The organism is Microvirga puerhi, from assembly GCF_020089865.1.
GTDB lineage: Bacteria > Pseudomonadota > Alphaproteobacteria > Rhizobiales > Beijerinckiaceae > Microvirga > Microvirga puerhi.
Window position 1 is genome coordinate 1 of record NZ_JAIRBM010000027.1, and the last position, 55,190, is coordinate 55,190.

Here is a 55,190-nt window from a genome sequence, read left to right on the forward strand (position 1 = left end):
TACCGGTTTGCCGCAGATCGAGAAGGCGCCTCACTTTGCCCTCCCGACCCATGCGCGTGTATTCCGCTAGCTCGCCGTTCTCCGCAATCTCGACGCTCACGCGAACGCCCAGGTCCTTGTGGAGCGCACGTTCCATATCGCCTTGCAGAGTGTCGGCGTTCACGTCAGGGGAGCGCCGCTCCACGCGCACGATCATCTCCTCATGCCGACCTAGTCCCTCACCTTCGTAATAGGCCACGCATAGGAAGTCACCTGTGGTCCGTGGATCTTTCGTGATGGCATTCTGGCAGGCGAGAGGAAAGACATTCGTTCCGCGCAGCTTCACCATCTCGTCTGCGCGCCCGAGGAATGTTGACATCTTGCGCGTGCACAGGCCGCATTGACATTCTGAACGTTCGGAGACGATGAGCACATCCCTCAGATCGTAGCGGATGAACGGCGGCACAGACCTGTGAAGGCTCGTTGCGACGAAACTGCCCCGGCTTCCGAGAGGAAGTGAGGCGCCGCTGTCCACATCTACCGTTTCCACAAAGATCGTATCTTCGCTGATGTGCTTGCTGTCCTGGGCCTGGCACTCGAAAGCGATCAGTCCGATCTCATGCGTACCGTAATTGTCGTAGACCGGCGCTCCCCAGGCCTCCTGGAGGGCTTTGCGCAGATGCCCCTCTACATCAGGCCCGAGATAGGAATGGAGATACTTGGTCTTAAGGGAGTGCAGATCGAATTTCGTGGCAGCAGCGACTTCCGCAATGCGGCCGAGATATTCACCACGTGTGAACCACCCGTTGACTCCCCAGGCCTTCGCGTATTCCAGCTGCCGTTCCGTTGATGTGACAACGCCCGATCCGCAGGTCACAGGCACACAGCCGAGCCAGTGGTGAAGGGCGGTGTATGCGTTCCATGCGGCGTTCGCCAGGGAGTTCGTATAGGTGATCTGCACGATATCGCCGGGCCGAGCTCCCTGCGCGTAGAAGGCTCTCGCCATTTGAACGGCTTGTACTTCCCAGGCGATCGGATCGAACAGTGTGGTCCGCGGAAGACCGGTGGTTCCACTGCTCGTCTGGAGCTTCAGTGGCATCTGCCCGAAGCCTTCACGGCCGAATGGATGATGGTTTCCGAAAGGTGGCGCCTCGGCGATCGCTGTGCGCAGATCGTCGCTATTGAAGGTCGGGATACGTTCGATATGCTCAAGCGACGTTACATCGCCCGGCTCGAGGCCGGCCGCCGTCCAGCGCTTTCGGTAAAATGGAATCGCCCAAGCATCCCTGACACGTTCCAGGAACCGATGCCCCTGAAGCGCGCGCAGGGCGTCAGACGAGAGGATCCCGTGGGTCGCTTCATAATGGGGTGGTGGCGGATAGTCCGCCATGAATGCGTTCCAGTCAACGGATTGCCAATAATAAGGAATGCTGCCCGACATCGTCTTGTTGTCCACCAAAGGTCTTTCTTTGCACGCTTTAAAGGTTCAGGCGCCGCTTCGCCCGCGGGTCGCAAGAATCTGCACCGGCAGGACGATCACCAGGAGCCCGAGGACGAGAAGAACGGCCATGGCCGCTGCACCCGGAAGATCGGGAAAATCCCACATCATCCAGATTGCGGAGGCGAGAACCACGTTGCTGCTCGTCATCAGCACGAGCGGGATCGTCAGGTCGCGGGAGGTATGCGCTGCCACGAAGAGCCATCCGCTCAGGAATTGGACCCGCAGGAGCGGCAGCGTGATGCATCTGAAGGACGTCCACCAGCTCGCGCCACAGACGGTGGCCGCGTCGCCGAGTTCTTTGTGGAGTTGGGTCAGGGCGCTCGTCATGGTGCGCGTGGCGAACGCGAGCTGGACGGTGACGCTGGAGAGAACGAGGATCCAGATCGTGCCGTAGACCGGCGTGCGGATGTAGACCAGCAGGATCGCGATCACCATGACGACCGGCGGGATCGCTGTCGGCGCAAAGGCGAGAACGTCGAGAATCCGGGCCGCCAGTCCCCGATCCCGCACTGAGAACCAGGCGATGAGCGATCCGAGGAACATGACCAGGGTCGCACTGGCGAACACGAGGACCAGAGTATTGATGATAGCTTGCTGCGCGAAGGGAGAGGCGAGAGCCCGGCTGTAATTGTCGAAGGACAGACTCCCGAGAGCGGCAAGGCTGGGCACTTGGTAGGATGCCGTGAAGCTGGTCCAGAAAATCATGAGTAGAGGCAGGATCATGACCCCGAACAATGCGAATACGATGCATGTTACGGGAAGGCGCCAAACGCCGAGTTTCTGCCGTCGCGGGCGGAAGGCTTTCCCGGTGACGACGCGATATTTCTCGCCGGTCCCCACACACCGGAAATAGACCCACATGAGAAGACACGCGAGTCCGAGCAGACACACACCGAAGGCCGAGGAGAGGCCGTAGTTCGGAATGCCGGTGGTAGGCGAGGCTAGAAGATAGACGCGCGTGCTCAGCACGCGGATCTGAGCCGAAAGGCCGACGATGAACGGAATCTCGAAGGCTTGTACGACAATCATCACCATAAAGATGCCGACCGACAGGATGCCAGGGATCAGTAGTGGCAGCGTGATCCGCCGCATCACGGTGAAGGACCGGCTGCCATGGACGTGCCCCGCGCTTTCGAGCTGAGGATCCATGTTGGAGAAAAGGCCGCCGAGCATGACATAGGCAGTGGGGAACACGCTGAACGCAGTGATGATGATCAGCGACCAGAACGAATAGATTGTGAAGAGTGGGCTCGTGAGGCCTAATGCCGCTCGTGCAAGGACGTTGAGAGCTCCGTTGCCGGGATTAATCAGGAGGACCCATCCAAAGCCGATCACAAGTGGAGGAACGGCCATCCACGAGAATAGGAAGACTCGGATGACGGTTGCGCCCGGCATGTCCGTACGCTCCGTCAGCCACGCGACGAGAGCAGCTGCCCCGACTCCGAGCAGTACGCTTCCGCCCGCATAGGCGATCGTCGTCGTCAAAAGCGTGAAGGTATCGTTGCCTGCGAAGATCTGCCGAAAATTGGCGAAGGTGAAAGCGGAGGTTTCGAACGGAAGAACATCCTGAGGCGCCAGGCTGGCGCGAAGCAGGACGATCACCGGTCCGAGAACGAGGATCGCGACGACGACGAGCAGAGCGATTTTGATCAGACTTGGGCTGGCGAGGAACGTCCAGCGGGCCGTTCCGGAAGGCTGTTCTGCCGAAACATCCGCCATCATGCTGCCAAGCCTTCGAGGTCTACGCTGCGTGCCGCGGACGAAACCGGATGGTCCTTATGAACGACAATGCAACGCTCGGCGGGTAGGGTGAGATAGACCTTCTGTCCTTCCACTGGTGCTTCGAAGGTGTTCATCGTCACGACAAAGTCGTATCCCCCCGACAAGCAGACCCTCACCTCGATCTTTTCTCCAAGGAACGTGACCGAAGAAACGTTTCCGGGAATCTGAGCTAGATCCCCCTGGGCATCCACCGGCTGCGTATGGATGATCGGTGCATTCGGCCTAATCACGAGGATGGCATCGTCTCCAGCCCTCAAGCCTGCGGCGACCTTGGCTTGGATCTGTCCGAATGGCGTCGTCGTCACGGCTCGATCGTTGTCCACGTCCGAGATCGTGCACGCGACAAGATTACCGCTGCCCATGAAGTCGGCGGCGAAAGCCGAGTGCGGATTGAGGTAGATTTCCTTTGATGTGCCGACCTGGATGACCTTTCCGGCCCGCATGAGAGCGACCCTGTCGGACATGCCCATGGCTTCGACCTGATCATGCGTCACGAAAATGGCCGTGATGCCGATAGATTTGATCAGACGACGCAACTCGATGCGCATGGTGTCACGAAGCTTGGCGTCGAGGTTGCTGAGAGGTTCGTCGAGGAGGAGAAGGCGCGGCTTGTGAACGAGTGCGCGGGCGAGCGCGATACGCTGCTGCTGTCCTCCAGACAGCTGTGTCGCGGACCGGTTACCATAGCCTGCAAGCTCTACCATCGCGAGGGCATCGTCTACGCGTCTGGCAATCTGCTCGCGGCCAGGGTTGCGCCCGCGTTGAAGCAGCGGAAAGGCCACGTTCTCGGCAACACTCATATGAGGCCAGATCGCGTAGGACTGGAACACCATGCCAAGCCCCCGTTCGTTGGCGGGGAGATGAATGCGCTCGTCGCGGGAGTAGACCGTCTCTCCTCCGATGACGATGCGACCTGCGTCGGGGGTCTCAAGACCCGCGATGCATTGCAGCATCGTCGTCTTGCCGCAACCGCTGGGACCGAGCAGGGAGAAGATATCTCCCTGCTCGACGGACAAGGACACGGACTTCAACGCTTGAACGGCTGCGCCTCCCGGCTGGGCCGGATACGTTCGTTCCAGATGGCTGACCTTCAGCATCACTCCACTTTCTCAGGTAATGCGCATTGTCCGACACACGCGAGTTCCGGATCGAGTGAATAAAGCTCAGTTGGCGATCTGACCCGATATCATCTTCGAGATCGTCTGCCGGAGCTGTTCCGTGGACTTGATTTGCTCCAGAGAAGTCGGCGTCGCCATCTTGGCTTGGGTGCGAGCGATTTGCGCTGCAATCAGTTTGGCGATATCGGATGTAGGATCGCTGATGAGCGGAAGCGCTTCATGCTGATTTGCAACCGCGACGCCCTCCGTCGTGAGCCATGCCAGGAACAGCCGTGCCGTATTCTTGTTAGGCGCATTCTCTGGCACGTAGGCATAGCCTTCGAACACGAAGACGTAGTCGTCAAACAGGCGGAATTTCTGTGGCTCGCCATTTTGCATGGTTCGCAGGGCAGCATGATAGGTTGTCACCCCGAATGGCACCTGACCAACTGAGATCGCGCGACTCACGGCCGGCGTCCCTTGCTCGAGAACCGGTTTGTTGCGCAGGAGCTTCGAGGCGTAATCCTGCATCGCTTCCGGACCGACCACATAGGCCATGGAAGGCAGTGGATTCAGGAAGGCCGAATTAATCGCCATCTTGCCCTGCCATTTCGGATCGAGAAGATCCGCTGTCGTCTTCGGCAGGCTAGACTCTTCGATGAGCGCGGGATTCCAGGCGAGACCATAAACCGCATCGAGCACTGGGAGTGCCTGTCCCCTCAACTCAGGAAGAACGGCATCGACGGCGCGCTGAATGCCGGGAAGCTGCTTCCCGAAGACCTCCGCCCAGGGATAGGAAATGACAAGATTGCGGGAAACCATGCTCGACACGTCCTCGGCGCTGCCGAGGCCGATAATGTCGATCGATCCACGTCCGCTTCCTGCCTCCGTGATTACACGAGTATTGGTAGCCGGCGCGTTGGCGGGAGCCCAATCGGGCTTTACCGATAGGCCGAAGCGCTTGTTGAAAGCTTCCGTAAGCGCGGCGATGGCCTGGGGGCGACCGGGGCTGCTCAGGCGGACGACAAGACCATTTTCCTTCTTCGCTGCCTCAAGAACAGATTCAAATGTCGGTGGCGTTGGTTGCGCCGAGACCGGCCCAATTACGCATGCCGTAAACACAGTTGCAAAAAAGGCGCTGAGCCGTCGAGCCATGAATTCCTCCCAGAGCGGACCGATTGTAAGATGGGAGCAAATTGGCGAAGTCGCCCCCGGTTTTTCGTGGTCTATGCTTCCGGCTCTTTCGGCCGGTTCGCGATGAATCTTAACAGAGGCGGGGAAGCTAAGGCCCATCGCGCAATCGAGCATACCTCATATGGACGAGACCGCTTATCCAATGATCCTGCAGGATCATTGGACAATAGTCGATCAGGGTCGGAGGGCAGTTCCCAATCTCCCATTCGTCTACTCGATCCGGACGATGCACAGGCAAGCGATGCCATCCGTAATGCTGTAGAAACATGCTTCCCAGGAGGTCGCGTATGAGGATCCTGATCGTCGGCGGAACAGGGATGATCGGTGGCCATGCTGCGGATTTTCTCGCCGCACAAGGAAATTCTGTCACGATTGCGGCTCGCAGGCCGCCGCCGCCCATGGTACCCATGGCGAAATATCCGGTCCTCCTCGGTGATTACACGCAGGGCACTTTCTCCGAGAGCGACTTGGCGTCCTTCGATGCCGTTCTCTTCGCAGCGGGCAACGATATCAGGCATCTGCCAAAGGGGATGGACGAGCAGGAATTCTGGAGCCGAACCCAAATCGAGGGCGTTCCGCAATTCGTCTCACTGGCGAGACGCGCCGGTGTCCGGCGCGTCGTGCAGCTCGGCAGCTATTACCATCAGGTGATGCCGCACCTGATCGGGGAGAGCGCCTATGTTCGCGCGCGGCACCTTGCCGACGAGGGGGCGCGTGCGCTGGCGACCCCGGATTTCAATGTCTCGACACTCAATCCTCCCTCAATCGTGGGCGTCATGCCTGGAGTTCCGGCCAAGCGCTATGAAACTCTGACGGCATGGGCGAAAGGACGGCTCCCTGAGATTCCTGATTATGCTCCAATCGGGGGCACGAACTATATGTCCGTACGTTCCCTTTGCGAGGCGATCTGGGGCGCGTTGCGATTTGCAGAATCGGGTAGGGCCTACCTAATTGGCGACGTCAATCTCTCCTTCCGCGATTTCTTCCAGATGATTTTCGATGCGGCCGGCGGCTCCCGCCACCTGCAAGAGCGGGATCAGGAGCACCCCTTGCTGCCAGATGCCTTCATTATTCCGGGCCGTGGCCGGGTTCTTGCTTATGAGCCTGATCCGACCGAGACGGCTCTCCTCGGCTATACGCGGGGGGATTTGAGGCGGGCCGTGAATGAGATCGTAACCCTATTCGGTGAGACATGAGCGAGCTATCGGAAGAACTCCTCCTCGGGGTCGCTCTGCGCGGTGTCGCTGAACGTTATGCCCTGGCAGCGGACATCGGGGACGGCGATCTGTTCGCGGCTCAGTTCACGCAAGACGGGGTGCTGGAATCCCCGCGGGGCCTGTTCAAGGGGCATGCCTCTCTGGTCACCGTGCCGAATTTGCTTCGAGAGCGCTATGCAGAAACCTTCCATGCCGTTCACAATCAGGTTGTCCATCCTGCAGGGGAGGGGACGCGGGCTATCACGTACTGCATCGCGCGGCATTTCTGGCGTGGCGAGGTCGATGATCTTCTCTGTTATGAGATGACGATACGCTATCTGGATCAGTTCGCTCGCGAGATGGGGCAATGGCGTCTATCACAGCGAAAGCTCATCGTTCTCGGTACTCGCACGTTTCCCATGGAAGCGGCAGCGTCTTTCGCGCCGCAGGGCTAAGGGATCCGAGTTGCGGGCATCGGTCACGTGTTACCACTGGAATTGTCCAGCAAGGTCGCACTGATCACTGGATGTGGGCAGATGCCGGACTGCCCGTTGGGCTGGATGATCGGTCTATCGATCCTGATCGACGTCGGCTATACGCCCCACGATGTGTCCGTCTCGCTGCGCGATCGAATGGATTGAGTGTCCGAGGACATGTTCTTTCTGAACATTCGAGCGAGATCGGCATAGCGCGCCGGGCCGCGTCGAATCATCGTCTCCTCCTTCTCTGTGAGAGCGCGGACGCGTCGCGCAGGTCTTCCTGCCCACAACTCTCCCGACTTGACGCGCTTGCCGGGCGTGACGAAGCTGCCAGCTGCTACAAAGGCGCCGCTTTCAACAACAGCGCCGTCGAGGATCATGGCCTGCATACCGACAAAGGATCCCGATTCGATGCGGCATCCATGGATCATGGCCATATGACCGATGAGCACGTCGTTACCAATGAACGTATCCATCGGAGGATCGCCCACATGGACAACGGAGTTGTCCTGGATGTTCGAGCCCGTACCGATATGAATCCGGTTGAAGTCTCCGCGCAGGACGACACCGTACCAGATCGAGCTGCCAGCGCCGATTTCCACATCTCCGACGATGGTGGCGTTGGGAGCGATAAACGCATCCTCAGCGATGCGTGGCGCGAAGCCCCCGAAGTGCACGATCAACCCCATCACGATGTCCTTAATAAATTGGATTCATGACGGCCGTTCGAGCCGATCCCCATTTCATCCATCGAAATCCTGGCCGTCACGTATTCGCGCTGCATATCGGCTGCGGCGCGTCGAGAGGACGGAACGGTACCTGCATCTACTCTGCGAGTTTGACGCCTGGCGTGGGAGGCAGCGCGACGGAGGAGTTGTCTTCTGCCACGAATTGAGCGACGGACCAGCCTCGCCGGTCGGTGTCCGACGTCACGAAGTTATAGAAGTTGGAATCGCCCGTGGCCTGATGATCTGAGCGGAACGATCGCTTCCCGCCAACCGTGTCGAAGGTGTTTTCCTCCAAGACCTTAGCAATGGCCTTGGTCGATACTTCGCCCGCTTTGGCAATCGCCTGAACATAGACGTCGATAGCGGCGTGGGAGATTCCCACGTAGCCGCTTGGCCTGTCGTCGCCCGTGCGGGTGACATAATCGTCATAGAGGTGCTTGGCGGCTGGAAACCTATCGACATAGGCGCCATAGTACCAATCCGAGCACGTCCAGAAGTTCGGCGGCGTGCGCTTGCCTAGAGCGTTGGCCAACACCACATCGTTGCCCATGTCCATAAAGACCTTGATCTTACTATCCCATCCGAAGGGCCGGGCTTGTTGAACCAAGGTAGCAGGATCGGGGAACGACAACATTAGCCCCTCGATGGGGCTTGCCATGATCTGTGCGATTTCGTTCTTGAAGTCATTGGCGCCCACCTTGACCTTGATGGCATCGGTAATAATTGGCTCCTTGCCCGTGATTGTGGGATAATGGCGCCTAATGCCCGCCGCGAAGGCTCGCCACTGCGAGGCTCCCGCCTCGTTGTCCGTGGTAATCCCACTCCAATGCCGTATCTCTGGATATTTCTGCGCCGCGAGACGTCCGGCAGCTCGACCGCGGATGGCAGCATTCTCGTTGAGACGAAAGCCCAGCGGGTTGAAATTCTCGTGCGTAAGCGAGTCTCCGTTCGCGTGCAGCGTCATGAAAAGACCGTCGATCGACTGTAGGACCCCGAAGGCTGCCAGTGCGGTCGCTGTGAAGACTCCGCCAGTGAATAGCTTCACGCCGAGGCCGGATAGCTCTCGCATGGCAGCGACGGTTTCATTCGGGTTGATCTTATCGTCGCGCACGATGAGCTCGATCGGGCGGCCCATCACGCCGCCGGCCTTGTTCAATTGCTCGACGGCAATTTCTGCACCGACCTTGACATCGCGCCCGAGGTCAGGCGCAAATCCCGTGAGGGGAGCGAGCAAGCCGATCCGGATCGGACCGGCATCCTGAGCGAAAACGTGACGACCAAGGGACAGACTGCCGAGCGCCGTGGCGGAGCCGATTATCAAACCTCTTCTGCTGATACCATGTGACATCGTGATCCTCCCAAATTTTGCTTCTCGTTCGATTCATCCGAATGGCGCGTCACTCTTCTCGCTCATAGGTCCACGGCATGCCATCGACCAGAATGGCCTTACTGACAGATGAGGCGAAGCGGGCACTGACCGAATCCTGATACTCGTCTGAATAATAGAAGGCACGAGCCTGATCCCATGAGGGAAACTCCACGACGAAGAACCGTTCCGGCATCCAGCCGCCCTCAAGGGTCTCAAGGCACCCCTCCTGACCCGCAACGCTGCGAACCATGAAGCGTCCGCCATGCCGATCGAGAATAGGTCTGGCCGCTGAGCGGTAGCCGTCATACTGCTCGCGATCGTTGATCGAGATCTCGAAGATGAGATAGGCGGCCAATATACCCTCCTGTGCCGTACCGGTTTCGTCGAATTCGCTCCATAACAACTATTCAGAGATCAACTTGTAAGGATGTAATCGTCCGAACAGACTAAGACGTATATCAGTGAGCATGCGCGAAATAGATTGACCGGAACGATGACGCGTAGGTTGACATGCTGCAACTAGAAGCAACCGCGGTGAAACTTAATCAAGTGCTTGTTGCGGAGGAAACGCGTGGGAATGCAAATCGGATTTGCGTTGTTCAATGGGCTGACGGTCGGGATGTCAATCTTCCTGGTGGCGGCAGGAATAACGCTCATCTTCGGGATGCTGAAGATTCTGAACATCGCCCACGGCAGTTTCTTTATGATTGGGGCCTATGTCGCCTATTCGATCATAGGAACTGATCCGGACAGTACGTGGAAGCTGGTGGTCGCGGCCATTCTTTCGGGACTGGTGCTTGCCGCGCTCGGACTTCTCCTCAATGCCAGCGTCTTTCAGAGATTGCGGAATATTGGCGAGGCCTATTCCCTGATCGCGACCTTTGCTCTTCTGATGATCTGCAATGGAGTCACCAAGATCATCTGGGGTGTTAACTATCATTCCGTCAGCGCTCCTGATGCCCTCGCGGGGGCAGTGATGTATGGCAGGTTTTTTGCACCATCGTATTCCTTGTTCATCATCGGTCTGGGTGTGCTGACATTCCTCGTCCTGGAGATCGTGGTCCACCGGTCTTCGGTAGGAAAGGTCGTGAGAGCCATCGCGCACGACCCGTGGATGGCCAACCTCGTCGGCATCAATACATCGCGGATCTACGCGCTCGTGGTGATAGCGGCCTTCTTCTGTGTTGGCATGGCCGGCGGGCTTCTTCTGCCGAACCAGAGCCTTTCTCCATTGCTGTTCGAATCCTATCTCCTGCAATCCTTCATCGTGGTGATCATCGGTGGCTTGGGAAACATCCGGGGCGCCTTCGTCGGAGCCATCATGCTTGGACTGACCGAGGGCGCGAACTTTCTGGTCCTGCCTGACATCCCTGGTATTTTGGTTTACATCATCCTGATCGGCTTTCTTCTGTGGCGCCCATACGGGCTTTTCCCTCAGCCGGGAGCGGATACAGCCGGGCAAGCGGGGAGCCTCGCCGAAACGGAGGACGTTCCAGCCACAACGCCACCGAAGGCACTATTAGGCAGCGTCGTGGCGACCGTCCTTGCCGTTAGCGTCCTTGCAAGCATGCCGTTCTGGGCTAATGCCGGATTTCTGTTCATCATAGGCTTCGCCATGGTCGAAGCAGTGTTAGCGCTCTCCTGGAACTTGTTGTTCGGCTATGCCGGCCTCACGACCTTCGGCCACGCGGCCTTCTTCGCGCTGGGGGCTTATTTCGTGGGATTTCTCCTGCGTCAGGAAACGGGGATTCCATTTCTGGTACTCCTCTCGAGCTCGTTGGTCCTTGGAGCACTCACAGCCTTTTTTGTCGGGTTCATCGCCATTCGACGCACGAGTGGCATCGCGCTGGGTATTCTCACCCTATCTCTCGGAGAGATCCTCAGAAGAGCCATCAACTATTCGCCAGCTCTTGGCAGCGACGACGGTCTGTCCGGTATCCCACGGCCGCGGATCGATCTGGGTCTTATCGTCTTCGATCTCGGCTCGGAGCGCGCGTATTTTTGGTTTTTGCTGGCGGCCTGTTCGGTCGTCGCGCTTGCACTGTGGAGTTTCACGGTGGGGCCCAAGGGCCGTGTTCTGGTCGCGCTGCGGCAGGACCCAATTCGCGCAGAATTTCTTGGCATCAACGTCAGGCGCTATCGGTTGACCGCCTTCGTGATCTCCGGCGCCATTGCGGCGCTTGCCGGTGGCCTGCAGGCACCCTGGGCTCAGATCGTCACCCCTGAAGCTGCAAGCTATCTGCATTCCACGCAGCCCATGCTGAATACGCTACTTGGCGGATCGGGCTTCTTCTGGGGCCCGATCGTGGGATCGGCGATCTTCTCGGGCATCAACTATGCGACGCGCACCCTTGCGGGGCTGTCCGAAGTCGTTAGCGGGGGCATTCTTCTGCTCATTGTGCTTGCAGCGCCTGGGGGGGTGCTCGGTCTAGGTTCGCGGTTCGGACGAATGAAACACGTCGGTGCATTGCATAAACGGAGCACCGTCAACGAATTGACTCGGATCGGCTAGTGGGCAGGGCTATCCATGATTGAGTGCACGAACATCTATAAGAACTATGGTGCCATCTCGGTCCTGAAGGGCATATCTCTGAACGTCGCGGAGCAGGAGACTTTTACCGTTATCGGCCCAAACGGCGCGGGGAAAACAACCCTATTCAAGGTGCTGACGGGCGAGATTCCCGCCAATTCCGGAACGGTGACCTTCAAGGGAGAGGACATCACGCGCCTGTCCGCTAGCGCGCGGGTGCATCGGGGATTCGGTAGGACATTTCAGGTCGCACGAGTCCTGCCAAGCAACAGTGTTCTGGAAAACATCGTCATTGCGCTTGAGGCGAGAGCGCGGCAGATCGAACGGGGGCCCCTACGGCAGCTGCGCCCAACCGGCAGGATCAAGGATGAAGCAGTCGAAGTCGCACGCAGGATCTCTCTCGCGAACAAACTGGACGTTCCCGCCCGCTTTCTCTCGCATGGTGACCGCAAGCGTCTGGAACTCGGCATCACCCTGGCGCTGAAGCCGAAGATCCTGATGATGGATGAGCCTACGGCGGGCATGTCGCCTAGCGACCGCAATGCGACCATCGACATAATCCTGCACGTGAAGGATGAGGATTGCCTCACCATCATGCTGACGGAACACGATATGGATGTTGTGTCCCAGCTGTCGGACCGGATCATGGTGATGAACTACGGAGAAACCATTGCGGTCGGAACGCTGAGCGAGATTCGCGAAAATGCCGCCGTGCGAGATATCTATCTCGGGGAGGAAATCGGCGATGCTTGAGGTGGCGGGGCTGAATGCCTTCTATGGCGACAGCCATATTCTTCATGGTGTCGATCTGACGGTCGACACGAGCGATCGAGTCTCCGTTCTTGGGCGCAACGGTTCCGGCAAGACGACACTGATGAAGAGCATTCTGAATGCGGGACCTCGCATTTACGGTAGAATTTGCCTCGACGGCGCGGACCTTGCCGATGAGCCCTCGTTTCAGCGGGCCCGCAGCGGGCTTTCGCTCGTCCCGGAGGACCGACGGAGCTTCCCGCACCTGACGGTCAGGGATAACCTCCTGATCGCGCTTACTGCGGCGGGAAAGAGAACGGGCCTCGATATAGAGCAGGTTCTCGACACGTTTCCGATGCTCAAGCCACTAACGGCCCGATATGGCAGCCAGTTGAGTGGCGGACAGCAGCAGATGGTCGCGGTCGCCCGCGGGGTCATGCCACGTCCGAGATGTCTTCTCCTTGACGAGCCTACCGAGGGACTCGCCCCGGTCATCGTCAGGCAATTGGCCGCGTCGCTCGTCCGGCTCTGTGACGAGTTCAATATTGGCCTGCTCCTCAGTGAGCAGAATATCTGGTTCGCCCGCTTCTGCACGCAGCGTGTCTACATCATCGAAAATGGGCGCATTGTGTTTTCCGGGTCATGGGATGAATTCGATTCCCGTCCAGACGTAAAGCACCTTTATCTCGCCGTGTGAGGGGAAGAATGACGTCTCGCAGAGAAGCTGATCCCAGAGTATCGTACCCGAAAGCAGAGGCCGCTGCTGGGATCGATTCGACGCTCTCCCATTCGATCGGCGCATCGTACGATGAGGGAAGCTCTTCGCCGGTGCGAATCTCTGATTCTACACGATCCGCCGAGGACAAGACAGGCAGGATCGCATTTATCGGCGCAGGAAGCATCGGTCGTCCGATGGCGGAGCGGTTGATAGAATGTGGCCGGGATTTGATCGTGTGCGATCCATCGCAAGCAGTCCGGGATCACTTTTCCGCACTTGGCTGTCCCACGACAGCCTCGCCTAGCGACTGCGCAGACGCCGGAATCGTTATCTTCATGGTCGCGAACGACGCCCAGCTGAGGAGCGCGGCGACGGGTCCGTCGGGCCTCGTTCCCTCTCTCGATGCGTCGGCGGATCCGATCCTCCTGATTATGAGCACGGTTCTTCCAGAGACGGTTATCGAGATCGCTGCAGAAGCCGCACGGAGAAATGCCCGCACGATCGATGCTCCGGTCAGCGGAGGCTCCCTTAAGGCGCGCGACGGCACTCTGTCTATCATGGTCTCCGGAGATCCAGCTGACATTGACGAGGCGCGCCCTGTCCTCGATCAGCTCGCTTCCGTCACGTTCGAGTGCGGCGACTTAGGAAACGGGCAGAGGACAAAGATTCTTAACAACCTCGTGGGTGTCGCTAATCTTTTCCTCTTCGCCGAGACCATGCGCATTGCGCAGCTCCTCGGTATGGATCTGCAACGGCTGGCAGATGTCATGGAGCGGAGTTCAGGGCGGAACAACGGAACTAAGAACTGGCCTGCCCGGAAAGGGCTATTTCGCTGGAACAGCGCAGATCTCGCCGCGACGAGATCTGTCGTCGACGTGACCCGCAAGGATCTCCACCATGCTCTGACGCTCGCCGATAGGGCAGGAGCCTCGACGCCCCTTCTCAGAGCGCTGATCCGGGGACACGACGAAACATCTTATGGCGATGTCCTTGAGCGCTGGAGCGCTTTGGCATCCGATGACGACGGCGGAACAGACTAATGCTTCGCACGATGATCTCCAACAAGCATCAAGGATCCTTCGACAATGACTGAGTTCCGTGAAGTAGCGAGAGGGCTGCGCTTTCCCGAGGGACCGGTCGCGCTCCCCGACGGGTCGTGTCTCGTGGTCGAGATGGAACGTCAGTCCTTGACCCATGTTGCGCAGGATGGGACGGTCACGCCGGTGGCGCATCTCGGGGGTGGTCCAAATGGCGCGGCGCTGGGACCCGATGGCCATTGTTATGTCTGCAACAATGGTGGCGTGCAGTTCTATAGAGACGAGCATGGGATCCGGCCTGCTGGGCAGGCTCCCTCGTATCGGTCGGGACGGATCGAGCGAGTCGATCTCAGGACCGGTCAGGTGGAGGTCTTGTATGATCGGACGGAGGCGGGTCCGATCAGAAGTCCGAACGACATCGTTTTCGACAGATTTGGGGGATTCTGGTTCACCGATTCGGGCAAGACCCGACAGCGTGACGCTGATCGGGGGAGTGTCTACTACGCCAAGTCCGACGGATCGGAATGTCGGGAGGTGATCTTTCCGATGCTCGTTCCGAACGGCATCGCCCTGTCTCCAGATCAGACAAGGCTGATCGTTGCGGAAACCCATACGGCCCGTCTCTGGTCCTTCGAGATTACCGGTCCTGGACAGATCGTCAGGAAGCCCTGGCCGTCACCCCATGGTGGGGAATTGATCGTGGGCCTACCAGGCTATCAATGGTTCGACTCGCTTGCTATCGACAGCGAGGGTAACATCTGCGTCGCCACACTCATCACGGGCGGAATCACGGTCGTCTCACCAGATGGAAGCAAGGTGGAGCACATTTCTCTCCCGGATGCCTACACGACGAATATCTGCTTCGGGGGCGAGGATCTGAAGACAGCCTTTGTAACCCTTGCCAATTGCGGCCGCCTTGTTGCTATCGATTGGCCTAGAGCGGGCCTGCGGCTGAATTATTAGCGCTTTGGAGAATAGCCACCGTAACTACACCGGGCTCGTGTATGACGGCTTGAGCCGAATAGAGCGCATAATTCAACGCGGGACGATGCTGTTGAGCAATTTCACCTGTCGGCGTTTGGCAAAGTGCTGGGCATCTCTGGCGCATATCGCCACTGGGATCACGCTAGGCAGAGACTGCCGATGCGCCATGGAAGATCCGGGGCAATGTTCATATTTTGAGGAGCGACCTACCTATGCCCACCGCCGAGCGCAAATCAAATGCGATGGATATCGGCGACATCGCTCAGGTCCTATCTCAAATTGTTGATGTCGCGATTAGCCCTCAACGGGCAGAGGAACTGATTGATGAGATGTCACAGCTAATGTGGGCTATCAGCGATCTCGGTCCTGACGCGAAGGACACCTTGGGGCGGTCAAATGGCGTCACGGACTTAGCCACGTGATTGGGATGTGGTTCAGTTTGATTGTCTGATTCCTAACAAGAAGTTTGGCCGGATTATCTTCGGAGGGGCTACACCGGTTCCATAACCTATGTTATGCGAAATACATCTGTAACTGCCATATACAAATGTCAGTGCCCTGCCATTTAGAGATGTCAGTTCCAGTTCCCCCTCCCTGGATATGGGAGGACCAGGGCCATGACCGTGATCAGCATGAGCCACACGGAACTGTATCGGCTGCGGGTGGTGATGGATCTGGTCGAGGACCACCTCACCCCGGCGCAAGCCGCCGCCCGACTCCATCTGACGGAGCGCCAGGTCTGGCGGCTGCGCCGCCGCTTTCTCCAGGATGGCGCGGCCGGTCTGGCCTCGCGCAAGCGCGGACGGATCAGCAACCGGCGCATTCATCCGTCGGTTCAGCTCACCGCCGTGGCCCTGGTCCGGGAGCATTATGCCGATTTCGGCCCGACCTTCGCAGCCGAGAAGCTGGCTCAGCGCCATGGCCTGTTCGTCGGTCGGGAGACCAAGCCAGTGCACCAAGCCCCGCAATCGTCGCGAGTGCGTCGGCGAACTCGTGCAGATCGACGGGTCCGATCACCACTGGTTCGAGAATCGTGGCCCACGCTGCACGCTTTTGGTGTTCATCGACGATGCGACCAGCCGCCTGATGCATCTGCGCTTTGCCCATTCCGAGTCGACGTTCGACTATTTCCAGGCAACGCGCGGTTACCTGGAGCGGCATGGCAAGCCGGTGGCGTTCTACTCCGACAAGCACGCGATCTTCCGCGTCAACAGGAGCGATGCCAAGGGCGGTGACGGCATGACCCAGTTCGGCCGGGCCCTGCACGAGCTGAACATCGACATCCTCTGCGCCAACAGCTCTCAGGCCAAAGGCCGCGTCGAACGCGCCAACCAGACGCTGCAAGATCGCCTGGTCAAGGAACTGCGGCTTGCCGGGATCTCGACGATTGAGGCGGCCAATGCCTTCGCGCCAGGATTCACCGAGGACTTCAACGCCCGCTTTGCGCAGCCTCCCTTCGACAGCCGGGATCTGCACCGGCCTCTGGCGCCACACGACGATCTCGACGAGGCATTTGCCTGGAAGGAGCAACGCACGCTCACCTACAACCTGACGCTCCAATACGACAAGGTGCTGTTCATTCTCGAGCCCAATGCGATCACACGGCCCCTCGCACGCCAGCGCGTCACCGTCTATGACTATCCGGACGGACGCTTTGCCATCAAGCACCGCGGTATCGCGCTCCCTTACAAGATCTTCGACCGTCGCCAGCAGGTCGACCAAGCCGCCATTGTCGAGAACAAGCGGCTCGGGGAAGTGCCGGCCTTCATTGCAGAGCGGCAGCGCGAGCGAACGGAGACACGCAGCAACAAGGCTCCGCGCCGGCGCGGCCAAGCCGAGCGCCACATGTTCAAGCTCAACTAACTCTCAGCAGTAGGTTAGATGAGATGGCTACAGGCAGGAGCTCTAACAATCTCTAATGCAACTGGTTGCTTCGAATTCGTGAACTGCTCATCAATACGTGTCTCGCCTCGCTTCACAGTCACTTTTGCATGGCTAATGTTGATATCGTATTTTGCGAGAATGATACTTTTCCACTTATACGCGGAGATATATTTTATGCAGACGGTTTTCTTACATCCATTGCCCTCTTGGGCACACGTCAGCCTATTTGTTTTTATGAAGTCAGATGAGTTTGACCTATTAAGTGCATAGCTTATCCGTTCCGCAATGATCTCTTCTGAATTCTCATAGTAATTTGTAATCAATCTATCCAATTCTGTTCCATCAGAACTAGTACTCACTATGGTATTAATCGGATTAATTGCACAGCAAGCTAAGGGGATTCCGAGCATTGGGATAATAACAAAACGTATTGCTCGGCTCATCGGGTTAGGATCCACTCTGGTCTGGCTTAGGCCTTTGTGAGCCTGCCTCAACGCGTCACTCTTCCAACGTTCACCACTAGTTTCGACAGCGAGCCGGCCACACGTCAGCAAGAAATACTCTAGTTCAACGAATGCAGGCTGATCAACGCGCTGGCCCGTCACCTTGAGCGTGTCGTGTTAGGCTGGAAGTCGGCTTAGGCCGCCCCTGCAACCCTGACCAGCCGGGCCGGCCAAAGCCGACCCGTCGCGCCCTCTGCCACTGACATGTCTATTTGGCACAAACCGGGACATCTCTAACTTGCGTTGGCAGCATCTGTAACTGGGTGGATTCTATTCTGAAGTGCGAATTCCGTTGCAAACAAAGGGATTGCACCCGGAGGCTGAATGACCCTACCCTACGCCCATCTGCGCCTGGCTGAACGACGCGAGATTGCCCGCCTGCACGCAGCCAAGATTCCCGTCGGTGTGATCGCCGAGGCCTGCAGCGGCATCGTTCGACCATCTACCGCGAGATCAAGCGGAACTGGTTTCACGATGAGGAGCCGGTGTATCGCTGCTATTTCCATGTGGCTGCCGATATGCAGGCCCTGGCCCGGCGGCAGCGCCAGAGCAAGCTCTCTCGCAAACCTGCTCTGGCCGTCTATGTGATCGACCGCCTCAAGGCGGCTTGGTCGCCAGAACAGATCGCCGGTCGGATGCGTCGGAGATACGCAGCCGAGCGCCTGTCGCCGGAGACGATCTACCAGTTCGTCTACAGCGCTCAGGGGCAGCATCTTGGTCCGTTTCGGCATCTGCCGATGGCGCGGCGGCGGCGGCGGGCCCGTTTCCAGCGCAAGCCGGGCGGGTTCTCGATTCCAGCCGCGCATACGATCGAGAGGCGCCCGCCGGAGATTGCATCCCGCAGCAGTTTTGGCCACTGGGAAGGTGACCTCATGGCGTTCTGGCAGGAGCTGGGCAAACACAACCTGACCTCGCTGGTGGAGCGCCAGAGCCGCTACACGATCCTGATCCGCAACCCGGATCGCCACTCGACCGGCGTCATGACCGGCGTAATCGAGAAGCTGCAAGTTTTGCCGGCGACGGCCCGGCCATCGATCACGTCTGATCGCGGCACGGAGTTCGCCTTTTACCCGCTGCTGAAGCAGCAGCTCGGCATGGACAGCTACTTCTGCAAGCCGCAGGCGCCCTGGCAGAAAGGCTCGGTCGAGAACGCCCATGGCCGGGTGCGGCGGTTCCTGTCGCGGGACACGGACATTGCCGCGTTGCCCGAGGAGGCGCTGCTTGAGATCTGTGGCCGGCTCAATGCGACCCCGCGCAAATGCCTGGGCTATCGCACGCCGCAAGAGGTCCTGATGAGCTCTCTGGATCCAGGGCTGCCGGGGCTGTGCAATCCTGACCAGCTGTGCGGGGTTATGAGAACACCGTTGGCGCCATACGACAATGACTATACTGGTGACATCTCTAACGGGGCCAAGCAGAGACTTGCCTAATAAGTTCTGACAGTTATAACATATAGTTATAGTGCTGGAGTTGGGCGATCCTGGTCCGAGCGGAAAGCCTAGATCTACTCACAATCTGTACCGCCGAGAGTACCGGGAGCTTCCCTAGCGCGCTCTGTCGCCAATTCGGTATGGACCTTGCCGTAGAGCTGCATCGGTAAACTCCTATCACACATTGTAAGGCAGCATAGAAACGAAATGTTGCCATTTGGCATTAATTTGAGTATAAACTGCCATATGGGAGAGATCGCCATGGCTGCCTTACTGCCCCTTGATACTGCCCGTAGGGAATTCCGGCCCGCGCCGATTACCGACGATGAGGCCGCAGCGATGTTTCGCGCAACAGTCAATCTGTTTAGCCTGTGGGGCCTCACAGATGAAGAGGCGGCTACCCTGCTCGATTTACCGGTGCGAACCTATCGGCGATGGAAGGCTGGAGACATCGGGCGCATTGATCGCGATGGCAAGGCTCGGCTGTCCAACCTGATGGGCATCCATAAAGCTTTACGGATTATCTTCCGGGAACCGCAGCGCGGTTACGTCTGGATCAAGGCTCCCAATTCCGCATTCGCGAACAGGTCGGCCCTTGAGGTGATGCTGGGTGGCGAACTCACTGACCTGATGCGCGTTCGCCGCTACCTGGACGCTGAGCGGGGTACTTGGTGATCGATTTCAGTGCGATCTCCGTCTCCGCGATCGATTGGCGCGGAGCGGTTCGGATCATACGAAGTGTTTTTCCGCCCATCGATCTCTTCGAAGACATCGCGGACCCGGCTGATTGGCCCCTCATCATCTCCGCGGAGCAAAAGACAAATCCACGCTTGATGGAGACTATTGGCAATCTCGATCTAGTGCCCGAAACGCGACGCATCGCCGGTCCTGGGGCGAGTTATCTTATGGCACCTTTCACCCACGTGAGCACTGATCGACCAAATCGATTCAGCGATGGTACATTCGGAGTTCTTTACGTGGGCAATTCTTTTGAGGTCGCCCTGTTCGAAACAATTCACCATCATGGACAGTTCATGGCCCGCACCAACGAACCGGCTGGGTGGACGTCCCAATTTCGAGAGATCGTGCTCGACGTGAGTGCGCGATTGCATGATCTGCGAAGTCAGGCTGGCTCATGGGGACTTCTCCTGCCAGACAATTACGAGGCCAGCCAAGCATTGGGTTTCCGCCTTCGCGCTACGGGCTCGGATGGGGTTGTCTATCCAAGCGTCCGCTATCCAGATGGTGAGTGCGTCGGCGTGTTTTATCCAGACCGCGCCGCAAACCCCATTCAGGGTCGGCACCTCGACTATCACTGGAATGGTACAACCGTTGATCTCTACCGTGATGCCAATACCGGCCAAGTCTACCGGATTGTGTGACGCGCCAGGGAACCGGGCTCCAAGACGTTTGCCCTCGCGATGACTGGCGCGATTGTCGTGCCTGTGGATGATGAATGGCTGTTAGGACATCAAGGGCACAAAAAAAGCGCGTGCGTCATTCGAATAGCCCATAAGCACCCCTGTCCTGTTCCATGCCGCTCATCATGGATTGCATAAGTGCCGCTGGAGTTCGTCTCTCCCCAACGCGATTTAGATCTCCTCCTCCATTGCGGCCTTGCGAAGGCTTCTTCCCACAACTCAGTCACTGTTGGACCCGCTCCCGTATAGCTGCGCGCGAGTTCGCTCTCGTCAGTGACCAACGGCTTTCCGATATCGGCACCCTTCGTGACGAGATTGTTAACAGCGCGCCTACTATGAGCAGAGAGACAATAGAGGCAGTAGGACTGAATTGGACAATGTGACCATGGCCCGAGGGTCTGAACGCCCTGAAGATGCTGAGGGTCTGGCGATCAAGGTCCTGAACCACATCGTCGCCGATCTCGACCGGATGATTCAGTTCCTTAATGTGACCGGTCTGCAGCCCGAGACAATCAGGGCTTCAGCCAAGTCGCCGCTCTTCCTGCTAGGTGTGCTGGACTATGTGTCAAAGGACGACGAGTTGCTGGAGACCATTCATCAGGAGTTGGGGATCAGGCCGGCTGCTATTCTGATGGCGGCCGTTCATCTCACGCCAGAGCCGGAAACCAAACCTCCCTCGGAGAAGCCTGCCCGGACTGCATTGGCCTTGCCGCGGCGATCCCTGTACAGGTGATCCAAGAATTACAAGGGCCTCCTCGCCCGCCGTTATCTCAACAATCGTATCGAATAGGATCATCGCGCTATTAAGCGGCGGGTTCGGTCGATGCTCGGGTTCAATTCGATGGCATTCGCTCAGGGGATCCTGGACGACATCAAACTAGCGCGCATGGTGCGGAAAGGACAGGCGAACTGGGCCGGAAGTCCGCAGCCCACGCTCGCAGAGCAGTTCGAAGCATAGGTGTTTTCAACGCCATTTTCGGTCATCGCGGCAGCGCTAAGTCTCCGAAGCAACCGGTCAGGGCGAACTCCACGATATAGGCACGTGAAAACCGAGTTTGAGACAGAACCCTCAAAAGATGTCTGGTTCGGTTGCGGCATTCCCGTTCAACCAGCAACGCATCCATTCAGCGAGAGCGGTGTTTTCTTCCGCGATAAGATTTTGATCAAATTGACGGATCTTGCGCTTATTCCGGAACCGGCCTCGGATTTCCTCGAGTCCTGGATGGTCAACCGGTGCTCCTTTTCGCCACTTATCAACGATGTCCATTACTTCATTACTGACAACGATCCGTGCCTCCTCTCGAGTGAGCGAGTGTAGTCTCATTAACCGCTCGTAGTCGGTTCTCGCGTGGCGCGCAAAATTGGTCGTTAAGAAACTCGCCTTTTCGGAAAGCCGGCCGAAATGGCTCCGATCTCTGGCACGCCTGACGATCTTCCGCCGTGCATTCGATGGGCATCCGGGATACATCGCACGAAGATAAATCCGCAGTTGCTCGGCAAATTTATCGAGCATTTCTTCCGTCACTCCGTCATCGACGATATACTTCTTTCGCCGTTTCGTATGGTTGTCCTCGTGATCCATTTTCCTTCAACATTCGTCTGGCAACCGCCTTCGCCTTAGTCGTTGATAGGCTGCATGTCGGATTGAGGGAAGCGATCATCGTTGGCACGCCTTCGCCAAGGTTGCGCTCTCAAGTCCGTCGTTGGAGATCGCGGCCATGTTCCGAGTAAGTATCGCCGCGCATGCGTTGCTGAATAAGTTTCGGACAAGCTTGGCCGCCTAGGTGTGAGCGGGAGGACATCAAGTGCGCCCTTTAGAGGGCCGAGTACGAAGATGACCGTAGCGAGCTAGGCCTGGATCTTGATCGTGGCGATCGAGCCAGATCGCCGCGACTGGCGGCCTTGGCTGCCAAACTTGGGGACGAGGACGGGCAAGCTTAGTCGGTTCCGGGTTCCCTGGGACGCCAGGATGTCTTTGCAAACGATTGCCATGAAGCCCGATCGATCGATGCCCGCATAGTCGAAGTGACCGCAAGGCTGCGTCAGAGCGGGACATCATTGCGTTCCGATAACCAAGTTCAGACATCCTTCCCAAAAAGCCCGCAGACGGCCGCGACGATCCTTTCCTGGGAGGGGATGACCGCGGACTCGAGCCGATCATTGAACGGCATGGGCACATCTAAGGAGGCGACCCGCGTCACGGGAGCATCGAGCCAGTCGAACGCATGCTCGTTGATGAGGGCTGCGACCTCGGCGCCGAATCCCCCCGTGAGACATGCCTCGTGGACGATTACGGCCCGGTTGGTCCGCCTGACGGAATCGAGGATCGTGTCCACATCGAGCGGCCGGATCGTCCTGGGATCGATGACCTCCGCGCTGATGCCCTGACGTTCGAGCTCGACCGCGGCTGACAGCGCCTTCGAGACCATCACCTGCGTGGCGATGATCGTCACGTCCGTCCCCGGTCGCCGTATCGCTGCCTTCCCGATCGGGATCGCGTAACTCTCCTCTGGAACCGGTCCCGATTTGCCGAGGTAGAGCATCTTGTGCTCGAGAAAGATCACGGGATTGTCGTCACGGATCGCAGCCGTGAGCAATCCCTTGGCGTCGTAGGGCGTGGAGGGCGCGATGACGACCAACCCGGGCACATGCGAGAACCACGCCTCGAGACTCTGGCTGTGTTGGGCCGCCAGTCGGATGCCGCCACCTTGCGGCCCCCTGATGACGAGGGGCACCCTGGCATGGCCGCCGTTCATGAATCGGAACTTCGCCGCCTGGTTGACGATCATGTCCATCATCAGGGTCACGAAGTCGAAGATCTGGACCTCGACGATCGGGCGCATACCCGCGATGGCCGCTCCGACGCCCGCCCCGCAGAAGGTCGATTCCGATATGGGCGTGTCGCGGATGCGATCGTGTCCGAACCGTTCGACGAGTCCCTTCGTCACTTGGAAGATGCCGCCGGTTTCGGCGATGTCCTCGCCCATCATGAACACGGCGGGATCCCGCTCCATCTCCTGGCGAATGGCCTCGTTGAGGGCTTCGGGAAACGTCAGTTCACGCGCGCCTTGGGATCTCGGCTCGGGATGTGGCCAATGCGGCACGTAGACGGCCCTCGACAGAATTTGCGGGTCCGGTTCCGGACTTCCCGCGGCAAAGGCAACCGCAGCCGCGATCTCCTCGGCCACTTCCTCCCTGATGGACGCTATCGTAGCCGCCGGAATCCCGGCTTCCATGCGCATCCGCTCCTCGAGCCGGATCAGGGGATCCCGCGCCATCCAGGCCTTCATTTCCTCATCGGTGCGCGGTTCCCTCAAATTGGCGCGCATGCTGTGCGGACCCCAGCGCCAGGTCATGGCCTCGACGATGCTCGGGCCCTCCCCGGCCCTCGCGCGCTCGATCGCGTCGCCGACGACACGGTAGACCTCGACCGCATCGTTCCCGTCGATGACGGTCCCCGGGATGCCGTAGCCCCCGGCACGCATCGCGATCTGGTCGACCGAGGTCGTCCGCCTGAACGGCGTGTTCAGGGCGTATTGGTTGTTCTCGCAGACGAAGACCATCGGCAGCTTCCATACCGCCGCGAGGTTCACGGATTCGTGGAAGACACCTTGGTTGGCGGCCCCGTCGCCGAAGAAGGCGATCGATACCTGAGCGCTGCCGGTCAGTTTCGCCGCGAGCGCCGCCCCGGTCCCCAGCGGCATCGTGGCCCCCACGATCCCGTTCGCTCCGAGGATGTTGAGGTCGAGATCGGCGATGTGCATCGAGCCGCCCAGACCGCCGCAATAGCCGGTCTCCTTGCCCATCAATTCGGCCATCATCCGATCGAGGCTGGCGCCCTTGGCGATGCAGTGACCGTGTCCGCGATGATAGCTCCCGATGAAGTCGTCCCGACCGAGATGCTGGCATGTGCCGGCCGCAATGGCCTCCTCTCCAGCGTAGCTGTGCGCCGTGCCCTTGATGACGCCGGCCTTGAACAGCTCGGTTGCCCTCTCCTCGAAGAGGCGGATCCGGACCATGCCACGGAAGAGTTCGAGCATCGTTTCGGGCGCAGCACCGAAATTTGCGCTCGGCCCTGTCATAGCCGGACGGATGGGCGCGTGGAGGGTCAACGGTCTTCTCCGATCTGGGAAATGGAAGGGGCGGGTTGCTGACCCGCCCCTGTCGCGTTGTCAGGCCAGTTTGCGATCCGGCATCCCGGCCGGTCTTACGCCCGCGTTGAGCCGCATGTTGGATGCGATGATCGTCACCATGAGGGACGAGCAGCCGAGGATGATCAGAGGAACCGTGAAGCTCCCAGTCGTGTCCTTCACCCATCCGACGGCGTATGGCCCGAGGAATCCGCCGAACTGGGCCACAGAGTTGATGAAGGCGATGCCGCCCGCCGCCGCCGTCCCCTTGAGATAGGATGTCGGGAGGGTCCAGAAGACGCCGTTCTGGCCCCAGATGCCCATCGCGGCGATGCACAGGCAGATGAAGGCCATCGTCGGCGATCCGGCAAGGGCGCTCATCACGAGGCCTGCCGAGCCGAGCAGCGCGCAGAGCGCCACGTGCCACTTCCTTTCGCCCGTCCTGTCCGAATTCTGCGCGACGAACTGCATGAAGATAAAGGCGCAGAGATACGGGATCGACGTCAGGAAGCCGATCTCGATCGTGGACAGTCCTCCGAAGCTCTTGATGATCAGCGGCAGCCAGAACGTCACTCCGTAGACGCTCACGGCATAGAAGAAGTAGATCGCCGTGAGCGCGAGCACGCGGCGATCCCTCAGGAAATCCATGACCGTGCCGTGGGCCGTTGCGGGCGAGGCCTTCCGGTCCTCCTCGAGGCGGGAGAGAAGCCACTTGCGCTCATCGTCTGCGAGCCACTTGGCGTCCTCGGGACGATCGACGAGGATGAGAAGGATCACGATGCCGAGGATGACCGACGGCACGCCCTCGATGATGAACATCCACTGCCAGCCCGAGAGGCCGGACACGCCCGAGAAGGACGACAGGATCCAGCCGGAAAGTGGCGCACCGATGATCGATGACAGCAGTGCGGCTCCGAAGAACCCCGCGAACATCTTCCCGCGATACTTCTCGGGAATCCAGTACGTGAAGTACAGGACGATGCCCGGGACGAAGCCCGCCTCCGCGAGACCGAGCAGGAAGCGGAGGATGTAAAATGTAGTCTCCGTCGTGATCAGCGCGAAGCAGGCCGAGATGATGCCCCAGGTGATCATGATGCGGGCGAGCCAGAGTCGCGGGCCCACGCGGTGAAGGATGAGGTTGCTCGGCACCTCGAACAGGGCGTAGCTCAGGAAAAAGACGCCCGCCCCGAAGCCATAAACCGTTGCCGTGAACCCGAGGTCCTGGTTCATCTGGAGAGCCGCGAACCCGATGTTCACGCGGTCGATGTAGTTGAAGAAGAACAGGACTGCTGCGAAATAGACGAGCCGGACCGTGAGCTTCCGCATCGTCCGCCGTTCGACGGATGTATCCATGGGTTTCCTCCCTGTCCGATGCCGATGGCACCGGTTCGCGTTTCCTCGTATGCGCCGTTCCTTTGGCGGGACGGTCGTTTGGATTGGGTCAGCGGTTCACGATACCGCCAGCCGCACGGAGGACATCCCCTGCCCGCCGCAGAAATCCAGGATGGCGTTCGCGATGGGCTCCGGGGTGAGCCCGTACCGCCTCTGTAGGGTCGGCACCGATCCGCATTCGATGTAGCGATCCGGCAGTCCGATACGCAGGAGCGGCTTGTCGATGCGTCGGTTGAACAGCGTCTCCGCGACGAGGCTTGCCAGCCCCCCCGAGGACACGTGGTTCTCCGCCACGACGACCCGGTCGACACTGGCCGCAAACTCCGCAACAGCGTCATCATCGAACGGCTTGATCGACGGACTATGCAGGACACCCACCGCGATCCCATGCGTCGCCAGGATGGCGGACGCATCGAGTGCTCGCTCCGTCATGAAACCCGTCGAGATGATCCCGACGTCCCTACCCGTCCTGACTTGGCGGGCGGTCCCGATGGCGAAGGTATACTCGACCGGATCGAGGACGATCGGAACGGAGCCCCGCAGGAGCCGCATGTAGACAGGCCCGTCGTAGTCGGCCATGACCCTGGTCGCCTGGGCGATCTCGGTCGCATCGCATGGATCGATCACCACGAGCCCCGGGATCATGCGCATCAACGCGTAATCCTCGATAGCCTGGTGCGTGCCGCCATAACCGTTGGTGAGGCCAGGCAGGCCCGCCACGATCTTCACGTTGACCCGGCTGTGTGCGCAGGCAATGGCGATGAAGTCATAGGCACGCCGCGTCGCGAACACGCCGTAGGTGGTGGCGAAGGGCACGTGTCCGGTGCGGGCGAGCCCGGCCGCGACGGCGATCAGGTTCTGCTCGGCCATGCCGACGTTGAAGAACCTGTCGGGAAAGGCATCGCGAAAGGGATGGATGTCGGTGTACTTGCCCAGATCGGCCGTCAGTCCGACGATCTCGGAGCGCTCCAGTCCAAGTTCCTTGAGCGTGTTGCCGAACGGGGCATCGACAGTCGGCCGACCCGCCCGGAACTCTTCCTGCCCCATCGCAAGGGTCTTGCCGCGCGCCTCAGCCATCGCTCATCTCCAGTTCCATTGCGAGGTCGTCCCACTCGCCGGGTTCGACGCGCACGAAATGCGCCTTCTCGCGTTGCTCGAGGGTTGGAACTCCTTTGCCGGGCAGGGTGCGAAGCACGATTGCCTTCGGCTTGCCGTTGCGGCTCCTGGCGCCGTGCAGGGCGTTGACGACCTGATCCATGTCGTTGCCATCGATCTCGACGGTGTCCCAACCGAAGGCACGCCACTTGTTGGCGACTGGCTCCATGTGCAGGACGACCGCACCGTCCGCCTGGATGCCGTTGCAGTCGATGAGCGCGACGAGGTTGTCGAGACGGAAGTGGGAAGCCGACATGGCAGCCTCCCATGTCGAGCCCTCCTGCATCTCGCCGTCGGAGAGCTCGACGAACACGCGCGGGCCGAATTCGGATCTGCGCAACCCGAGGGCCATCCCGACGCCCTGTCCGAGACCGTGCCCCAGCGAGCCGCCGATGACCTCAACACCCGGTGTCGTGTCGAGCGTGCTCATCTCGAGGCGACTGTCGTCGAGGCCATAGGTCGCCAGTTCCTCCACGGCGAGGATCCCGCATTCCGCGAAGGCCGCCCAGAGTGCGATGGAATAATGCCCGGTCGACAGGAGGAAACGGTCGCGCCCCGGCCACGTGACGTCATCCGGGTCGTAGCGCATCTCATGGAAATAGAGGGCCGCGAGGACGTCGGCGATGCCGAGCCCCTGGCCGATGTATCCCTGTCCGAGTCCGCTGGCCATCGACAGCATGTGCCGGCGCATGTTCCTGGCCTTGGTCTTCAGGAAGGAAACGGGAGGCTGGTCGGCAGGGAGGTTGCGCGGTGCCATGATCAATCCCTGTCCAAACCGCCGCTGAAGTTCAGTCTCTCGGCGGTGATGTACGAAGGAGCATCGAGGGCCAGCCAGATCACGCCCTTGGCGACCTCGTCGCATTCGACCCTCCGTCCGATGGGGACGCGGGCGGTCCGCTCCGCGAGGAAGGCATCGACATCCTCGCGACCATTCAGGGCGGCGAGCTGGGCCTCCGTCACGCGCTGCATGGGGGTATCCATCATTCCGGGAGCGAGGGAATTCACCCTCACGCCGAAGGGAGCGAGAGCAATGGCCCCTGCTCGCGTGATGGCGTCGACCGCTGCCTTGCTGGCCGCATAGGCCGTATAATTGGGAAGCGCCATTCGCGAAGCGGGTGACGTGACATTGATGATGCGCCCGGAGCCCCGTTCCTTCATGTGCTGCCCGGCGGCCGCGCATCCGAGGGCAAGGGCCTTGACGTTCAGTGCGAGGGTGCGGTCCCAGGCCGCCGCCGTCATGTCAGTGAAGGCCTCGACCGTGCCATATCCGGCGTTGTTCACCAGGATGTCGAGGTGCCCGAATGCCTCGACCGACTGCCTTATGGCCCCGGATGCGCCGTCGTCGGTTGTCAGGTCGGTGATGATCTCGATGACCTGAACTCCGCTTTCGCGACAGGCTTCGGCCGCTTCCGCGAGAGCCTTCCCGTCGATGTCGACCATGGCGACGGAGCATCCCCTTGCCGCGAGCCCCACGGCCACGGACCTGCCCAGTCCCCCTGCCGCCCCCGTGACGAGAGTCGTTCCGGGATGAGACCTCCCAGAGCCTTCGTGCATGGCGTTCCCCCAGTGGTATTTTATGGTTGCGGCGATGGTATCGGTACCATAACTTCTGTCAAGTGGTATCGGTACCATGAACGTGTGGTGACTGCCGCCCTTATGTGGTGCTAGGGTCTCCTCCGTGCTTCCCCATTGCAGCAGGTCGCCCTTCTATGAGCTCTCGTCAGAACAGCCCCGAGCGGAAGAAGCTCAGGATGAGGGACATCGCGGCTCAGGCAGGGGTCGCTCCGATCACCGTTTCCAGGGCGCTCAGCTCCCCCGATAAGGTGTCGCCCGAGACCCTCAAGAAGATCCTCGAGGTAGTTCAGAAGGAAGGCTTCATCCCAAACAACGTTGCCGGGAGCATGCGTGCCACCGCGAAGGTGATCGGCACCATCGTCCCGCCACTGATCAACTCGGGAATCGCCGACCAGGTGCAAGGAATGTCCGATGCCTGCGCCGCCCACGGCTACCAGCTCCTCCTGGTCCAAGGAGACTTCTCGGCCGAGGCCGAGGACAAGGCCATTATGGCCCTGCTCGGTTGGCGCCCGAAGGGCCTGATCATCCAGGCCTTCGTCCAGTCCAAGGCGGCCAGGAAGCGCATCGCGACCGCAGGCGTGCCCGTCGTGGAGATCAGCGAGATCAGGGGACGCACGCCGATGAACCTCGCCGTCGGCATCTCGAACTTCGACGCCGCCTACGCGATGACGCAGCACCTCGCCGGCAAAGGATACAAGCGCATCGGCTTCGTGAGCACGCCCATCCACGGCAATGACCGACTGAGGCAGCGCAGGGTCGGATACCGCAAGGCGATCGCCGATCTCGGCATCGACCAGGGGGATCTCGAGGTCGAGGTGCCGATCACTTCCAAGGGCGGTGCCGCGGCTCTCTCGATCCTCACCGAGCGCGACCCGTCGATCGAGGTCATCTTCTGTTCGAGCGACTTGCTGGCGTTCGGCGCCGTCCAGGAATGCCGTCGGCGGGGCTGGGCCATCCCCGATCGGATCGCGATTGCAGGCTTCGGTGACATGGATCTCGCCTCTCAGACGTATCCGGCCATCACCACGGTGCGGGTCGACCGGTATGGCATGGGACGATCAGCCGTCGACCACCTTCTCTCACTGGCCGCGGGTGAAACCGGATCGGGCAAGTCAGTCGACGTGGGGTTCGAGATCATCGACCGCGAGAGCGCCTAGGGGCGATGTCACTTTAACTGACGCCGGACGCATTGAGGGAGATTTCGCGGCCTACGCCATTCAGGCAGTGAGGTTAACCGCGCTTTTCCACTCCACCATGGCGGTGAGGCGGTGAAGATGGAGGGCAAGGGCGGAGCGGCGGGAGCGGGGCGGGACGAAGAGATTGCGCACAGCGGAGAAAACGCAGACGAACCGCGGCAAGCCTCCCGATGATCGAAAGCCCTGCATCACCTGTTCTCGCTTTCGCAACGGAACATGCGAGTTCTCGGCTCTATTGTTCAGGCCCTTATGCGACCCGTGCTCGACCCTTGGCATGACTTGGCGTCTGGCCGCTCCGTACGAGGGCAGCTTGTCGGTGATAATGCGCTTCGGCGCCACGCCCTGCTTCTTCAACAGACGCCTCAGCAAGCGCTTGGCTGCCCTGGTGTTACGGCGGGTCTGCACGATCTCGTCGAGGACATAGCCATCCTGGTCGACAGCCCTCCAGAGCCAGTGCTTCTGACCGGGGATAGTGACCACGACCTCGTCGAGATGCCAGACGTCATGGCGGCTCGGATTCTTGCGCCTGAGGCGGCGAGCATAGTCTGGACCGAATTTCAGGGCCCACTGGCGGACCGTCTCATAGGAGACGAGCACGCCGCGCTCGAGTAGCATCTCCTCAACCAGCCGCAAGCTCACAGGAAAGCGAAAATACAGCCAGACCGCATGGGCGATGATCTGAGGTGGGAAGCGGTGACGTTTGTAGCTGACAGGCTGGTTCATGCCTGAACTCTTAAGCCAAAAGCAACTGCCCAAAGGTTACCGTGACATTCCCGGTCAGGCGGACGATAGGAGGATGACTCCTGCGATCAGAACGCCGCAGCCTGCGAGCCGCCATGGACCAACAACCTCACGTAGGATCAGCATCCCCATCAGCGCTCCCACCATCATCGACATCTCGCGCATGGGCGCGACGAGGCTGAGCGGAGCCCCTGCGGTCAGGGCAGTCAGGACGAGAATATAAGATAACGGAGAGAGCAGACCGACGCCGACAGCGATCCACCAGTAGCCGCGCATGCGGGCGAGCGCCCCTTGCGGGTTCGTCGCAATGAGCGGCACGAGAAGGAAGATGCGTAGGAGATTCGAGAACCAGTCGAGGACGACAGGGGCGATGCCGAGCGCCTTCACGGCATAGGCATCGATCACAGTGTAGGAGGCAATGAGCCCTCCGGTCACCGTGCCCCACCGGACCCCAGCCTGTCCGCCCGGGCGCCGGAAGGCCGACAGGTCGCCCCGCGTGGCGATGAGGCCGATCCCGATGACCACCAGCGCAAGCCCAGCCAACCCTTGTCTCGATGGCGCCTCGCCGAGGATGAGGATAACTCCGATGGAAGACAGCATCGGACCCGTCCCGCGAGCGACGGGGTAGACCACCGAGAGGTCTGCGACCTGATAGCCGCGCTGGAGGCAAAGGCTGTAGGCGAGATGGATGAGGCCACTGAGGAGCACGAATACGATACCTTCTCGTGTCCAGACGATTGACCCCTGCGCGAGAAGGTACAAAACCCACGGCGCGTAGGCGACGCAGCCAATGAGATTGCTGGCGAAGACAAAGACTGGACCGACTGAAGCGGCCTTCTTGACGAGCAGATTCCAGCTCGCGTGAATGAAGGATGCAAGAATTACGAGAAGCAGCGAGGCAAGCGTCACTGAGACCCCCTTGTGCGCAAAATGCGCTGGTTGATCTCAACGTCTCCTCCCCTGGGTTTTTGCCCCTTGGGTGCAGCCGCAGAACTCCCGCGGTCTCTGCAACGCTCGGTCCAGCAACGGAACGGATAGGCCGCCCGGAACCCTAGTTGCCACTCAGTCGATGCGGCGACCTAGCACACCGCGCCCCTGTCAATCAACCTGCTCATGAATGACTGCACCCTGCCAGGCCGATTGCGAGATATCGAAGAGTTTCAATACCCTGTGGTGCCGGCCATCCGCATCGCCGACACCATGGACAATGAGCGGCTCACTGATCGTGTCGTCAATCGTCTTACGAGGATTGAGAGCGAGAGCGGATTTTGGAACACCATCTGGATCCGGTGTCGCACCTCTTTCAACTTACCCTACCGTAAGGTCGAGATGTTATGCTCATCGAAGAGAATCTACCCTGCAGTCGGTTCGTCAAGCGGCACAAGCATGCGCCAGAGACTCGACTTGCCGCATCCGCTCTCGCCGACAAGTCCTAAGGTTTCTCCCGCGCCGATCGTTAGGTCAAAGCCGTAGACGGATTTGACGCTGCGCTCGCTTTTGCAGCAGCTGCGGAGTGCAGTCCTGTGTCCGGCGTGTTCATGCAATTGTCTGTTCACTGCTGATCTGGAAGGGTTTCGCCGGACCAATCTCCCTATTGATCAATGGGTTGTCACGCCCGACACATCAATTCGGCCAGTCCTCAGCAGTCGACTATCTGCTACCTTCATGCGCCTTCCGTGCCTCAACCTCGTGCACCGGGCACCAAACGGCGGGGAATTAGCTTGTCTTCTTATTCTCCACCGCGCGTCATTACTGACCAGGTAACCCGCGCCATCTTATAGGCCAAGGCCACCACCCACTTTCAGCGGCCAGGTGCCGCTTCAGGACTCTCGCCGCGCGAATCCGAATCCGGAGAGTGAACACGAAATGGCTCATTCTGACGCTTGCCTTGGTTCGCGCGAGCGGTTCTGAACAGCGTCGGCTAGCCTGAACGCCAATGGGTTCAGGGTGATCGAGAAGATCGCGCCGGCCACGATCAGGCTCTGGCCCTCGGATGGCAGGAGGCCCAGTCCCAGCCCCAGCGTGGCAAGGATGAACGAGAACTCTCCAATCTGCGCCAGGGCCGCCGCAATCCGGATCGCCGTGTGGAGCGGACGCCGGAAGGCGCTCACGATCAGGAACGCGGCCAGCGACTTGCCGCCCATGATGATCGCGATCGTCACCAGCAGGTGCAGTGGCCGCTCGACCAGGATCAACGGATCGAACAGCATGCCGACGGCAACGAAGAACAGCACCGTGAAGACATCCTGGAGCGGCTGCATCTCCAGAGCCGCGCGCTCGCTGTGTGTAGAGAGGTTGATGACCATGCCGGCAAAGAACGCACCTAGGGCAAAGGACACGCCGAAGAGCACGGCCGCTCCGAATGCGATACCGATGGCTGAGATCACGACGGCCAAAGTGAACAGTTCGCGCGAGCCAGTCGCGACGACTCGGTCCAGCAGCCACGGAAGCACCCGTGCGCCGACGACCAGCATCATGGCGATGAACGCTCCGACCTTCACGAGCGTCCATCCTAGAATCACGAGCAGCCCCGCCTGGGCCTCGGACCGCCCGCCGAGAGAGGGCGCCAGCGCCGGGAGGAGGACGAGAACCAGCACCGTGACCAAGTCTTCGACCAGCAGCCATCCTACCGCGATCTGGCCGTCCGGAGTGTCGACCTTGCCGCGCTCTTCCAAAGTGCGCAGGAGCACGACCGTGCTGGCAACTGACAGCGCTAAGCCGAACACCAAGTCCGCACCCAGCGGCCACCCCCAGAACCAGGCGGCGACGGCCCCGAGCGTTGTCGCGACGGCGATTTGCAGGATGGCGCCCGGGACCGCGATGGCTCGCACCGCCAACAGGCTCTGCAGGGAAAAATGCATGCCGACGCCAAACATCATCAGCATGACGCCAATCTCGGCGAGTTGTGTCGCAACCCGCGGGTCTGCGACATAGCCCGGAGTGAATGGTCCTACCACGACCCCAGCCGCGAGGTAGCCGAGGATCTGCGGCAGCTTGAGTCGCAATGCCAGCATTCCGCACAGGAATGCGCCCGCGAGACCGGCGGCCATCGTTGCGATAAGGGCGACATCGTGCGGCATGGCAAGGATGGGTCCTTTGGGCTCCAAATCCGATGACGGTTTGCTCGGAATGGCAGGCGCCGGGACAACGCTGGAGACGGGGGAACGGATCGAAGCAGGCGCTTGGACCATTCCGACTCCGGACTCAATTCGCGCCGGAACGGCAGGAAGTGCGCTCCGTTGTCCCTGCGTGTCACTCTTCCGGTGGAGGCAGGCGATGAGGCGCGACCGGTCGCAAGGGTTGTCCGCTAGCCTAACTCTCGCATTCCTCGCCGCGGGACTGGGCAGCCCGGTCATGGCACAATCCGTTTCCCTGAAACCGGCCGCGATGCCGAAGCTCGGCACGGTCGACGAGCGCTATCAGTCGTACAATGTCGAGATGCTGGAGGTCACCGGCGGCAGGTTCTGGCGGCCCTATGGCCCGGACCTCAAAGCCGCCCTGCGCCAGCCCGCGCCCACGTCGGCAGCCCAGTCGAACGGCGATACGCCTCCCGGCATGAACCCGGCCGTGTACGAGTACCGACCGCCCATCGACCTAGCCAACCCGCGCCTGCGCAAGCTGGCCGCCGCCCTTGGACCCGCCTATGTTCGCGTCAGCGGCACCTGGGCCAACACCACCTACTTTCCAGACGATGGACAAGCCCCATCAACGCCACCACCCGGCTTCATGGGCGTTCTGACCCAACAGCAGTGGAAGGGCGTGGTCGACTTTGCGAAGGCGGTCGACGCGGAGATCATCACCTCGTTCGCCACTGGCGTCGGCACCCGAAATCCCCAAGGCATCTGGACCCCGGAGCAGGCGAAACGGCTCCTCGGCTACACTCGCTCGATGGGCGGTCGCATCGCGGCGGCGGAGTGGATGAATGAGCCGACGCTGGCCACTATGGGCGGGGCGCCGCAAGGGTACGACGCGGCTGCCTATGGCCGTGACTTCAAGCGGTTCCGCGCCTTCGCCGACCAGGCCGCTCCGGACATGATCGTCCTCGGGCCCGGCTCTGTCGGTGAGACAACGGGCAACTGGGGCGTCATCTCCAGCTATGACAGCGCCCAGGTGCTGAAGACACGCGACCTGTTGGTCGCGTCCCAATCGGCTCCTGTTGACGCATTCTCCTATCACCACTACGGGGCAGTCTCGCTGCGCTGCGCCCCGGCCTCCCAGACCACACAGGAGGCCGCGCTCACGGAGGACTGGCTCGGGCGCACCGATCAGACCCTTGCTTTCTACCGGACGCTGCGAAACAGATTCGAGCCCGGTAAGCCGTTCTGGCTCACCGAAACTGCCGATGCTGCCTGCGGCGGCAATCCGTGGGCTGGCACCTTTCTCGACACGTTCCGCTACCTCGACCAGCTCGGCCGCCTCGCCAAGCAGGAGGTCAGGGTTGTCGCCCATAACACGCTGGTGGCGAGCGACTATGGCCTACTGAACGACAAGACCCTGGAACCGAAGCCCAACTATTGGGCGGCGCTGCTGTGGCGGCGGCTCATGGGATCCACCGTGCTAGAGACCGAGGTTCCCATCCAGGAGGGCTTCCATATCTATGCCCACTGCCTACGCGGCACGCCCGGAGGCGTCGCGGTACTGGCCATCAACAATAGCCGGACAAAGCCGAGTGCGGTCGAGATCCCCAAAGCGGCGGAAGGCTACACGTTGACGGCGCCGCAGCTGGAATCCGCCAGCCTCCGGTTGAACGGGCAGAAGGTGAAGCTCGGTGTCCAGGATGAACTTCCGGATCTGCAGGCCCGTCGCCTTTCAGCAGGACGGGTCGAGATCGCACCTGCGAGCATCACCTTCCTTGCCGTTCCGGAGGCGGGAAATCCCAGCTGCCGATAGGGCTGTTAGGCCGTTTCGGATTGGCCAGGTCCCTCCGGACGCCAGTGACACCGGTCCAGGCGGGAGGGTCGCTCGCTGGAAACGACTCGCGGTTGGCCTCCTCGACGGGATCGGGCGCGTGGCCGGTCGTCACGGGGCGGGTCAGATGTTCCGCCAGCTCGCCATGCACGATCGCACCGCCAACGGCCTGCATGCGGACGGCAAGGGACGAAGGTCCGTTCTCGGTGATCTCGGCAACCAGCGCGACCTCTCCGGGCCTCAATTGAGCTGTGATCTGTTGCCGAAACCCTTTACGGTCGTCCCGATCAATCAGATCCGCCTCCCGTCCGATCAAGGCTCCTCCAACGGCTCCGATCACGGCCCCGGCTGGGCCGACGGCCAAGCCGGCTACGGCTCCGATCAAAGCCGCAACGGCGGTCCCGATCGGGCCTCCGTCGGCCACGCGTCTAGCCTGCGAGCGTCCCGCCGCATCCTTTTCGACGACACCCAGCCCATCCAGGGCAATGCTCCCGTCAGTCTGGAGATCCTTCAGGATCCGGATCCCTTCGCTCGCCTGTGCCTCGCCAGGAAAAACCATGGCAACCAACTGGCTCATCGCCTCCTCCCTCGCTTCCTGCCGAGTTCGGCAAGCAGGTGTCAGGTAAGTTCCCAAGTCAGTGCCTCATTACTCGGCCACCACGAGTTCCCCCCATAGTCGAGCTCCGTGTTTGAATGGCAGCGAGTCAAGCCGGGTCAGGACGGGGGTGTTCCAGCCGGCCGTCGAAAAATCCACCTCCCCTCTCCCCGTTGACCTTGGGAATGCCGAAATCTGTGTCCGTAATCATTCTGCCATCGGAGGCGACGTTATGCCGGATGGAGAGCAGGAACGGGTGATTGGCGTTCTCCCGTCCGCGGAGGCGTTGCAGGCCACCATCGACCGTCTGGAGCTTGCCGGTTTCGACAGGGCCCAGTTTGGTGTGCTCGCTCCACAGGCGGCCGTTGAGGTCTGGCGCCGTCACCCAACCGCGACAGCGACAGACCTCGCGCAGAATCCCGCTGCCCCGACCGGCGCCTACATGGAGCCGGAGAGCGAAGGCGCGGCCGCCGGCGGTTTGATTGGCAGCCTGTTCTACCTTGGCGCCGGGCTCGCTGCCGGAGGCACCATTCTGACCGGCGGCAGCCTAGGGGTTGCTCTCGCAGGGATCGCCGCGGCCGGCGGAGCCGGCGGATTGCTCGGAGCGTTGCTGGCCTACGGCTTCCATCACGAGCATGCCCGCTCCATCCTCGATCAGCTTGAACACGGTGGGCTGGTGCTCTGGATCCAACCCCGAACTGCGGAACAACTGGATCTTGCCCAGGCCGAACTCAAAGCAGCCGGTGCACGGGAGGTCCTGACCCAGACAGGAAGCTGACGATGAGTCCCGCAAAGGAGTCCGCCATGGGTTATGCAGGTTACGGCAACCACTCCGAGCCGCCAGAGCCGGATGCTCCGCAGGAGCCAGGAGGCGCGGATCCGTTCCTTGAAGTCGAGATCGATCATGCCAAGTTCGCCAGGATCAAACCAGGCCTGACGCCGCCTTGGCACGAAACCAGTCCGCATCGACGTGACGGCAATCCGACCGTTTCGCCCGAAGCGACCCGTGAGATATCGACCCCCGCAGAAGGCGCGGGACCATTGCCTACCGAAGGCGATGAAGTCGATCCCGGATTGGGGTGAAGCTAACTCGCTACGAGGGTCGACGCTTCCGCAGACGATGAGGAGATCACCATGAACAAGAGCGGAAATCGAACTAGCCCGGAGCAGCAGCCTCAAGGATGTCGGCATGCGTTCGCTGGACGACCAAGTCGATCTGACGCCCGAAGCGCCGCCAGCCTGCTCGAGCGACTTTTCTCGACTACTTGGATCCGCTGTGCGTCACCCGGAAGATCGTGCCGTTGGCATCATCGCTGACCAGCAGGGCGCCGTCACGCGCGACGGCGATGCCGGCGGGCCGGCCCCACACCGTTTTGTCGTCCAGCACGAAGCCCGTCATGAAGTCCTCATACACGCCGGTCGGCTTGCCGTCCTTCATGCGGGCGCGGATCACCTTGTAACCGGTCCTTTCCTCCCGGTTCCAGGACCCGTGCATCGTGGCGAACGCGTCGCCTCGGTACTCGGCCGGAAATGCGTTCGCATCGTAGAAGACGAGCTGGAGGGTGGAGGAATGCGCCTGAAGCAGGACATCGGGCACGAGGACCTTGTCCTTCAGGTCGGGGCGCTCTCCGGCGTGAGCCGGGTCCTCGTTGGCGCCCGTGTAGTACCAGGGCCAGCCATAGAACCCACCCTTCTGCACGGTGGTCAGGAAATCGGGTGCGAGGTTAGGTCCAATGTGATCGCGTTCGTTGCCCGTGCACCACAGGGTGTCGGTGCCCGGCTGCATGGTCATGCCGGAGCAGTTGCGCAGGCCGGTCGCAAAATTGCGGACGGTCTCGCCTTCAGGGTCGAACACACGCACCATCGCCCGGTTCTCTTCATCGCCCCAGGCGGCGCCGACCCCGTGCGTCTTCTCGAAAGCCTTGATCTCCTCGGGAGATTTGGTCGGCATGTTGGGGGCGACATTGGTCGATGAGCCGATCGAAACGAAGAGGCGCTGGCCATCCTGCGAGACTGCCAGGTCGCGCGTCCAGTGCCGCTTGGTGGGGATGTCCGGAATGATGACCTGGGCCGGCCCAGTCGCCCTGCGCTCGCCGACACGGTACGGGAAGCGAACGACCTGGTTGGTCGCCCCCACATAGACATAGTGGGGGGCCGCAGGCGGATAGAACACGATGCCGAACGGCTTTTGAATTCCCTCGGCGAAGACCTCGGGCTTCACCGGCCCACCCTTGGCTGTCTCGGCGGGGAAGACCAGGACGCGTCCGCTCCCGCTCTCCGCCACGAAGATATCGCCATTCGGGGCGATCCGAATGACGCGGGGTTGGTTCAGATTTCTGGCGAGCACCTGCACCTTGAAGCCCTCCGGCACGGCCGGCGACTTGCCTTTCGGTGCCGGGACGACGGTGGCCATGTTCTCGAAGTCTGGTGCTTCGGGGTCATTCTGAGCCAGGCTCGGCGGCGGCAGGTCAGCGGGCCTGATGTGCCGGCTGACGCCGGGGGCGTCCCTCTCCCAGTTGCCGAAGGCCTCAGCTCCGGTGCGAACCTCCTGGGCGTTCAGGGGGGTCAGCAAGACAAAGGCCAGTGGAAGACCCGTCAGGATCGTGGACGCGCGCATCGCTGCCTCCGAAAAGGCTCGCCAGCCCGTGCTGATAAACGGATGGCGTCAATTCCTGGTTCCGCGACGGACGACGCGCGGTCGTCCATCACGCCTGTTGCGGTTCGGATCTGAACTGCCTGTTCATTGCTGCTGAGCAATGAAGTGTCCTTGGGCAAGCCTTCATGCCACACGCCGATCTTCCCTGACGGAGATAGGTCAGGATGATGAGGTCGGCTCATTCTCAATGGCGTAGACAGGAACCGATGATGGCGCTGGCGCGTTGGCGCGATCGCTCCTCGCGGAGGAGTTCGATGGCCAAGACATCGCTGATTTACAGCATGGCCTTCGACAGCCTCAGGTCATCGCCGTCGCCCCGGGCCCGTTCGGCGACCGGAAGGGCCGCACCAGTCATCGATCTCGGCTGCGGTGAAGGTGGACTTCGTGATGAAGGCAGGCCGCATGTCAGCAGGAGATCATGATGCCTGAACACATCGCCCCGAAAGGCACATCCACGGTTCTGGCCGACATGGGCAAGCTGCTGCCCGATCTGGAGGCGCTCTATAAGGACATCCATTCTCATCCCGAACTCTCGATGCAGGAGACCCGCACGGCCGGTATCGCTGCCGATCGGCTCAAGAAAGCCGGCTTTGAAGTGACAACCGGCGTCGGCAGGACAGGTGTCGTGGGCTTGCTCCGCAATGGCGATGGACCAACCGTGATGCTGCGCGCCGATATGGACGCGCTTCCGATCGCCGAGAACACGGGCCTTCCCTATGCCAGCAAGGTCACGGCGACGGATGCCGACGGGAATACCGTGCCGGTCGGACACATGTGCGGCCACGACATGCATGTCACCTGGCTGGTCGGCGCGGCGACCTTGCTGTCGCAGGCCCGCCATGCCTGGAAGGGCACGCTGATGGCCGTCTTCCAACCGGGGGAGGAAACCGCGCAAGGGGCACAGGCGATGATCGACGACGGTCTGCTCAAACGCTTCCCCATGCCGAAAGTCGTGCTCGGCCAGCACGTCATGGTTGGCCCCGCCGGCTTTGTCGCCGGAAGCTCGGGCCCGATCACCTCCGCGGCGGATAGTCTTCAAATCCGCCTGTTCGGCCGCGGGGCGCATGGATCGATGCCCCAAGCCAGCATCGATCCTGTCGTCATGGCCGCATCCACCGTCCTGCGGCTCCAGACCATCGTGTCCCGCGAGGTTGCCGCGACCGAGGCGGCCGTAGTGACGATCGGCGTCCTGCAGGCCGGCACGAAGGAGAACGTCATTCCCGACGATGCGCTCATCAAGCTCAATGTGCGGACCTTCGATGAGGGAGTGCGCAAGCGCGTGCTCGCGGCGATCGAGCGGATCGTCAATGCCGAGGCCGCAGCCTCGGGTGCCCCGCGCAAGCCGGAGATCACGCCGCTCGACCGCTACCCGCTGAATGTGAACGACGAAACGGCGAGCAACCGCATCGCCGAGGCTTTTCGCGACTATTTTTCGCCCGAGCGGGTGACGCATACCGGCCCCGCGCCGGCCAGCGAGGACTTTGGCTGCTTCGGCACCGCATGGCAGGTGCCCTCGGTGTTCTGGTTCGTCGGCGGCACGGATCCGGCGACCTACGCCAAGGCCAAAGCTGCGGGCAAAGTGAACGACCTGCCGGTCAATCACAGCCCGCAATTCGCGCCGGTCCTGCACCCGACCCTGGAAACGGGCATCGAGGCGCTGGTCGTCGGCGCTCTGGCCTGGCTTGGATCGGACGAGAGCTGAAGGAGATGGGTCAGGGATGGCCGCGACTTCCCGATTTTCGCTGACGGGCGAGCATGATGACCATTGATGTCTTCGTGCGTATTCTCGACCTGGTCGGCACCTTCGTCTTTGCGATCAGCGGAGCGGTTGCGGCGGTCAATCGCCGCCTCGATATCTTCGGCATTCTGGTCCTGTCCTTCGTTGCCGGAAACTTCGGAGGAATTACCCGCGACGTGCTGATCGGCGCGGTGCCACCGGCAGCGCTGACGGACAAGTGCTATTTGCTGGTTTCGGTCCTGGCCGGGCTGATCACCTTTTTCTGGTATGCCGGCGTCCATAGGCTGCGCAGCCCTGTCCTGCTGTTCGACGCTGTCGGCTTGTCGCTCTTTGCCGTCACGGGCGCTCAAAAGGCGATCTTGTTCGGGCTGAACCCGGTCATGGCCGCCCTTCTCGGCATGCTGACCGGGATCGGCGGCGGCATGACACGCGATGTTCTTCTTGCCGAGATACCGCAGGTGTTGCGTTCGGACCTCTATGCCGTGGCAGCCCTTGTTGGTGCCGCCGTTGTCGTTATTGGAGACAGGCTCGGCTTCTCTTCCGGTGTTTCAGCTCCGGCTGGAGCGGCCTTGTGTTTCGGCCTTCGCTTCATGGCCATCCGGCATGGCTGGCATCTGCCGGTCGCACATCTTTCCGCGAGGAAGCGCGCCGAAGCAGACACTTCGGATGACGAAGAAGTGTCCTGAACCGCTGTGTCACAGTTCTAGCGGGCACAACAGTGAGGAGAGCCATTTGCAAGAGACGATGAAACTCGATCGACACTTTAGACGCTACGCTTCCTCCAAGAAAACAGGGTTCTATATCGTATGAGCCCCGACGATGAGATCGCGGACCTGGGACGACGATCAGCTTCCGAGAGCCTTCAGCCAAGCTTCGAAGGTGTTATGTTCGTGTTTATCGAGCAGTCGGGGCATGGGCACGAGATCTGCTATTCCACCGTTACTTCTCGCGTCGCTTGGGCTGTATCCGAATTCTCTCTTGAAGGCGCGGCTGAAATCGGCGGCAGATGAAAAACCGACCTGTTCTGCGATTTCACCTATAGAGCTGCGCTGGCTAGGATTAGAGAGTGCTGCATGGCCGGCCAGGAGACGTTTCTTCTGAATATAGCGCGCTACGCCCCCGCTCGTCTCAAACAGGCTATAAAGTTGAGTGCGTGAAATCCCCAGAACGCGGCTCAATGATAGCGGACTCAACTGTGCCGAAGCAAGATTGTCCTGAACGTGTTGTCGTGCGCGCTCCATGAGCGCGAGACTTGATTGTTTCGTCGAGACTTTTATACGTCCGGCTATGGGGATCATGCACGAGATGATCATTTCGCGCATCGCCTGGACCACAAGTGGCAATTCTTCTTCGGTGAGGCTCGACAGGCGAGCCTCAACAGTCATGACATACTCAACGAGCATCTCTGCAAGGCTGCCGGACACGACGACATTGTTTGATATCTCGAGCAGGTGCGGAGTATTGCTGAACAAATCCCGTGGTACATGAAGAAAGATGTACTCTGCCTTGATCGTCCGCCCGCGAAATGGACGCCCAAGGGACTTGATGTCGACGCAGTTCACCTGGCTCTTCGCCACACGACCATCAATCTCGGTCCACATAGTCCCGGATCGCGGCAATATAATGCACCAATGATCTATTGGGCTTGCCCGAAGCTTTTCGATGGAGCGCTCAAAACTGTAAGCATCTGCAGATTGCTGTACTAAGAGCAGACGGCCTAAGTTCCAGACAACATGGTCAACTTGGAACCCCGCATCCAAGGACATATCATCTGGCAATTTCACGTCCAAAAGCGGCGCTATGTAAGCCGCCCACGCCGCGAACTGATCGCGTGGCGCAAGTTGGCGGGTTGAAAAGCGCAGTGGCGTCAGCGCAGGCGGACCTCTGTCGGTCTGGACTGGTGGCTCTACTTGGCGCGACGAGCGTCGACGCTCTCGAAACGGCTGTCGCATACCTTCTGGTTTTGCCCCAGCCTGTTGCTCTGAAGTCAGTCTTCGGCCCATGGCGTGATCCTAATTTCTCCTCCCAACATCGACCAAATACAGGCCTTGTTCACGACAATCCTATTGCTTGGAGTTGAGGCCGAAGAACGATAGCAGCGTCTAGCGTCATGTTCGCTCGGTGAGGATTGTCGATTTTGTTGAATGCGGGCAGCGGTGGTGCTCCAAATGTCTTAAGCTGGACCAGGGGCTACCAGGCCATGAACGTCCGCTTGGACCGTCGAGGTAAATTGAGCTTGCCCTGGCGATGGGGCGGATATTCGGAAAGCTTGGAGGCTCTAGTTATCGTAGCAGGCAAAACGAATGCGACCCATGTCGTTAAGCGCGGTATCGCAATCATCCCTATCTCAGACCAGATCCCGATCGTCCCGGGCGACCAATCGAATGCATAGTACGGGCCTGCAACCTCCTGTTTTATTCCTAAACGATAGTAGGCTGCCGACTCTTGAAATCACAAATACTAACTTAGAAAATCGTTAATAAGCGGCACTCATCGTTCGCCAGAGCAAAGTTAATGGACTCACACAAGCTCTTCTTGTAATAATGTTTGCCTTGTGTCAAACCTTGTTCTCTTGCGGAGGCGTCCAGAATACATGCCCATATCCGACTATAGGCCTCTCCTGACAAAAGCATCACCTCAGGTCACTATGATACAATCGCCGGCTCGATCATCGCAAATGCAGGTGAGCTGCGCAATAAAGCTTCGAATGAGTCGGCCTGGAGAGGCCGACAGAAATAGAACCCCTGACCTTCATCGCACCCAAGCCGAGTCAAGGCAGCAAGTTGTTGCGCCGTTTCTATTCCTTCCACAGCGATCGGGATGTCTAGGCGATGCGCTAATGTCGTAAGTGCTAAGACAATTGCTGTATCGCGCTCTCCCTCAGGGAGGCTCGCGACAAACGACTTGTCAACTTTTAGACGATCTATTGGAAAGTTCTTCACGTAGTTCAGTGAGCAATATCCCATTCCGAAATCGTCAATGGACAGCTGCACTCCAAGGCTCTTGAGACGATGAAGCATGGCCGAGGTCTGCTCACTATTATCGAGCAGGCCGCTCTCCGTGATTTCCAAATCAAGGAGAGCCGGATTTAAGCCGCTACTCCGCAGGACCTCCGCAATGAGAGACACCATATCTTGGTGGATGAACTGGAACGGCGAAACATTGACGGAAATGCGTAAGCCTTCTGCCGTCAATTTTTGCCAGGTAGCACCCTGCATGCAGGCTTCGCGCAAGACCCATTCGCCGATGTTGGCGATCAGAACGCTCCTCTCTGCAACACACAAAAATGATTGAGGATAAATAAGTCCGATGTCGGGTCTGTGCCAACGCAACAAAGCTTCAGTCCCGACGATGCGGCCAGACGCCAATTCGACTTGTGGTTGGTAATGGAGAGAAAATTGACGCCTTTCCAAGGCATGACACAGATCCAACTCGGAAGCTATGTATCTCTGCGTATTTCCCTCAGACTCCCCCAATCCAGCAACGGCCAGTTCGCTGCCCGTGCTCAGCTTCTGTCGGGAGACATAATCCAGAGGCTCGCTCGAGCAGGTCATACGACACCAGGTATTACGAATTCGGCAGAAGCACGGCGATTGACGGAGCCGTGCTGTTTCGAAGTACGATCAGATACGTCAGAGTTTCTGGAAATGAGTAACGCTGTGCCAAAAGTGGCGCACTGACTGTCTCTGCATCGTAACTGAAAAGTGCTTAGCTTTGAGGGCATGGGATGCATTCATGCGATGCGCATCCCAGTATCCCGAATCAATCGTTACCAGCCACCAAGATAGCGTGAGTTGAGCTTGACACCTGCATAAAAGAGACCGTGCTGTGTCTCCGACGTCGATCGCTGCTTATCCAGAGCAGCAAACTGGTCGCGTGCTTTGTCATACTGCATGAGCTGGAACAGGGTCCAACCCCGTAACAGGCCAGCCTCCCGACTCTCTGGTCTCCCCTTCGCTCTTTCATTCAGACGCGTCAAAACCAGACGATACTTACCTGTTTTATAAAGTGCATAGTCTCCATTGAGATCGCTCTGAGCGCGAAACTCCTGAGTGTGCTGCTGAGCGATCTCTTGCTTCCTCTTCACATCGCGCGACACTTTGTTCAAATTTGGGGTTACCCTATCGCTCTTCAGCAATTTTGTGGCCTCGTCGCCGACTCGTACAGGGCTGCTCCGAAAGACATACCATTCTCCGGAGGGATCCTTTCTCTGATAGATGACTGCGCCGTGTTTACGGTGGCTGAAGCAGACCTGTCTGGTAGTCGACCCCATGCGGTGATTCCAGTTCGCATCGAAGCAAATCTGACCGGTCTTGGTGACGGCCCATTTGCCGGTGGCGTAGGTCGCGTTTTTTCCGGAGCCCGACCAGGCATAGAAATGGCCATTATCCCTGAAATATCCAGCACCATCTGGCCACATCCAGGTCCTGCCTTTGTAGATGTGCGCGACTTCTCTGACGGACATCGACTTTGCTTTCTCCACCAGTTTGTTACCGGGGGTAGCCTGAGCACTCGACACCGCTACGAAGGCCGCTAGCAGGACATTCACTGCAAAAATTAGATAGCGCATTGATAATTTCCTTTTAAAAGTCAAAATTTGACAGGGATATTGTCGCGACGGGACTATTGTGTCTCATCCGCTCCAATATCTCGGCGGACGCGCCAATCGGGACGTCCGTAGTGCTCCGGCCACGGATAGGTTTCCACTTCGTTGAAGTAGATGATCGCCTGCAGAGCGGGAAACTTGACGCTTGCGTTTCTCACGCCGTTCCACCATGCGAGCGTATACTCATCGTCACCATGGATGCCCAACTCCGCGATATAGATCGGCTTCTTGTAGGACGTTACGCGGTCGTAGCTGATGCGAGTAATCTCTTCGAAGCTTCGGTTGCGGCCGAACTTGTCGATGTCATAGTCCTGCAAACCGAAAATCGACAGACCGATAACGTCAACATACTCGTCACCAGGATAGAACGCATTAAGTAGATTCTCCCCTTTTAGCGCCCACATAAACCGGGCACTCGCCGCTTCACGTCGACAAGTTTCAACGAAGTGCCGATACGCACGGATGTAGTCCCGCGGCTCCCAGAGAGACCAAGTATATCTGCCCGACGTGTCATCCATTTCATGAGCCCATCGGATGGTCACGTGACTCCGCAGTTGACCGACGGTTCTACAAACGCGCTGGATGTTCTCATCGAAGCGTCCATTGATGATGCCGTCAGCCAACGCCCGCCGGGGTATGCGCTTCTCCGGCGACCAGGACCAGGGCTCGAGCGTAATGAGCAAATCGCGTTCCCTCGCCATGGCATAGGAATCGGCACTATGAAGGGACTGCACGTTGACATCCTGCCAAGGCAAGAAGACATGCTCGATTGCGATGCCGCGCTCGTTCTTAAAAGAACCATGCGGATCGTAGACTCCGAATGGTAGGATAGAATCCAGCTCTCTGGGAAACCTAGGCGAATTGAGATCAGGTGTCGAAAGCGCCTGAGCCACACCAGGAACTCGCCCCCCCAAAACCGACAGCGCAGCCGCAAGGCCAAGTGCAAGTAGGCTCAAGCGAGCGAGACGACGCGAGCTACCCTTCATCGCTAGATGCTCCTCTGGTTGTCTAAAGTCACTAAGTTTGACTACTCAGCAGATCGCTTGTTTGCTCACTACTGCGCCCCGGGCCAGCGGTAGCCTCCTTGCTCCTCTTCCGTCTTCAAGATCAGGATTCTCCGTCATTGAAGGAGTTGAGTGAGCTCTTCCGATTCCCGTGAGGGAGAAGCCATGACGCTCAGCTACATCCCGATTGTAGATATTTCTTAAGTCAACCAATGTCGGCACGCGAACAGCTTTGCGCAGTCGGCCAAAGTCAAGATGACGATAGGTCTCCCATTCTGTCATGAGAACCACGACATCTGCACCCTCGCAGCATGAATACACATCGCCGCAGAAAGCCACCTCCGACAAAAGCGACATCGCGTGTCTCATGCCCTGTGGATCATGAGCACGGATTGTTGCGCCGCTGCGCTGTAACGCCTCGATGAGGGGAATGGACGGTGCCTCTCGCATATCATCTGTATCAGGCTTGAACGTCAGACCCAGAACGGCAACGGTCAATCCATCTATAGAACCACCGGCGGCTTCAATGACCTTCAGAGCCATACGGCGCTTCCGGGCATTATTGGCACCCACGGTTTCCTCGACCAATCGCAGGGGCACACCGTAATCCTGTGCTGTTCGGAGCAATGCCGTCGTGTCTTTTGGAAAGCAGGAGCCGCCATAGCCTGGGCCAGCATTGAAGAACGGCATCCCGATGCGATGGTCGAGTCCGACGCCAACCGCCAGATCCTGCACATCTGCTCCCACGGCTTCGCATAAGTCTGCCATCTCATTGATGAATGTGATCTTTGTCGCCAGAAATGCGTTAGCAGCATACTTAATGAGCTCAGCAGTACGGCGCTTTGTCACGACGATACGCGAAGGCGTCTCCTCAAGCACTTGGTAAATCAACTGCATCACCGAAGCAGCGCGGTCGTCGTCTGTTCCCAACACGACACGATCCGGCTTCAGAAAGTCATCGATGGCGGAGCCTTCCCGAAGGAACTCAGGATTAGAGACAACAGCGAACTCAGCGTCGGGACGCTCTCGTGCGACGATCCTCTCGACGGTGTCCCCTGTGCCGACCGGAACCGTCGACTTTGTAACGATAACGGTATAGCCCCTGATCGCCACGGCAACTTCTTTGGCGGCTGAGTAGACAAAGGTAAGGTCGGCATCACCGTCGTTATGACGCGCTGGCGTACCAACCGCGATGAAGACCGCATCGGCATCCGCAACTGCCGATGGCAGATCCGTTGTAAACTTTAGGCGTCGACGCTCAGCATTGGTCGCAACGAGGACGTCGAGACCGGGTTCGTAAATCGGAATCTCACCTTGCTGAAGGCGCGTGATCTTATGGACATCTTTATCCACACATGTCACCTGATGGCCCCACTCGGCAAAACAGGCGCCCGTGACGAGGCCGACATATCCGGAACCAATCATTGTGATCTTCATGACCTTACTCCTACAAGTTTCATCTGGTCAGAACTGGACTTGAGAATTTGAAAATGGACGCAGTTGGACCTGCCGAACCCCTGCCCCGCCCTGAGCGGCGCCCGCGACCCGATAAGTGACCTCGGTCAGTGACAAAAGTTCTTTGCCCCAACTCAGGGCCTCGATACCCTGAGCTCCGCGCAGTTTCATTGCCGTTGCTGGCACCAGGCAAACGGCCAGCGCCGCAGTCGCTTGGTACGTAAAGGTACGTGATGGGAGGCGATTGAGCTGCACTCCACTGTCTTTGACATGCTGGAAGAGGATGACGATCAGAAGGACAGCATAAAAGGCCGAGTTGACACTCGCGAAGACGTAGAAGCCGCGCGCTTGGTCTACATTCGAAAACATTAGAACGGGTAGAGCGGATCCCACGACCAGCGCGATGTAAGGCATGATTACGCGGGACGGTAGAGGTCCAACCGGATCACTGCCCTTTGGCGTGACACGGAAGTCGACGACGGTCCCTGTCAAGGTGTCCCGAACTGCCGCAACTGTTCCAGCGAGAGACCAGGGCCATCGTGCGAAGAGAAAGAGCGTACCTTCCCAACTCAATACCTTCGCATTCACCGGCCGACTCCATCCACCAGCCTTCCAGCGCCATGCCATGACGATCAGAGCAAGTGAGATCGGTACGAAATGGACAACGAACTCCGGGAACGTGACTCCGACAAAGTTTATACCTAACGTCAGCGCCGCAATCGGCATGGCAAACATAAGTGCCATGAAAAATGAGAACAACGGATACCAAAGTTGTGAGAAGATAAATTGAAACTTAAGCCGAGCGGGTAGTCGTGGGATATAAGTCGGAGAGTATTGGAGCAGGATCATCATCAGGCTCCGCGACCACTGGAATTCCTGTGTCGCCAGATCCGCGAAAGTGCGCGGTCCATCACCATGGGCAATCGCATCAATAGCGTGGACCCCGCGCCAACCATGAGCGTTCATGAGAAGCGTTGTTGAGTGATCTTCAGCCAGCTCTGGTCCCAGGCCGCCGATCTCCCGAAGTGCTGCGGTTCGAACCGCATAATGCGACCCGATACACAGCGGCGCCCAGCCGCTATTGTAGCCAGCCTGAAGTGCTCCATGCAGGGTCCCTTCGACATAAAGTCTGCTGCGGGCAGACCAACTTTCCGCGGCGTTCTTGTCACAGATGCTTGGGGCCGAAACGTATCCGACACCCGGATCTGAGAACGGCTTGAGTACCTCCTCAAGATATGTCTCTGTCGGCACATGATCAGCATCGAGCTGAGCGACAAAGTCATAGCGCTCGTAGCCATAACGATCGTAGAAGAATGCGAGGTTGCCTTCCTTGCAACGTGTGCGTCGCGGCCAGCTCGTACGATGATAGTCGAGGCGACCCTTCCTTGTGGAAACCTGAACGCCCCTCTCTCGGCACCACCGCAAAGTTGTGGGTGTTGGGTCTTCGTCTGCGAGCCAGGTATCATGAGGGTAAGTCTGGCGAAGCATGGCTTCGAGCGTTTCAGCTACTACCGAGAAGGGTTCAGAAGGAGCTTTGGTGACGACCATTGCAACACGGCTACCCGCTGGCAGTCTTAATGGGCCGGTCGGCTTCCTTGCGTTGAAGAAAATAACGATGAAGTACAGAGGAAGCAGCGTTACCCACGCCAGAGTGACAGTCACAAGCCCGTAGCCAAACCAACCGATATTGTGCTCTGGTTGAAACCACCATGTCCAGAAGTACAGTAGAGCCACGGCCCAGATGCTTGCTCCGATCCAGGCCTCGATCTTCTGCGCGCGGGAGAACAGCGAGACGAAATCACCTTGAGCGGACGAACTATGCTGCTCGGAACCGTCGCGTTGCGACCACATATCAGATGCCATAACTAGACCCTCAAGCCGAAAAAGGGTGCTGCGGTCCGCACGATCGTGTCGATCTCGGAGAGCTCAGGAGAGAAGCCTAAACAGATCCGCGCGAGGGTTGGGTCGGCGAACAGCGCGGGAGGATCGCCTGCTCGACGTGGCTCGATCCGAATGGGAACAGTGCGGTTCGTTACACGGCGAATGGAATTCAGGACATCCAGAATTGAGAGGCCGCGCCCAGTTCCGAGGTTGAGGGCAAGGTTCTTTCCTCCATCAAGGAGGTGCTGAAGAGCCATAACATGTGCGCGTGCGAGATCGGTGACGTGAATGTAGTCGCGAACGCAGGTACCATCGGTGGTATCATAATCATCGCCAAATACTGACAAATGTTCACGGTTGCCGCCGGCTGCCAGCAACGCACAAGGAATGAGATGTGTCTCAGGAGAATGCCATTCGCCGAGTTGGCCATCTGGGTCCGAACCACATGCATTGAAGTAGCGCAACGCAACATAGCCGATGCCATAGGCAGCGGCATGATCTTCGAGCATCTGCTCAGCGATCAGTTTGCTGCGCCCGTATGGATTAATGGGGCGCTGCGACGCTTGTTCATTGATGGGAAGACGATCGGGAATGCCATAGGTCGCGCAACTGCTGGAGAAGATGATCTGCTTGAGGTTCGTTGCGCGGCACGCCTCTAGCAGGGAGAGCATTCCCGACACATTGTTGCGGTAGTATTTTGCTGGATCAGATACGGACTCGCCTACATAGGCAAATGCAGCAAAGTGCAAGATCGCTAGTGGACGATACTCGATCAAAGCGCTTGCAAGGAACGCCGTGTCGAGGATGTCGCCTTCCACAAGCGGTCCCCAGCGCACCGCATCGCGATGTCCCGTTACCAAGTTGTCGTAGGTGACAGGCTCAAAGCCATGTGCCGACAGAACCTTGCAGGTATGGCTCCCAATAAAGCCCGCTCCGCCAGTCACGAACACGCGGCGGGAACTCATGCTACGAACTCCAGGACCGTGGCGTCCGTCTTTCGCAGAAGAGCGTCGAAGTAACCAATGGTCTTCATCAGCCCTGCCTTTAGTGGCACGCTGGGTTTCCAATCGAGAAGGGCCTCGGCCTGCGAAATGTCGGGCCGCCGCTGCTGCGGGTCATCAGTGGGTAAAGGTTGGTAGATGATCCTTGATCGGGAACCAGTGAGCTCGATCACTAGATCTGCCAGTTGGCGAATGGTGAACTCAGCCGGATTCCCGAGATTGATCGGACCCGTTGCGTGACCGGAGGACTCCATCAGTCGGATGAAGCCATCAATCAGGTCGTCAACATAGCAGAAGGAGCGCGTCTGATTGCCTTCGCCGTAGATTGTAATATCGCTTCCCTGAAGTGCTTGAACGATGAAGTTGGACACGACACGTCCATCATCGGGGCGCATACGGGGCCCGTAGGTATTGAAGATCCGTGCGACCTTGATCCGTACGGAGTAACACCGATGATAGTCGAAGAAGAGTGTTTCGGCACAACGCTTTCCTTCGTCATAGCAGGAGCGCGGGCCAATAGGATTCACGTTGCCGCAATAGCTCTCAGGCTGCGGATGAACATGTGGATCGCCGTAGACTTCGGAGGTTGAGGCTTGGAAGATTCTAGCGTTGCATCGATGTGCCAGATCAAGGAGATGCATGGCGCCCAGAACGCTTGTCCTGGTCGTTTGTACGGGATCCGCTTGATAGTGTGGTGGCGACGCAGGGCAAGCTAGGTTGTATATCTCGTCAAACTCTCCCGTAAACGGGATAGAGACATCGTGCTCGATAATACTAAAGCGGGAGTTTTGGCAGAGATGTGCAACATTCCGTAAAGTACCGGTCTGAAAGCTGTCCAAGCAAACGACGTGATTGCGTTGCGCCAGCAATCGCTCGCAGAGGTGGGAGCCGAGAAAGCCCGCTCCGCCAGTGACAAGGATCCGCCTTCCACGGGTCCAAGGCGAAAGCATGTTATTCAATGCCGGAAGTTCGGAAGAATGAGACTGTAGCACGGGCAAGCTCCGTCGTTTGCCCGCGACGCCGCCGGGGCATACCGAGAGTGATAAAATTGAAAAGCGCTCGGGAACCGTGCGAGACGATACCGAGGCAAATGGACCTTCTTAGAAGGACCCCTCGACGGCAAATCTCGAGTATCTGGCGAAGAACGCCCCACTCCTCGCGGAGAAAACAAGTAACGTGTTCTCTTGTACGGACATGGTACGCTCCGTATGTCTAGATATACCCGAATGCGGCAGATCTCCCGCTTGGATCGATGTGCCGTCTGCTCATGGGATGCAATTTACGGGATCTTAACCGTTCTGTCCGTAGCGCAACATCCATAAACTTAGCAGATCGTCCGAATCTGCGCGTTTGAGCAGACATAGAGAATTTGAGCAGCCGGATTAGCGGGTTTCATGCCTGCCCTCGGTACAATCGGCGAGCAACGTTGGCTCTAACGCAATATGGCAATAGTTGCAGATAGAGCTGGTGCCGTTGTTCCTGCAGCAGACAGCATCGTGCATCGAAGCCTGAATTCTCGGTTCTAATCTCGCCTATGTGGTAAGGCGCCGACGCAAACTCTTTAAGTGAATTCGCCATCTGTCTCCGACCAAATGCGCAGGTGCATGACGTTCAAATGCCACCATTCTGACCACGCAGCGACTCTGTTGTGCGTCCAGTTGTAGTATCAGGTCTGTGGCGTAAGCCTCCAATCCGGAAGAGAAGATGGTCGGGAGGGACATCGTGATCGATCAGGAGGCCATCCACCGCCGCGCCATCCATTGTGTCCCACTGGTGCTGGCGAAGTTTAACCAGCGCAAGCGCCTGGTCAGCTGTAGTGGTCCATCGACGAGCATGTATCAGAATCGTTGGACGGTAATAGTATCTCTGGAGCATTAGGCGCCGCTCAGGATCCCAAACGACCGGGCCAGCTTGGTCCTACAACGATTCCCGCTTGACAGAACTGACTCGGCCCGGCCCATTCCTTCGTTCGCACTAGGTGAATTTTCGGCGAGATGTTGGAGCGTATCAAGAATGCTCAACGCGCGCCAGATCGTGTCGCTTATCACGCCTGCTATCTTTCTTCTTTTTAGCGCGAGTTTTCTTGTCGCGTGGCTTGTCGACCGTGAGCGCAAGCGCATCCTGCTCTTCAGTGTTTCACTGCTTCTTTATGGAGCGGCGGCGGTTTATCAAATCATGGGTATTCCGGCCGACTTTGGCCTGAGCGCGATGATTTCTGCGTCGATCTATGTTGTCAGCTCGTCGTTTTTGGTCGAGGGAATTCTCCGTCGCATCGGAAAGCGATATCATCAGCTTCTCCATGTACTCTTCTTCATCACTATCCGTACGGGAATTTATTTTTACTATTACGTTGATAGAAGTCTCAAAACCAGAATCTACATTCTCAATTTTGGCATCGGGGCATTTTTCGTCGTGACGGCCATGAGAGTTCTCGATCTTCGATCCGGCAAATTGCCGGACAGAATCCTTTTTGGCTCTTTTGGGCGTTCTCGGTGCAGTTCTTCGGTAGGACGCTGTTGACTCTTGTTGGCGATCCAATCATTTCCCGCGGAGGAAAGGGTGTAGCGGCTGCGTTCGGAGAAACACTTTTCTGGCTTGCTCTTCGAGTCAGCCTTTCGCTGTTTTGAGCTGCCCTGGCATTGACACTTCTTGCGACAGCCATCTCGGATGTCCTCGAGGATCTCAAGCGGCGGCGCGATATCGATCCTCTAGCGGGTCTCTTGAACCATCGCGGCTTCGATGCAAAAGCTGCGGACATTCTGACGGACTGGAAGAGCGCCTCTATCAGCGCAGTCGTTTTTGATATCGATCACTTCAAAAACATTAACGACACTTTTGGCCACCATGTTGGAGACAAGGTACCTCCGGAGATGGCACATATTGTGTCTTGTACACTTAGAGGGAGTGGCATCGCCGGACGCACGGGAGGTGAGGAGTTTGTCGTCCTCCTGCGAAATTCGAATCGTTACAGCGCCTTTGAATTGGCCGAACGCCTTCGGGCGACTCTTGAAAGTAAGACCTTTCATTGCCTATCAGGGCGACAGGTCACTGCCAGCTTCGGCATCGCGGTTCGTCGAGGCGAAGAACCACTATCAATGCTCCTCGCCCGGGCAGACGAACTTCTCTACACTGCTAAATCCCAAGGGCAGAATCGAACCTGCGGGGATCATCCGCTGAATTAGGCAGTATGGGAGCAGTCGGCCACCAATAGCAGCGCCGGTACGGGCCACGTGATTTTCCTCGATCAGCACCGGATACGTATTCGATCTGGAGAGGTATGATGCGAGGAGTGGTTGCAGGCTCTTTGGTAGTTTAGCTTGATGGTATCCTTTGTAGTGCTTTATAGGTGGAGGCACTACTGAACTGCGTCGCTCGAACGGGTCAATTAATTGGGCGCTGGAAACAGTACGGCACTAGGTACAGAGCCGCGTCGAGGTGCTGCAATCAGCCGAAGGGAAAGGGTCGGTACGCCGCTGATGAGGCCGGAATTTTGCACCTGTCCGAGTTCACTTGGACGTATGACAAGACGCGAGATCGGTTCATCATGTGATGGAGGCATAAGATTTGCCGTAGCGCCTCGATCACGTTTGATGACGATATTCTTACAGCACGCAGATGCGACCAGGTCGAGATAATCTATCTACCGTTTCATCTTGAGACTGACGCTACCGACAAGGGCGTAGCTGCCGCCGAAGCCCTCAATCGAGGCTCTTGCTCACTAATACCTCATCATAGACGGATTCGCGATTATTGCTCCATCTCAACGATCTGGAGGCTGAAAACCGGCAATCTGCGATCAACGCTAGAATAACCATCATTACCCTTCGCGTGGTATCCCTGATCCAAAATAAGCAGAGCCCGGACGGTGTGATCTCTCCTGATGCAATTCAGCCTCGGAATATCTCAGACCCGCAGCTGATTTGCGAGGGCATCGAGACTCTTGCGGGATCCTTACTTTAAGGGATCGAGCTGATTTGTGCTCTGTGAAGGATATGCCGGCCATGCTGCCATTGCGCCACCGCAGTCTTGACGGACAAATACGAAACTTGAGCTCAAAGATTACGAGATCAAACCGTTTTTGCGTTTTCCTGAACCTCAATTCTTGCGCCTCCGGTGGAGAGATCACTGATCTTGCACGACACCGCAGCTCCGTTATTGAGATAGATTTTCCCCTCCAACGAGCTGGGTGTTCGCGCTGATCGACGGGCGTCCGCCTCCTGGATATTATTCCCGCGAAACATCCGTATCCACCCCTCGCAATCTGCCGAGCAACTATTACTGTGAATAGGTCTATCTTCAAAGGAGCGATTACCGCTCGTTATTCACTATGATTAATTTCTAATTAGATTCAGCTTGGCTATGCTTCGCTCGCCGGCTTTCAGTCGCTCAAGTTCAGAGCCCGAAACGGCTCTATCTTGCCGGAGACACCGTAGAGTCACGTCGGTGTCTCAAGCAGCGTTTGACTGTTTGCTGTTGAGGTTGACCTTGAAGGCGGCCTGGGTCTTGGCCGTGATCTCGTCCAGGGTGACGCCGTCGGCGAGCTCGATCAGGGTCATGCCGGAGCCGCCCTTCTTG

General features: G+C 58.9%; 46 protein-coding genes and 5 pseudogenes. 22 read left to right on the forward strand and 29 right to left on the reverse strand.

All coding sequences use genetic code 11. The annotated features are described in order from the left end of the window. From K9B37_RS25010 to K9B37_RS22715, 4 genes are all read right to left on the reverse strand, one after another. The coding region (locus K9B37_RS25010) for a phenylacetate--CoA ligase family protein (protein ID WP_224315822.1) at positions 1-1,435 on the reverse strand (1,435 nt) is incomplete at its 3' end. A 30-nt stretch (positions 1,436-1,465) separates the two neighbouring features. After that, positions 1,466-3,202: an ABC transporter permease gene (locus K9B37_RS22705; protein ID WP_224315823.1), complete on the reverse strand. Its 1,737-nt coding sequence runs from the start codon at positions 3,200-3,202 to the stop codon at positions 1,466-1,468. Continuing rightward, on the reverse strand, positions 3,199-4,359 hold the full coding sequence (locus K9B37_RS22710; RefSeq protein WP_224315824.1) for an ABC transporter ATP-binding protein: 1,161 nt from the start codon (positions 4,357-4,359) through the stop codon (positions 3,199-3,201). Before K9B37_RS22710 ends, K9B37_RS22705 begins: the two co-directional genes overlap by 4 nt. Before the next feature lie 66 nt (positions 4,360-4,425). Next, positions 4,426-5,514 carry an ABC transporter substrate-binding protein gene (locus K9B37_RS22715; RefSeq protein WP_224315825.1) on the reverse strand — a complete coding sequence of 363 codons (1,089 nt, stop codon included), beginning with the start codon at positions 5,512-5,514 and terminating at the stop codon, positions 4,426-4,428. A 326-nt stretch (positions 5,515-5,840) separates the two neighbouring features. On the opposite strand from K9B37_RS22715, the gene K9B37_RS22720 reads away from it, so the two are divergent. Both K9B37_RS22720 and K9B37_RS22725 read left to right on the forward strand, forming a co-directional pair. Continuing rightward, complete coding sequence (locus tag K9B37_RS22720) at positions 5,841-6,749, forward strand: NAD-dependent epimerase/dehydratase family protein (RefSeq protein ID WP_224315826.1); 909 nt, start codon at positions 5,841-5,843, stop codon at positions 6,747-6,749. Next, positions 6,746-7,204 (forward strand): nuclear transport factor 2 family protein, encoded by a 459-nt coding sequence (locus K9B37_RS22725; RefSeq protein ID WP_224315827.1) that lies wholly within the window; start codon positions 6,746-6,748, stop codon positions 7,202-7,204. Before K9B37_RS22720 ends, K9B37_RS22725 begins: the two co-directional genes overlap by 4 nt. Before the next feature lie 137 nt (positions 7,205-7,341). Here the strand turns inward: K9B37_RS22725 and K9B37_RS22730 are convergent, their stop codons facing one another. The 3 genes from K9B37_RS22730 to K9B37_RS22740 all read right to left on the reverse strand — a co-directional run bounded on the left by K9B37_RS22730 (position 7,342) and on the right by K9B37_RS22740 (position 9,680). Then, positions 7,342-7,917 (reverse strand): gamma carbonic anhydrase family protein, encoded by a 576-nt coding sequence (locus K9B37_RS22730; protein ID WP_224315828.1) that lies wholly within the window; start codon positions 7,915-7,917, stop codon positions 7,342-7,344. Between the two features lie 136 nt (positions 7,918-8,053). Then, positions 8,054-9,304 carry an ABC transporter substrate-binding protein gene (locus K9B37_RS22735; protein ID WP_224315829.1) on the reverse strand — a complete coding sequence of 417 codons (1,251 nt, stop codon included), beginning with the start codon at positions 9,302-9,304 and terminating at the stop codon, positions 8,054-8,056. Between the two features lie 49 nt (positions 9,305-9,353). Continuing rightward, complete coding sequence (locus K9B37_RS22740; RefSeq protein ID WP_224315830.1) at positions 9,354-9,680, reverse strand: DUF1330 domain-containing protein; 327 nt, start codon at positions 9,678-9,680, stop codon at positions 9,354-9,356. Between the two features lie 222 nt (positions 9,681-9,902). Between K9B37_RS22740 and K9B37_RS22745 the strand changes: the two genes are divergently transcribed. The 12 genes and pseudogenes from K9B37_RS22745 to K9B37_RS22800 form a co-directional block, all read left to right on the forward strand. Then, positions 9,903-11,837 (forward strand): ABC transporter permease, encoded by a 1,935-nt coding sequence (locus K9B37_RS22745; protein ID WP_224315872.1) that lies wholly within the window; start codon positions 9,903-9,905, stop codon positions 11,835-11,837. Positions 11,838-11,852: 15 nt separating this feature from the next. Continuing rightward, positions 11,853-12,608, forward strand: coding sequence for an ABC transporter ATP-binding protein (locus K9B37_RS22750; RefSeq protein ID WP_224315831.1), 756 nt, complete (start codon positions 11,853-11,855; stop codon positions 12,606-12,608). Continuing rightward, positions 12,601-13,302, forward strand: a complete 702-nt coding sequence (locus tag K9B37_RS22755; protein ID WP_224315832.1) for an ABC transporter ATP-binding protein — start codon at positions 12,601-12,603, stop codon at positions 13,300-13,302. The genes K9B37_RS22750 and K9B37_RS22755 overlap by 8 nt, the downstream gene beginning before the upstream one ends. 8 nt (positions 13,303-13,310) lie before the next feature. Continuing rightward, positions 13,311-14,363 (forward strand): NAD(P)-dependent oxidoreductase, encoded by a 1,053-nt coding sequence (locus K9B37_RS22760; RefSeq protein ID WP_224315833.1) that lies wholly within the window; start codon positions 13,311-13,313, stop codon positions 14,361-14,363. 45 nt (positions 14,364-14,408) lie between these two features. Next, on the forward strand, positions 14,409-15,323 hold the full coding sequence (locus tag K9B37_RS22765; RefSeq protein WP_224315834.1) for an SMP-30/gluconolactonase/LRE family protein: 915 nt from the start codon (positions 14,409-14,411) through the stop codon (positions 15,321-15,323). 233 nt (positions 15,324-15,556) lie between these two features. Then, positions 15,557-15,766, forward strand: a complete 210-nt coding sequence (locus K9B37_RS22770; RefSeq protein ID WP_224315835.1) for a hypothetical protein — start codon at positions 15,557-15,559, stop codon at positions 15,764-15,766. A 195-nt stretch (positions 15,767-15,961) separates the two neighbouring features. Then, positions 15,962-17,207, forward strand: a pseudogene (locus K9B37_RS22775) (ISNCY family transposase). An 848-nt stretch (positions 17,208-18,055) separates the two neighbouring features. Continuing rightward, positions 18,056-19,035 (forward strand): annotated as a pseudogene (locus K9B37_RS22780) (IS30 family transposase); the annotation flags it as partial. Positions 19,036-19,422: 387 nt separating this feature from the next. After that, positions 19,423-19,836: an MbcA/ParS/Xre antitoxin family protein gene (locus tag K9B37_RS22785; RefSeq protein ID WP_224315836.1), complete on the forward strand. Its 414-nt coding sequence runs from the start codon at positions 19,423-19,425 to the stop codon at positions 19,834-19,836. A gap of 158 nt (positions 19,837-19,994) precedes the next feature. Further along, complete coding sequence (locus K9B37_RS22790; protein WP_369414410.1) at positions 19,995-20,543, forward strand: RES family NAD+ phosphorylase; 549 nt, start codon at positions 19,995-19,997, stop codon at positions 20,541-20,543. 424 nt (positions 20,544-20,967) lie between these two features. Continuing rightward, complete coding sequence (locus tag K9B37_RS22795; RefSeq protein ID WP_224315838.1) at positions 20,968-21,315, forward strand: DUF3572 domain-containing protein; 348 nt, start codon at positions 20,968-20,970, stop codon at positions 21,313-21,315. A gap of 30 nt (positions 21,316-21,345) precedes the next feature. Beyond that, a pseudogene (locus K9B37_RS22800) lies at positions 21,346-21,540 on the forward strand (DDE-type integrase/transposase/recombinase); the annotation flags it as partial. A 111-nt stretch (positions 21,541-21,651) separates the two neighbouring features. Here K9B37_RS22800 and K9B37_RS22805 read toward each other — a convergent pair. The 6 genes from K9B37_RS22805 to K9B37_RS22830 form a co-directional block, all read right to left on the reverse strand. Next, positions 21,652-22,164, reverse strand: a complete 513-nt coding sequence (locus tag K9B37_RS22805; RefSeq protein WP_224315839.1) for a DUF2293 domain-containing protein — start codon at positions 22,162-22,164, stop codon at positions 21,652-21,654. Between the two features lie 496 nt (positions 22,165-22,660). Beyond that, positions 22,661-24,694 (reverse strand): alpha-ketoacid dehydrogenase subunit alpha/beta, encoded by a 2,034-nt coding sequence (locus K9B37_RS22810; RefSeq protein WP_224315840.1) that lies wholly within the window; start codon positions 24,692-24,694, stop codon positions 22,661-22,663. A 60-nt stretch (positions 24,695-24,754) separates the two neighbouring features. Then, entirely contained in the window at positions 24,755-26,065 is a 1,311-nt protein-coding gene (locus K9B37_RS22815) for an MFS transporter (protein ID WP_224315841.1), read from the reverse strand. 96 nt (positions 26,066-26,161) lie between these two features. After that, the gene (locus K9B37_RS22820; RefSeq protein ID WP_224315842.1) at positions 26,162-27,181 is read right to left on the reverse strand and encodes a transketolase family protein; all 1,020 of its coding nucleotides are present in this window, start codon (positions 27,179-27,181) and stop codon (positions 26,162-26,164) included. After that, on the reverse strand, positions 27,174-28,016 hold the full coding sequence (locus tag K9B37_RS22825; RefSeq protein WP_224315843.1) for a transketolase: 843 nt from the start codon (positions 28,014-28,016) through the stop codon (positions 27,174-27,176). The genes K9B37_RS22820 and K9B37_RS22825 overlap by 8 nt, the downstream gene beginning before the upstream one ends. Positions 28,017-28,018: 2 nt before the next feature. Continuing rightward, the gene (locus K9B37_RS22830; RefSeq protein ID WP_224315844.1) at positions 28,019-28,813 is read right to left on the reverse strand and encodes an SDR family NAD(P)-dependent oxidoreductase; all 795 of its coding nucleotides are present in this window, start codon (positions 28,811-28,813) and stop codon (positions 28,019-28,021) included. 197 nt (positions 28,814-29,010) lie between these two features. On the opposite strand from K9B37_RS22830, the gene K9B37_RS22835 reads away from it, so the two are divergent. Then, the gene (locus tag K9B37_RS22835) at positions 29,011-29,991 is read left to right on the forward strand and encodes a LacI family DNA-binding transcriptional regulator (protein WP_224315845.1); all 981 of its coding nucleotides are present in this window, start codon (positions 29,011-29,013) and stop codon (positions 29,989-29,991) included. A 60-nt stretch (positions 29,992-30,051) separates the two neighbouring features. Here K9B37_RS22835 and K9B37_RS22840 read toward each other — a convergent pair whose 3' ends face one another. The 4 genes and pseudogenes from K9B37_RS22840 to K9B37_RS22855 form a co-directional block, all read right to left on the reverse strand. Continuing rightward, entirely contained in the window at positions 30,052-30,753 is a 702-nt protein-coding gene (locus K9B37_RS22840) for an IS6 family transposase (RefSeq protein ID WP_224315846.1), read from the reverse strand. Between the two features lie 54 nt (positions 30,754-30,807). Further along, positions 30,808-31,680, reverse strand: a complete 873-nt coding sequence (locus tag K9B37_RS22845) for an EamA family transporter (RefSeq protein ID WP_224315847.1) — start codon at positions 31,678-31,680, stop codon at positions 30,808-30,810. A 443-nt stretch (positions 31,681-32,123) separates the two neighbouring features. Continuing rightward, positions 32,124-32,327 (reverse strand): ATP-binding cassette domain-containing protein, encoded by a 204-nt coding sequence (locus K9B37_RS22850; RefSeq protein ID WP_224315848.1) that lies wholly within the window; start codon positions 32,325-32,327, stop codon positions 32,124-32,126. 360 nt (positions 32,328-32,687) lie between these two features. Beyond that, positions 32,688-33,851, reverse strand: a pseudogene (locus K9B37_RS22855) (cation:proton antiporter domain-containing protein); the annotation flags it as partial. Positions 33,852-34,047: 196 nt separating this feature from the next. Here K9B37_RS22855 and K9B37_RS22860 point away from each other — a divergent pair. Next, positions 34,048-35,661, forward strand: a complete 1,614-nt coding sequence (locus K9B37_RS22860; RefSeq protein ID WP_224315849.1) for a hypothetical protein — start codon at positions 34,048-34,050, stop codon at positions 35,659-35,661. Here K9B37_RS22860 and K9B37_RS22865 read toward each other — a convergent pair. Further along, positions 35,615-36,256: a DUF1269 domain-containing protein gene (locus K9B37_RS22865; RefSeq protein WP_224315850.1), complete on the reverse strand. Its 642-nt coding sequence runs from the start codon at positions 36,254-36,256 to the stop codon at positions 35,615-35,617. The two genes, K9B37_RS22860 and K9B37_RS22865, sit on opposite strands and share 47 nt — an antisense overlap. A 250-nt stretch (positions 36,257-36,506) precedes the next feature. Here K9B37_RS22865 and K9B37_RS22870 point away from each other — a divergent pair, with 250 nt between their 5' ends. Then, a complete protein-coding gene (locus K9B37_RS22870; protein WP_224315851.1) occupies positions 36,507-37,052 on the forward strand; it encodes a hypothetical protein in 546 nt (181 codons plus the stop codon). Between the two features lie 2 nt (positions 37,053-37,054). Then, complete coding sequence (locus tag K9B37_RS22875) at positions 37,055-37,357, forward strand: hypothetical protein (RefSeq protein WP_224315852.1); 303 nt, start codon at positions 37,055-37,057, stop codon at positions 37,355-37,357. 178 nt (positions 37,358-37,535) lie between these two features. Here K9B37_RS22875 and K9B37_RS22880 read toward each other — a convergent pair whose 3' ends face one another. After that, positions 37,536-38,891: a PQQ-dependent sugar dehydrogenase gene (locus K9B37_RS22880; RefSeq protein WP_224315853.1), complete on the reverse strand. Its 1,356-nt coding sequence runs from the start codon at positions 38,889-38,891 to the stop codon at positions 37,536-37,538. 457 nt (positions 38,892-39,348) lie between these two features. Between K9B37_RS22880 and K9B37_RS22885 the strand changes: the two genes are divergently transcribed. Further along, positions 39,349-40,632 (forward strand): M20 family metallopeptidase, encoded by a 1,284-nt coding sequence (locus tag K9B37_RS22885; RefSeq protein ID WP_224315854.1) that lies wholly within the window; start codon positions 39,349-39,351, stop codon positions 40,630-40,632. Between the two features lie 53 nt (positions 40,633-40,685). Then, the gene (locus K9B37_RS22890; RefSeq protein ID WP_224315856.1) at positions 40,686-41,354 is read left to right on the forward strand and encodes a trimeric intracellular cation channel family protein; all 669 of its coding nucleotides are present in this window, start codon (positions 40,686-40,688) and stop codon (positions 41,352-41,354) included. A gap of 159 nt (positions 41,355-41,513) precedes the next feature. Here the strand turns inward: K9B37_RS22890 and K9B37_RS22895 are convergent, their stop codons facing one another. The 8 genes from K9B37_RS22895 to K9B37_RS22930 all read right to left on the reverse strand — a co-directional run bounded on the left by K9B37_RS22895 (position 41,514) and on the right by K9B37_RS22930 (position 51,565). Beyond that, entirely contained in the window at positions 41,514-42,671 is a 1,158-nt protein-coding gene (locus K9B37_RS22895; RefSeq protein WP_224315858.1) for a helix-turn-helix domain-containing protein, read from the reverse strand. A gap of 642 nt (positions 42,672-43,313) precedes the next feature. Further along, positions 43,314-44,081, reverse strand: a complete 768-nt coding sequence (locus tag K9B37_RS22900) for a putative bifunctional diguanylate cyclase/phosphodiesterase (protein ID WP_255616749.1) — start codon at positions 44,079-44,081, stop codon at positions 43,314-43,316. 356 nt (positions 44,082-44,437) lie between these two features. Beyond that, positions 44,438-45,238: a DUF995 domain-containing protein gene (locus K9B37_RS22905; protein WP_224315860.1), complete on the reverse strand. Its 801-nt coding sequence runs from the start codon at positions 45,236-45,238 to the stop codon at positions 44,438-44,440. 53 nt (positions 45,239-45,291) lie between these two features. Beyond that, positions 45,292-46,167 (reverse strand): glycoside hydrolase family 26 protein, encoded by an 876-nt coding sequence (locus K9B37_RS22910; protein WP_224315862.1) that lies wholly within the window; start codon positions 46,165-46,167, stop codon positions 45,292-45,294. A 138-nt stretch (positions 46,168-46,305) separates the two neighbouring features. After that, on the reverse strand, positions 46,306-47,715 hold the full coding sequence (locus K9B37_RS22915; protein ID WP_224315864.1) for a UDP-glucose dehydrogenase family protein: 1,410 nt from the start codon (positions 47,713-47,715) through the stop codon (positions 46,306-46,308). 27 nt (positions 47,716-47,742) lie between these two features. Beyond that, positions 47,743-49,596: a glycosyltransferase family 2 protein gene (locus K9B37_RS22920; RefSeq protein WP_439651780.1), complete on the reverse strand. Its 1,854-nt coding sequence runs from the start codon at positions 49,594-49,596 to the stop codon at positions 47,743-47,745. Positions 49,597-49,598: 2 nt separating this feature from the next. Next, on the reverse strand, positions 49,599-50,579 hold the full coding sequence (gene galE, locus K9B37_RS22925; protein ID WP_224315866.1) for a UDP-glucose 4-epimerase GalE: 981 nt from the start codon (positions 50,577-50,579) through the stop codon (positions 49,599-49,601). Then, the gene (locus K9B37_RS22930) at positions 50,576-51,565 is read right to left on the reverse strand and encodes a UDP-glucuronic acid decarboxylase family protein (RefSeq protein ID WP_224315876.1); all 990 of its coding nucleotides are present in this window, start codon (positions 51,563-51,565) and stop codon (positions 50,576-50,578) included. Before K9B37_RS22930 ends, galE begins: the two co-directional genes overlap by 4 nt. A 1,063-nt stretch (positions 51,566-52,628) precedes the next feature. Here K9B37_RS22930 and K9B37_RS22935 point away from each other — a divergent pair. Both K9B37_RS22935 and K9B37_RS22940 read left to right on the forward strand, forming a co-directional pair. Then, entirely contained in the window at positions 52,629-53,135 is a 507-nt protein-coding gene (locus tag K9B37_RS22935; protein ID WP_224315868.1) for a hypothetical protein, read from the forward strand. A 119-nt stretch (positions 53,136-53,254) separates the two neighbouring features. Next, entirely contained in the window at positions 53,255-53,797 is a 543-nt protein-coding gene (locus tag K9B37_RS22940) for a GGDEF domain-containing protein (RefSeq protein ID WP_224315870.1), read from the forward strand. Between the two features lie 885 nt (positions 53,798-54,682). Here the strand turns inward: K9B37_RS22940 and K9B37_RS25015 are convergent. Together K9B37_RS25015 and K9B37_RS22945 are read right to left on the reverse strand one after the other, a co-directional pair. Continuing rightward, complete coding sequence (locus K9B37_RS25015) at positions 54,683-54,856, reverse strand: PilZ domain-containing protein (protein WP_369414409.1); 174 nt, start codon at positions 54,854-54,856, stop codon at positions 54,683-54,685. A 207-nt stretch (positions 54,857-55,063) separates the two neighbouring features. Next, positions 55,064-55,190: pseudogene (locus tag K9B37_RS22945) on the reverse strand (succinyl-CoA--3-ketoacid-CoA transferase); the annotation flags it as partial.

What these genes read in the sequence shown, in the direction of transcription:
- K9B37_RS22835 (WP_224315845.1), top strand. Translation starts at nt 29,011, where the DNA reads ATGAGGGACATCGCGGCTCAGGCAGGGGTCGCTCCGATCACCGTTTCC.
- K9B37_RS22930 (WP_224315876.1), bottom strand. Translation starts at nt 51,565, where the DNA reads ATGCTTTCGCCTTGGACCCGTGGAAGGCGGATCCTTGTCACTGGCGGA.
- K9B37_RS22790 (WP_369414410.1), top strand. Translation starts at nt 19,995, where the DNA reads ATGGAGACTATTGGCAATCTCGATCTAGTGCCCGAAACGCGACGCATC.
- K9B37_RS22905 (WP_224315860.1), bottom strand. Translation starts at nt 45,238, where the DNA reads ATGCGCTATCTAATTTTTGCAGTGAATGTCCTGCTAGCGGCCTTCGTA.
- K9B37_RS22825 (WP_224315843.1), bottom strand. Translation starts at nt 28,016, where the DNA reads ATGGCACCGCGCAACCTCCCTGCCGACCAGCCTCCCGTTTCCTTCCTG.
- K9B37_RS22750 (WP_224315831.1), top strand. Translation starts at nt 11,853, where the DNA reads ATGATTGAGTGCACGAACATCTATAAGAACTATGGTGCCATCTCGGTC.
- K9B37_RS22860 (WP_224315849.1), top strand. Translation starts at nt 34,048, where the DNA reads ATGAGGCGCGACCGGTCGCAAGGGTTGTCCGCTAGCCTAACTCTCGCA.
- K9B37_RS22745 (WP_224315872.1), top strand. Translation starts at nt 9,903, where the DNA reads ATGCAAATCGGATTTGCGTTGTTCAATGGGCTGACGGTCGGGATGTCA.
- K9B37_RS22795 (WP_224315838.1), top strand. Translation starts at nt 20,968, where the DNA reads ATGGCCCGAGGGTCTGAACGCCCTGAAGATGCTGAGGGTCTGGCGATC.
- K9B37_RS22820 (WP_224315842.1), bottom strand. Translation starts at nt 27,181, where the DNA reads ATGGCTGAGGCGCGCGGCAAGACCCTTGCGATGGGGCAGGAAGAGTTC.
- K9B37_RS25015 (WP_369414409.1), bottom strand. Translation starts at nt 54,856, where the DNA reads ATGTTTCGCGGGAATAATATCCAGGAGGCGGACGCCCGTCGATCAGCG.
- K9B37_RS22915 (WP_224315864.1), bottom strand. Translation starts at nt 47,715, where the DNA reads ATGAAGATCACAATGATTGGTTCCGGATATGTCGGCCTCGTCACGGGC.
- K9B37_RS22705 (WP_224315823.1), bottom strand. Translation starts at nt 3,202, where the DNA reads ATGATGGCGGATGTTTCGGCAGAACAGCCTTCCGGAACGGCCCGCTGG.
- K9B37_RS22720 (WP_224315826.1), top strand. Translation starts at nt 5,841, where the DNA reads ATGAGGATCCTGATCGTCGGCGGAACAGGGATGATCGGTGGCCATGCT.
- K9B37_RS22885 (WP_224315854.1), top strand. Translation starts at nt 39,349, where the DNA reads ATGATGCCTGAACACATCGCCCCGAAAGGCACATCCACGGTTCTGGCC.
- K9B37_RS22735 (WP_224315829.1), bottom strand. Translation starts at nt 9,304, where the DNA reads ATGTCACATGGTATCAGCAGAAGAGGTTTGATAATCGGCTCCGCCACG.
- galE (WP_224315866.1), bottom strand. Translation starts at nt 50,579, where the DNA reads ATGAGTTCCCGCCGCGTGTTCGTGACTGGCGGAGCGGGCTTTATTGGG.
- K9B37_RS22770 (WP_224315835.1), top strand. Translation starts at nt 15,557, where the DNA reads ATGCCCACCGCCGAGCGCAAATCAAATGCGATGGATATCGGCGACATC.
- K9B37_RS22805 (WP_224315839.1), bottom strand. Translation starts at nt 22,164, where the DNA reads ATGGATCACGAGGACAACCATACGAAACGGCGAAAGAAGTATATCGTC.
- K9B37_RS22865 (WP_224315850.1), bottom strand. Translation starts at nt 36,256, where the DNA reads ATGAGCCAGTTGGTTGCCATGGTTTTTCCTGGCGAGGCACAGGCGAGC.
- K9B37_RS22870 (WP_224315851.1), top strand. Translation starts at nt 36,507, where the DNA reads ATGCCGGATGGAGAGCAGGAACGGGTGATTGGCGTTCTCCCGTCCGCG.
- K9B37_RS22935 (WP_224315868.1), top strand. Translation starts at nt 52,629, where the DNA reads ATGCTCAACGCGCGCCAGATCGTGTCGCTTATCACGCCTGCTATCTTT.
- K9B37_RS22815 (WP_224315841.1), bottom strand. Translation starts at nt 26,065, where the DNA reads ATGGATACATCCGTCGAACGGCGGACGATGCGGAAGCTCACGGTCCGG.
- K9B37_RS22830 (WP_224315844.1), bottom strand. Translation starts at nt 28,813, where the DNA reads ATGCACGAAGGCTCTGGGAGGTCTCATCCCGGAACGACTCTCGTCACG.
- K9B37_RS22890 (WP_224315856.1), top strand. Translation starts at nt 40,686, where the DNA reads ATGATGACCATTGATGTCTTCGTGCGTATTCTCGACCTGGTCGGCACC.
- K9B37_RS22760 (WP_224315833.1), top strand. Translation starts at nt 13,311, where the DNA reads ATGACGTCTCGCAGAGAAGCTGATCCCAGAGTATCGTACCCGAAAGCA.
- K9B37_RS22755 (WP_224315832.1), top strand. Translation starts at nt 12,601, where the DNA reads ATGCTTGAGGTGGCGGGGCTGAATGCCTTCTATGGCGACAGCCATATT.
- K9B37_RS22920 (WP_439651780.1), bottom strand. Translation starts at nt 49,596, where the DNA reads ATGGCATCTGATATGTGGTCGCAACGCGACGGTTCCGAGCAGCATAGT.
- K9B37_RS22730 (WP_224315828.1), bottom strand. Translation starts at nt 7,917, where the DNA reads ATGGGGTTGATCGTGCACTTCGGGGGCTTCGCGCCACGCATCGCTGAG.
- K9B37_RS22840 (WP_224315846.1), bottom strand. Translation starts at nt 30,753, where the DNA reads ATGAACCAGCCTGTCAGCTACAAACGTCACCGCTTCCCACCTCAGATC.
- K9B37_RS22715 (WP_224315825.1), bottom strand. Translation starts at nt 5,514, where the DNA reads ATGGCTCGACGGCTCAGCGCCTTTTTTGCAACTGTGTTTACGGCATGC.
- K9B37_RS22895 (WP_224315858.1), bottom strand. Translation starts at nt 42,671, where the DNA reads ATGGGCCGAAGACTGACTTCAGAGCAACAGGCTGGGGCAAAACCAGAA.
- K9B37_RS22785 (WP_224315836.1), top strand. Translation starts at nt 19,423, where the DNA reads ATGGCTGCCTTACTGCCCCTTGATACTGCCCGTAGGGAATTCCGGCCC.
- K9B37_RS22725 (WP_224315827.1), top strand. Translation starts at nt 6,746, where the DNA reads ATGAGCGAGCTATCGGAAGAACTCCTCCTCGGGGTCGCTCTGCGCGGT.
- K9B37_RS22880 (WP_224315853.1), bottom strand. Translation starts at nt 38,891, where the DNA reads ATGCGCGCGTCCACGATCCTGACGGGTCTTCCACTGGCCTTTGTCTTG.
- K9B37_RS22765 (WP_224315834.1), top strand. Translation starts at nt 14,409, where the DNA reads ATGACTGAGTTCCGTGAAGTAGCGAGAGGGCTGCGCTTTCCCGAGGGA.
- K9B37_RS22875 (WP_224315852.1), top strand. Translation starts at nt 37,055, where the DNA reads ATGAGTCCCGCAAAGGAGTCCGCCATGGGTTATGCAGGTTACGGCAAC.
- K9B37_RS22710 (WP_224315824.1), bottom strand. Translation starts at nt 4,359, where the DNA reads ATGCTGAAGGTCAGCCATCTGGAACGAACGTATCCGGCCCAGCCGGGA.